Origin of the sequence: Actinophytocola sp., assembly GCF_036002505.1 — a bacterium.
Lineage (GTDB): Bacteria > Actinomycetota > Actinomycetes > Mycobacteriales > Pseudonocardiaceae > DASYTH01.
The window spans coordinates 1-46537 of record NZ_DASYTH010000345.1 but is presented as its reverse complement, the minus strand read 5'-3'; the positions used below and the strand labels follow the sequence as shown (position 1 = coordinate 46537).

General features: G+C 71.7%; 43 protein-coding genes and 2 pseudogenes. 30 read left to right on the top strand and 15 right to left on the bottom strand.

From position 1 onward, the window contains the following. The first annotated feature begins 106 nt into the window (after positions 1-106). Positions 107-3622 (top strand): glycosyltransferase family 2 protein, encoded by a 3516-nt coding sequence (locus VGR06_RS30260; RefSeq protein WP_327562565.1) that lies wholly within the window; start codon positions 107-109, stop codon positions 3620-3622. A gap of 63 nt (positions 3623-3685) precedes the next feature. Here the strand turns inward: VGR06_RS30260 and VGR06_RS30255 are convergent, their stop codons facing one another. After that, on the bottom strand, positions 3686-4162 hold the full coding sequence (locus VGR06_RS30255) for a metallopeptidase family protein (protein ID WP_414637365.1): 477 nt from the start codon (positions 4160-4162) through the stop codon (positions 3686-3688). A gap of 90 nt (positions 4163-4252) precedes the next feature. Between VGR06_RS30255 and VGR06_RS30250 the strand changes: the two genes are divergently transcribed. The 11 genes and pseudogenes from VGR06_RS30250 (at position 4253) to VGR06_RS30200 (ending at position 13462) form a co-directional block, all read left to right on the top strand. Beyond that, a complete protein-coding gene (locus VGR06_RS30250; protein ID WP_327562564.1) occupies positions 4253-4615 on the top strand; it encodes a DUF3499 domain-containing protein in 363 nt (120 codons plus the stop codon). Between the two features lie 230 nt (positions 4616-4845). Then, positions 4846-6195 (top strand): phosphomannomutase/phosphoglucomutase, encoded by a 1350-nt coding sequence (locus tag VGR06_RS30245; protein WP_327562569.1) that lies wholly within the window; start codon positions 4846-4848, stop codon positions 6193-6195. A gap of 31 nt (positions 6196-6226) precedes the next feature. Further along, the gene (locus tag VGR06_RS30240; protein WP_327562563.1) at positions 6227-6445 is read left to right on the top strand and encodes a Trm112 family protein; all 219 of its coding nucleotides are present in this window, start codon (positions 6227-6229) and stop codon (positions 6443-6445) included. A gap of 100 nt (positions 6446-6545) precedes the next feature. Further along, positions 6546-7640: a hypothetical protein gene (locus VGR06_RS30235; protein WP_327562562.1), complete on the top strand. Its 1095-nt coding sequence runs from the start codon at positions 6546-6548 to the stop codon at positions 7638-7640. A gap of 7 nt (positions 7641-7647) precedes the next feature. Then, positions 7648-8856, top strand: coding sequence for a mannose-6-phosphate isomerase, class I (gene manA / locus VGR06_RS30230; protein WP_327562568.1), 1209 nt, complete (start codon positions 7648-7650; stop codon positions 8854-8856). A 57-nt stretch (positions 8857-8913) separates the two neighbouring features. Then, the gene (locus VGR06_RS30225; protein ID WP_327562561.1) at positions 8914-9837 is read left to right on the top strand and encodes a cation diffusion facilitator family transporter; all 924 of its coding nucleotides are present in this window, start codon (positions 8914-8916) and stop codon (positions 9835-9837) included. 38 nt (positions 9838-9875) lie between these two features. Beyond that, positions 9876-10115 (top strand): annotated as a pseudogene (locus tag VGR06_RS30220) (amino acid permease); the annotation flags it as partial. A 149-nt stretch (positions 10116-10264) separates the two neighbouring features. After that, a pseudogene (locus VGR06_RS30215) lies at positions 10265-11521 on the top strand (amino acid permease); the annotation flags it as partial. Between the two features lie 53 nt (positions 11522-11574). Continuing rightward, the gene (locus tag VGR06_RS30210; protein ID WP_327562560.1) at positions 11575-11781 is read left to right on the top strand and encodes a type II toxin-antitoxin system VapB family antitoxin; all 207 of its coding nucleotides are present in this window, start codon (positions 11575-11577) and stop codon (positions 11779-11781) included. Continuing rightward, positions 11778-12179: a type II toxin-antitoxin system VapC family toxin gene (gene vapC, locus VGR06_RS30205; RefSeq protein ID WP_327562559.1), complete on the top strand. Its 402-nt coding sequence runs from the start codon at positions 11778-11780 to the stop codon at positions 12177-12179. The genes VGR06_RS30210 and vapC overlap by 4 nt, the downstream gene beginning before the upstream one ends. Further along, positions 12179-13462 carry a glutamate mutase L gene (locus VGR06_RS30200; protein WP_327562558.1) on the top strand — a complete coding sequence of 428 codons (1284 nt, stop codon included), beginning with the start codon at positions 12179-12181 and terminating at the stop codon, positions 13460-13462. The genes vapC and VGR06_RS30200 overlap by 1 nt, the downstream gene beginning before the upstream one ends. 116 nt (positions 13463-13578) lie before the next feature. Here VGR06_RS30200 and VGR06_RS30195 read toward each other — a convergent pair whose 3' ends face one another. After that, positions 13579-15957 carry a hypothetical protein gene (locus VGR06_RS30195; protein ID WP_327562557.1) on the bottom strand — a complete coding sequence of 793 codons (2379 nt, stop codon included), beginning with the start codon at positions 15955-15957 and terminating at the stop codon, positions 13579-13581. Between the two features lie 130 nt (positions 15958-16087). Between VGR06_RS30195 and ahcY the strand changes: the two genes are divergently transcribed. Then, entirely contained in the window at positions 16088-17578 is a 1491-nt protein-coding gene (gene ahcY, locus VGR06_RS30190) for an adenosylhomocysteinase (protein WP_327562556.1), read from the top strand. A 143-nt stretch (positions 17579-17721) separates the two neighbouring features. Here ahcY and VGR06_RS30185 read toward each other — a convergent pair whose 3' ends face one another. Further along, the gene (locus tag VGR06_RS30185; RefSeq protein WP_327562555.1) at positions 17722-18282 is read right to left on the bottom strand and encodes a DUF3800 domain-containing protein; all 561 of its coding nucleotides are present in this window, start codon (positions 18280-18282) and stop codon (positions 17722-17724) included. A gap of 81 nt (positions 18283-18363) precedes the next feature. Here VGR06_RS30185 and VGR06_RS30180 point away from each other — a divergent pair, with 81 nt between their 5' ends. From VGR06_RS30180 to VGR06_RS30170, 3 genes are read left to right on the top strand one after another with little or no spacing between them, the layout of a single operon-like run. Next, on the top strand, positions 18364-19608 hold the full coding sequence (locus tag VGR06_RS30180) for a styrene monooxygenase/indole monooxygenase family protein (RefSeq protein WP_327562554.1): 1245 nt from the start codon (positions 18364-18366) through the stop codon (positions 19606-19608). 58 nt (positions 19609-19666) lie between these two features. After that, entirely contained in the window at positions 19667-20401 is a 735-nt protein-coding gene (locus VGR06_RS30175; protein ID WP_327562553.1) for a DUF1266 domain-containing protein, read from the top strand. 10 nt (positions 20402-20411) lie between these two features. Next, a complete protein-coding gene (locus VGR06_RS30170; RefSeq protein WP_327562552.1) occupies positions 20412-21056 on the top strand; it encodes a dTMP kinase in 645 nt (214 codons plus the stop codon). Here VGR06_RS30170 and VGR06_RS30165 read toward each other — a convergent pair. After that, positions 21053-21538, bottom strand: coding sequence for a VOC family protein (locus VGR06_RS30165; protein ID WP_327562551.1), 486 nt, complete (start codon positions 21536-21538; stop codon positions 21053-21055). The two genes, VGR06_RS30170 and VGR06_RS30165, sit on opposite strands and share 4 nt — an antisense overlap. Before the next feature lie 104 nt (positions 21539-21642). On the opposite strand from VGR06_RS30165, the gene mtrA reads away from it, so the two are divergent. The 6 genes from mtrA to secA all read left to right on the top strand — a co-directional run bounded on the left by mtrA (position 21643) and on the right by secA (position 30919). Next, positions 21643-22320 carry an MtrAB system response regulator MtrA gene (gene mtrA, locus VGR06_RS30160; RefSeq protein WP_327562550.1) on the top strand — a complete coding sequence of 226 codons (678 nt, stop codon included), beginning with the start codon at positions 21643-21645 and terminating at the stop codon, positions 22318-22320. 19 nt (positions 22321-22339) lie between these two features. Continuing rightward, positions 22340-24076 (top strand): MtrAB system histidine kinase MtrB, encoded by a 1737-nt coding sequence (gene mtrB / locus VGR06_RS30155; protein WP_327562549.1) that lies wholly within the window; start codon positions 22340-22342, stop codon positions 24074-24076. Further along, positions 24073-25821 (top strand): LpqB family beta-propeller domain-containing protein, encoded by a 1749-nt coding sequence (locus VGR06_RS30150; protein WP_327562548.1) that lies wholly within the window; start codon positions 24073-24075, stop codon positions 25819-25821. Before mtrB ends, VGR06_RS30150 begins: the two co-directional genes overlap by 4 nt. 181 nt (positions 25822-26002) lie before the next feature. Then, entirely contained in the window at positions 26003-26665 is a 663-nt protein-coding gene (locus tag VGR06_RS30145; protein WP_327562547.1) for a ComF family protein, read from the top strand. A 520-nt stretch (positions 26666-27185) separates the two neighbouring features. After that, a complete protein-coding gene (hpf, locus tag VGR06_RS30140; protein WP_327562546.1) occupies positions 27186-27866 on the top strand; it encodes a ribosome hibernation-promoting factor, HPF/YfiA family in 681 nt (226 codons plus the stop codon). 158 nt (positions 27867-28024) lie between these two features. Beyond that, a complete protein-coding gene (secA, locus tag VGR06_RS30135; RefSeq protein WP_327562545.1) occupies positions 28025-30919 on the top strand; it encodes a preprotein translocase subunit SecA in 2895 nt (964 codons plus the stop codon). A gap of 123 nt (positions 30920-31042) precedes the next feature. Here secA and VGR06_RS30130 read toward each other — a convergent pair whose 3' ends face one another. Beyond that, positions 31043-31552: an Rv3235 family protein gene (locus tag VGR06_RS30130; protein WP_327562544.1), complete on the bottom strand. Its 510-nt coding sequence runs from the start codon at positions 31550-31552 to the stop codon at positions 31043-31045. 161 nt (positions 31553-31713) lie between these two features. Further along, entirely contained in the window at positions 31714-32445 is a 732-nt protein-coding gene (locus VGR06_RS30125) for an RNA methyltransferase (protein WP_327562543.1), read from the bottom strand. 81 nt (positions 32446-32526) lie between these two features. Between VGR06_RS30125 and VGR06_RS30120 the strand changes: the two genes are divergently transcribed. Both VGR06_RS30120 and pruA read left to right on the top strand, forming a co-directional pair. Then, positions 32527-33030 carry a DUF6912 family protein gene (locus VGR06_RS30120; protein ID WP_327562567.1) on the top strand — a complete coding sequence of 168 codons (504 nt, stop codon included), beginning with the start codon at positions 32527-32529 and terminating at the stop codon, positions 33028-33030. A 229-nt stretch (positions 33031-33259) separates the two neighbouring features. Then, positions 33260-34888, top strand: a complete 1629-nt coding sequence (gene pruA / locus VGR06_RS30115; protein ID WP_327562566.1) for an L-glutamate gamma-semialdehyde dehydrogenase — start codon at positions 33260-33262, stop codon at positions 34886-34888. A 68-nt stretch (positions 34889-34956) separates the two neighbouring features. Here the strand turns inward: pruA and VGR06_RS30110 are convergent, their stop codons facing one another. The 5 genes from VGR06_RS30110 to aroA all read right to left on the bottom strand — a co-directional run bounded on the left by VGR06_RS30110 (position 34957) and on the right by aroA (position 39831). After that, positions 34957-35643 carry a hypothetical protein gene (locus tag VGR06_RS30110; protein WP_327562542.1) on the bottom strand — a complete coding sequence of 229 codons (687 nt, stop codon included), beginning with the start codon at positions 35641-35643 and terminating at the stop codon, positions 34957-34959. Between the two features lie 21 nt (positions 35644-35664). Then, positions 35665-36552, bottom strand: coding sequence for an NAD-dependent epimerase/dehydratase family protein (locus tag VGR06_RS30105; RefSeq protein ID WP_327562541.1), 888 nt, complete (start codon positions 36550-36552; stop codon positions 35665-35667). 67 nt (positions 36553-36619) lie between these two features. Next, a complete protein-coding gene (locus VGR06_RS30100) occupies positions 36620-37438 on the bottom strand; it encodes a hypothetical protein (RefSeq protein WP_327562540.1) in 819 nt (272 codons plus the stop codon). A gap of 4 nt (positions 37439-37442) precedes the next feature. Continuing rightward, the gene (rsgA, locus tag VGR06_RS30095) at positions 37443-38474 is read right to left on the bottom strand and encodes a ribosome small subunit-dependent GTPase A (protein WP_327562539.1); all 1032 of its coding nucleotides are present in this window, start codon (positions 38472-38474) and stop codon (positions 37443-37445) included. A 91-nt stretch (positions 38475-38565) separates the two neighbouring features. After that, the gene (gene aroA / locus VGR06_RS30090) at positions 38566-39831 is read right to left on the bottom strand and encodes a 3-phosphoshikimate 1-carboxyvinyltransferase (RefSeq protein WP_327562538.1); all 1266 of its coding nucleotides are present in this window, start codon (positions 39829-39831) and stop codon (positions 38566-38568) included. Between the two features lie 76 nt (positions 39832-39907). On the opposite strand from aroA, the gene VGR06_RS30085 reads away from it, so the two are divergent. Further along, positions 39908-40678 (top strand): SOS response-associated peptidase, encoded by a 771-nt coding sequence (locus VGR06_RS30085; RefSeq protein ID WP_327562537.1) that lies wholly within the window; start codon positions 39908-39910, stop codon positions 40676-40678. After that, a complete protein-coding gene (locus VGR06_RS30080) occupies positions 40675-41286 on the top strand; it encodes an alpha/beta family hydrolase (RefSeq protein WP_327562536.1) in 612 nt (203 codons plus the stop codon). The genes VGR06_RS30085 and VGR06_RS30080 overlap by 4 nt, the downstream gene beginning before the upstream one ends. A 149-nt stretch (positions 41287-41435) precedes the next feature. Here VGR06_RS30080 and ybaK read toward each other — a convergent pair whose 3' ends face one another. Next, positions 41436-41915, bottom strand: coding sequence for a Cys-tRNA(Pro) deacylase (gene ybaK, locus VGR06_RS30075; protein WP_327562535.1), 480 nt, complete (start codon positions 41913-41915; stop codon positions 41436-41438). A gap of 153 nt (positions 41916-42068) precedes the next feature. On the opposite strand from ybaK, the gene VGR06_RS30070 reads away from it, so the two are divergent. After that, positions 42069-42695 carry a sigma-70 family RNA polymerase sigma factor gene (locus VGR06_RS30070; RefSeq protein ID WP_327562534.1) on the top strand — a complete coding sequence of 209 codons (627 nt, stop codon included), beginning with the start codon at positions 42069-42071 and terminating at the stop codon, positions 42693-42695. After that, positions 42692-42982 carry a mycothiol system anti-sigma-R factor gene (gene rsrA / locus VGR06_RS30065; RefSeq protein WP_327562533.1) on the top strand — a complete coding sequence of 97 codons (291 nt, stop codon included), beginning with the start codon at positions 42692-42694 and terminating at the stop codon, positions 42980-42982. The genes VGR06_RS30070 and rsrA overlap by 4 nt, the downstream gene beginning before the upstream one ends. A gap of 104 nt (positions 42983-43086) precedes the next feature. On the opposite strand, the gene VGR06_RS44085 is transcribed toward rsrA, so the two are convergent. Beyond that, entirely contained in the window at positions 43087-43167 is an 81-nt protein-coding gene (locus VGR06_RS44085; RefSeq protein WP_414637366.1) for a 50S ribosomal protein bL37, read from the bottom strand. 128 nt (positions 43168-43295) lie between these two features. On the opposite strand from VGR06_RS44085, the gene VGR06_RS30060 reads away from it, so the two are divergent. Together VGR06_RS30060 and VGR06_RS30055 are read left to right on the top strand one after the other, a co-directional pair. Next, the gene (locus VGR06_RS30060) at positions 43296-43511 is read left to right on the top strand and encodes a biotin/lipoyl-binding carrier protein (protein WP_327562532.1); all 216 of its coding nucleotides are present in this window, start codon (positions 43296-43298) and stop codon (positions 43509-43511) included. A gap of 3 nt (positions 43512-43514) precedes the next feature. After that, positions 43515-45059: a sensor histidine kinase gene (locus tag VGR06_RS30055; protein WP_327562531.1), complete on the top strand. Its 1545-nt coding sequence runs from the start codon at positions 43515-43517 to the stop codon at positions 45057-45059. A gap of 128 nt (positions 45060-45187) precedes the next feature. Here the strand turns inward: VGR06_RS30055 and VGR06_RS30050 are convergent, their stop codons facing one another. Together VGR06_RS30050 and VGR06_RS30045 are read right to left on the bottom strand one after the other, a co-directional pair. Next, positions 45188-45442, bottom strand: a complete 255-nt coding sequence (locus VGR06_RS30050) for a WhiB family transcriptional regulator (protein ID WP_327562530.1) — start codon at positions 45440-45442, stop codon at positions 45188-45190. 185 nt (positions 45443-45627) lie between these two features. Further along, a partial coding sequence (locus VGR06_RS30045) for a diacylglycerol/lipid kinase family protein (protein WP_327562529.1) occupies positions 45628-46537 on the bottom strand: 910 nt, incomplete at its 5' end.

Here is a 46537-nt window from a genome sequence, read left to right as displayed (position 1 = left end):
GCTTTGCCCCCCGGACCCCCCGAAACCGAGCGCGCCTCAGTTGCAGGTGGGGCTTGGTCACGTGCCGGTGCGTGGTCGGGGCGGGGTGGCGTGGCAGGCTCTGGCGGTGCCCCGATACGGATCGCGTGGAGCGACGCCGGTTCTGCGCACCGCACCCGTGTTGGCGGTGCTGGTGTGCCACGACGGGGCGCAGTGGGTCGAGGCGGCGCTGACGGCGCTGCGGCGGTCGGTGCCGAGGCCGCGGCACATCCTGGCGGTGGACACCGGTTCCGGGGACGGCACGGCGGAGCTGCTGGCCGAGGCGGCCCGCGGTGAGGACCGGGTGCTCGACGGGGTGCTCACGCTGGCGCGGGACACCGGGTTCGCCGCGGCGGTGCACGAGGCGGTGTCCGCGGCGATCGAGCGGTGGGGGGATCCCGGGGGCTGGATCTGGGTGCTGCACGACGACTGCGCACCGGACGCCGACTGCCTGGCCACGCTGCTGACCGCGGCCGACGTGTCGCCGTCGGTCGGAGTGCTCGGGCCGGTCGCCCTGGACTGGGCGGACCCGCGGCTGGTGGTCGAGGCGGGCCTGTCCACCGACGCCTCCGGACACCGGCAGACCGGGATGGGCCCGTCGGAGCTGGCCCGCAACTTCGAGCAGAGCACCGAGGTGCTGGCCGTCTCCTCGGCGGGGCTGCTGGTGCGCCGTGAGCTGTGGGAGCGGCTCGGCGGCTTCGACCAGGACATCCTGGCGCTGCGCGAGGACATCGACTTCGGCTGGCGGGCGAACCGGGCGGGCAGCGTGGTGCTGTGCGTGCCGGCCGCCCGGATGCGGCACGCCCGCGCGGCCACCGTGGAGCTGCGTGGCCTGGACACCGGGCCGCCGGCGCTCGGCTCCGCACCGCGGGCACTGGACCGGGCTTACGGGCTGCGCACCTTTCTGGTCAACTGCGCGCCGCTGTCGTTCGTGCTCGGCGTGCCCCGGCTGACCCTGCTGTGCCTGCTCCGCGCGCTGGGGTTCGGCCTGCAGCGCCGGCTCGTGGAGGCGCACGCGGAGCTGCGGGCGCTGGGTTACCTGCTCGGTGGCCGGGCGCGGCTGCGCGAGGCTCGGGCACTGCGCCGGACCGCCGGCCAGACCGGCAGCGTGCGCGGCCTGTTCACCAGCCGGTTCACCCGGCTGCGCAACGCTTTCCGGGCCGGCGTGGCGCTCCTCGTCCGGCGCCGGGTGGAGGCGGACGCGGCGCTGGGCCGGCTGTCCGCCGAAACTGGGGCCGAGACCATGTGGCTGGCGGAGACTGAGTCTTACTCCTTGGCTCGATGGCGCAGCGCCAGTGAGCCGCCGCGCCGCCGGGTCGGTCCGGACGCGCTTCCCGCCGGCGTGGCGGGGCGGCCGCGCCGGTCGGCCGGGCTGCGCCGGCCGGCCACCGCCATCGCGGTCCCGCTGGTCATTCCGGAGGCCGACCTGCCGGCCGGGCTGCGGCCCAGCCCGCGGCCCCGGCCCTCGCCGGCCCCGCGGGACGGCACCGCCGTGCCCACCCCGTCCGACCTCCTGCTGGTCCAGGTCAGCCGCGGGCGGCTGGCCCGGGAGCTGCTGCTCGCCCCACCGCTGCTGCTGTTCGTGGGCCTGCTGGCGACCGGGCTGGTGATCAACGCGGGCCGGCTGGGCCTGAACCTGGCCGGTGGGCGGTTGCTGCCGGTGCCCGACCTGGTGGCCACCTGGTCGGACTACCTGGCCACCTGGCATCCGGTGGCCGGCGGCACGGCCGCGCCGGCGCCGACGGCGCTCGCCGCGCTGGGTGGTCTCGGTGCGGTGCTGGTGCCGTTCGGCGGCACCAAGGCCGCGGTCGCCCTGCTGCTGCTCGCCGACCTGCCGCTGGCCGGCCTGCTCAGCTACGCCGCCACCCGGCGGGTTCCGGTGCGGCGCTGGGTGCGGGCCCTGGTGGCGGCCGGGTACGCGCTGCTGCCGCCGGCGACCGCGGCCGTCGCGCAGGGCCGGCTGGACGTGGTCGTCGTGCACGTGCTGCTGCCCGCCGTCGTGGCCGGCATCGCGGCGCTGTTCGTGCGGTTCCGGCCGGCGAGAGCTCCCGGTGATCGAGGGTGGGCCGGAGGTCCGCCCGAGGAACCGGCCTACCACGTGGCCAACCGCCGGCCGTATCGCCAAGGTGACGACGCGAGCCCGAGCGGAGGATTCAACACCGTCACCGCCTCGACGGCGTGGCTGTCCACCGCGGCCGGGACGGCGTTCGGGCTGGCCGTGCTCGGCGCGTTCGCCCCGCTGGTGCACGGGTTGCTGCTGCTCTACGCGCTCGGCGGGTTCGTGCTCGTGCCGGCGCACCGCGGGCACACCGGCCGGCGGATCGCGGCGCTGTTCGTGCTGGTGCTGATGCCGCTGGCGCTGCTGCTGCCGTGGCCGGCGGTGGTGATCCAGCATCCCGGGGTGGTGCTGCACGGCGTCGGCGCCTGGGTGGCCGAGCCGGCGGTGTCCACGTTCGACCTGGTCAGCCTGGATCCGGGCGGGCCGGGCGCCTGGCCGGTGGTCGGCCTGGTGGCCGGCGTCGCGGTGCTGGCCGCGCTAGTGATCCGGCCGAGCCGGGCCATGCTGCCGGGCGTCGCGCTGATGCTGCTGGGGGTGCTCGCGGTGGTGGCGCTGCGGCAGTACCCGGCGACGCCGCTGACCGGCGGGCCGCGCCAGCACGGCTGGGCGGGCGCCGCGCTGCTGGTTGTGGGCTGGGGCCTGCTGTGGGGGTTTCTCGGTGCCTGCCGGCCGGGTGCGCAGCGCCCGGGGGCGTTCGTCCGGGTGGCCGCGGTGCTCGGTGTGCTGGGCGTCGGCGCGCTGGCCGCCGGGGCGCTGCTGGCCGGACGGGCCGGGCCGCTGCGCGCCGACGGTGGGCCTCGGCTGGCCTCGACGCTGGTCAACGAGTTGAAGCTGACCGGCCGCTCGGTGCTGATGGTGCCGGCCGGAGACGAGCCGGTGCGCCAGGTGGCCGGGCGGCCGCCCCGGTTCGCCGACGACGATCTCGCGCCGGTGGCCTCCGCCGCGGCCCGGCTCGCCGAGCAGGCCGCAGGGCTGCGCTCGAGCGTGCCGGAGCAGGCCCGAGCGGCGGTGGCCTCCGCGGCGGCCGCCGGGGTGGCGTTCCTCGTGCTGCCGGACACCGCCGCGGCGGACCGGCTGCGGACCGCGGTCGGCGACCTGGTGTCGGCGGCGCCCGCCACCTCCGACGGCCGGCCGGTGCTGCGGGTGCAGCTCGCCGCCGGTCAGGTCGCGCTGCTCGCCCCGGAGCTGGCCAGGCAGGCCCTCACCGGGGGCGCGCCGCCGGCCACCCTCGGCACCGCCGGCATCGTGCCGGTCGAGGCGAACCCGCCGAACGTCGCGGTCCGCGTCTCCGACGGCCCCGACGGCCGCCTACTGGTGATCGCCGCCGAGGAGGAGCCGGGCTGGCTGGCCACCGTGGACGGCCGCCAGGTCCCGGTGGTCCGCGCCTGGTCTCACCTGGTCGCCGTCCAGGTCCCCACCCGCGCCGCCGAGATCCGCGTCGAGCAACCCACCGGCCTGCGCAGCGTGCTGCTCCTGATCCAGGCCGCCGCGGTGCTGTTCACGCTGCTCACCGCGGTGCCGGCGCCTCAGCAGAGAGTGCCATGAATGACTCATTCAGTGCGTCGGACGCCATGAATGGGCCATTCATGGCACTGCGCCCCCCGGGGTTCAGCCCTCGCCCTCGATGACCCCCGGGTCGAGCCCCAGATAGTTGGCGACCTGCTCGACCAGCACGTCGTGCACGAGGTCGGCGAGGTCGGTGCTGTCCTTGGCCCGGGCCTCGAGGGGACGGCGATAGAGCACGATCCGGGCCCGGGTCGGCTGACCCCGCCGGTCCACACCGGCCGGCACCAGCCGCGCCAGCGGAACCCCGGCGTCGGCGAGCACACCTTCGGGTGGCGTCTGGGTGCGCTCCACCCCGTCCACCTCCGGCACCTCGTCCACCGCCACGTCGAGCCGGGTCAGCTCGGTCCGCCAGCGCGCCTCGATCGGCTCGAGCGCCTCCAGCACCAACGCGTCGAACCGCTGCGCCCGTGTGCTCGCCGCCGGCAGCGAGGCCGGAAACAGCGACCCACGCAGCCCACGCCCATGCCGGTCCCGGCTGCGCCGGCCGCGCCTGTGTACTCGAGAACCACGCGCGCTCACGATTCGCAGACTAGTGCGGCCACCACGTCCGCAATCCAACACGGTGTGGCGGCGCCGTCGTGGCCTGTCGAGGCGCTAGTGTCACCGTTCGTGCGGAGCGTGAGGCGGTGTTCGCGGGCGGGGTGCGCCAACCCGGCGGTCGCCACGCTGACCTACGCCTATGCCGACTCCACCGCGGTGGTCGGGCCGCTCGCCTCCTACTCCGAACCGCACAGCTACGACCTGTGCGAGGAGCACGCGCTGCGGCTGACCGCTCCGCTCGGCTGGGAGGTCGTCCGGCACGACGGCGAGTTCGCCGTCCCCGAGCCCTCGGTGGACGACCTGACGGCGCTGGCCGAGGCGGTGCGGGAGGCGGGCCGGGTGGACCGTCCGGTCGAGCAGCCCGACCCGCACGACGCCGGCACCGGGCGCCGCGGCCACCTCCGGGTGCTGCCCAACCCGGTAGCGGACTGACGATGGCGCGGACGTGACGATGGCGCGGACGTGTGCTCGCGGACAGCGCTCGCCGAGGCCATCGTCCTGTGTTTTCTGGGGGCCAAGCCCCCAGACCCCCGGCCGGCGGGGCTCCGCCCCCCGGACCCCCTGGATGGTGGCCGCACGGTCCGGGGGGTCCGGGGTCCTCGTCGCTCGGTAGGCTTCGGCGGGTAATCCATCACTGGGGCATGTGTTCACGGGAGTTCTGGGTGCGCGACCTGTCCGGTGTGTTCAAGGCGTACGACATCCGCGGCCTCGTCGGCGAGCAGCTCGACAACGACCTGGTGCGGGACACCGGGGCGGCGTTCGCGCGGCGGGTCGGCGGGCCGGCGATCGTGATCGGCCATGACATGCGCCCCTCCTCACCGGGCCTGGCGAGCGCGTTCGCCGCCGGCGCCGGGCAGGAGGGCGTCGACGTGATCATGATTGGGCTGGCCAGCACGGACATGCTCTACTTCGCCTCCGGTCACCTCGACCTGCCCGGTGCGATGTTCACCGCGAGCCACAACCCCGCCGCCTACAACGGAATCAAGCTGTGCCGGGCGGGCGCGGCCCCGGTCGGCCAGGACACCGGGCTGGCCGACATCCGCCGCGAGGTCGAGCAGGGGGTGCCGCCCGGCGGCAAGACCCCGGGCCGGCTGGAGACCCGGGACCTGCTCGCGGAGTACGCGGCGTACCTGCGCCGGCTGGTGGACCTGTCCGGCAGCCGGCCGCTGACGGTCGTGGTGGACGCCGGCAACGGCATGGGCGGTTACACCGTTCCCTCGGTGTTCCAAGGACTTCCGATCGAGATCGTGCCGATGTACTTCGAGCTCGACGGCAGCTTTCCCAACCACGAGGCCAATCCGCTCGATCCGAAGAACATCGTCGACCTGCAGGCCAGGGTCCGCGAGGTCGGCGCGGACGCGGGCCTGGCGTTCGACGGTGACGCGGACCGGTGTTTCGTGGTGGACGAGCGGGGCAACCCGGTCTCGCCGAGCGCGATCACCGCGCTGGTCGCGGTGCGCGAGCTGGTGAAGGAGCCGGGCGGGATCGTCATCCACAACCTGATCACGTCCAGGGCGGTGCCGGAGATCGTCGCCGAGCACGGCGGTAAGCCGGTCCGCACCCGGGTCGGCCACTCGTTCATCAAGGAGGAGATGGCCCGCACCGGCGCGATCTTCGGTGGCGAGCACTCCGCGCACTACTACTTCCGCGACTTCTGGCGTGCGGACACCGGGATGCTCGCGGCGCTGCACGTGCTGGCCGCGCTGGGTGAGCAGACCCGGCCGCTGTCCGAGCTGACCGCGGCGTACCACCGGTACGCCGCCTCCGGGGAGATCAACTCCACGGTGGGCGACCAGCTGGCGAAGCTGGCCGAGGTGAAGGACGCCTTCGCCGCCAACCCCGGCGTCGAGGTGGACGAACTGGACGGGTTGACCGTGAACCTGCCCGACGGCAGCTGGTTCAACCTGCGCCCCTCGAACACCGAGCCGCTGCTCCGGCTGAATGTGGAGGCTCCCGACGAGGCCGCGATGGCCGCGCTCCGCGACGAGGTTCTGGCACTTGCGCGGAGCTGAGAACGGGCACACTTGAGGACGAGGAGGAGACATGGCCGTCACGCTCGACCCGCAGCTGCTGGAGATCCTCGCGTGCCCGTCGGACGACCACGCCCCGCTGCGCCCGGGGACGCCGGCCGACCCCGACGCCGACGCGCTGACCTGCACCGCATGCGGGCGCCAGTTCCCGGTCACCGACGGCATCCCGGTCCTGCTGCTCGACGAGGCGACCGTGCCGTCCGGTGAGACCGCCGACCCTGTCGAGCCGTGAGCGGAGCTTGCGGAGCGAGCCATGGGCACCGCCCCGTCGCCGAGGGACAAGCGAAGCCTTTCGTGGGTTTCGCCCGCTACCGGGCTTGCGAGGTGATGCCGTGAGCACGCATCCCGACGACACCCTGCTGGACGACCCCGCCCGGCTCTCCGAGGTCGACTCGGACGGGCTGCTCCGCGCGGCCGCCATGGCGGGCGCGCAGGTGCGCGCCACCGTGGAGTCGGCCGCCGACTCGTCGCTCGGCCAGCTGGCCGGCGCCCGGCCGCGGGCCCTCGTGCTGATCACCCGGCCCGGTCTCGGGCCGGCCTCCGCCCGGGTGCTGGACGCGCTGATGCGGCCGTCCTGCCCGGTGCCGCTGGTGCTCGGCGCGACCGTGCCGAGCTGGATCGGTCCGCTGGACGTGGTGATCGGGCACACCGACGACCCCGGGGACATCGAACTGGCCGAGTCGGTCGACCGGGCGGCGCGGTACGGCGCGGCCGTCGTGCTCACCGCGCCCGAGGACGGCCCGGTCGCGGCCGCCGCGGCGGGCAAGGCGGTGCTGCTCCCGCCCCGGGTGCCGGTGCCGCCGGGGTTCGGCTTCTCCCGGGTGCTCGCCGCGGGCCTGCTCACGCTGCGCACGCTGGGCCTGCTGAGCACCGACCTGGGCGCGCTCGCCGACGAGCTGGACCGGGAGGCCGAGCGCGATCACCTGCAGCACGAGTCGTTCGTCAATCCGGCCAAGTCGCTGGCGCTGCGGCTGGCCGACCGCAGCCCGCTGCTGTGGGGGCTGGACGACGTGGCCACCGCGGTCGCCCGGCACGCCGTGCAGGTGCTGGCCACGCACACCGACCTGGTCTGCGACGCGACCGCCTACCCGCAGGCGATGAGCGGCACGGCGCTGCACCGGGCCGCCGTGCAGGCCTCGTCCGGTCAGGACATCTTCGCCGACCCGGACGACCTCGACCCGGGACAGGTGTCCCCGTTGCGGGTGTTCCTGCTCGCGGTCCGGTCGGCGGCCGGCGACCCGGTGCGCCGCCTGGCCGCGGAGACCCTGCCCGGCGCGGACCTGCTGGACCCGGCCGAGGAGACCGGTGCGGACGCACCGGCCTGCGCCGCGGTGCTGGGCCTGCGGTTCGAGCTGGCCGCCCTGTACCTGGGCCTGGCCGCCGGTACCACCGGCGGTTCCGGCCGTTACGTCTCAGCACGGTTTTGAGGTGCCGGTGGAGCTGCTACACAACGCCGTCCGCCCCTACGCCTGGGGTTCCCGAACGACCATCGCGGAGCTGCTCGGCCGGGAGGTGCCCGCGCCGCACCCCGAGGCCGAGCTGTGGCTGGGCGCGCATCCCGGCGATCCGTCCACTGTGGACGGAAACGGCTCGTTGCTGGAGGTCATCGCCGCCGACCCGGTGAGCCAGCTCGGTTCCGACGCCGCGGCGCGCTGGGGCGACCGGCTGCCGTTCCTGCTCAAGGTCCTCGCCGCGGAGGAGCCGCTGAGCCTGCAGGCGCACCCCTCGGACGAGCAGGCCGCCGCCGGGTACGCGCGGGAGGACACCGCCGGCATCCCGCGCGACGCGCCGAACCGCAACTACCCCGACCCCACCGCGAAGCCGGAGCTGCTCTGCGCGCTCACCGAGTTCCACGCGCTCGCCGGGTTCCGCGATCCCCGGCGGACCGTGGCGCTGCTCCGCGCGGTCGAGACGCCCGGCCTCGTCCCGTACGTCGACCTGCTTGCCGCGCAACCGGACGGCGAGGGGCTGCGGGCGCTGTTCACCACCTGGATCACGCTGCCGCAGCCGGCGCTGGACAAGCTGGAGCCGGAGCTGCTGGACGCCTGCGTGGCGCACGTCCGCGGGCACGGCGAGTTCGAGCTGGAGTGCCGCACGATCCTGCAACTCGGCGAGGCCTACCCGGGTGACGCCGGGGTGCTGGCCGCGCTGCTGCTCAACCGGTTGGTGCTCGCACCCGGCGAGGCGATCTTCCTGCCGGCCGGGAACCTGCACTCCTACCTGCACGGTGCGGGCGTGGAGATCCTGGCCAACTCCGACAACGTGCTCCGTGGCGGGCTCACCCCGAAGCACGTGGACGTCCCGGAGTTGTTGCGGGTGCTGGACTTCAGCGTCGGTGACATGCCGGTGCTGCGGGGTGAGCGGACCGGGCGGCGCTGGGTGTACCCGGTGCCGGCGCCGGAGTTCGAGCTGTCCCGCCTGGAGTGGGCGGCGGGTGAGGCCGAGGAGGTGCACCTGCCCGGCGGTCTGCCGCAGATCCTGGTCTGCACCCGCGGCGCGGTCGGCGTGCTCCCCGACGGCGGGGCCGAGCGGGAGTTGGCCCGGGGCCGGTCGCTGTGGATTCCGGCCAGTGACCCCAAGATCACGATCCGGCCGCTCGACGGTTCCGGCGCGCAGGCGTTCCTGGCCACGGTCGGGTCGTGATGTACGTCTAAGCTTCCCGGCAAACCGGACTTATTTCGCGCACTGAGGAGCGGTCAGTTGTCTGCTGGAGGCGGGACCAGGGCGATCATCGCCGCGCTCGCGGCGAACGCGGGGATCGCCCTGGCCAAGTTCGTCGGCTTCGCGATCACGGGCTCGTCCTCGATGCTCGCGGAGGCGGCGCACTCCGTGGCCGACACCTCCAACCAGGGCCTGCTGCTGCTCGGCCAGCGCACCTCGCGGCGGTCGCCCGACGTCGAGCACCCCTTCGGCTACGGCCGGGACCGGTACTTCTACTCGTTCATCGTGGCCCTGCTGCTGTTCAGCGTGGGCTCGGTATTCGCGCTGTACGAAGGCATCCACAAGGTCCAGCAACCGGATCCGCTGACCGCGCCGCTGGTCGCGATCCTCATCCTGGTGGTGGCGATCGGGTTGGAGACGTTCAGCTTCATCACCGCCATCGGCGAGTCCAACAAGATCAAGGGCGATGTGAGCTGGTGGGGGTTCATCCGCCAGTCCCGGGTGCCGGAGCTGCCCGTGGTGCTGCTGGAGGATGCCGGCGCGCTGCTCGGGCTGGCGTTCGCGCTGTTCGGCGTCGGCCTGGCGACGGTCACCGGCGACCCGGTGTGGGACGGCGTCGGCACGGTCATGATCGGCGTGCTGCTCGGCGTGATCGCCGTCATCCTCATCATCGAGATGAAGAGTCTGCTGATCGGGGAGGGTGCCACCCCCGGTGAGCTGGTGGCCATCTGCGACGCGCTGACCGCCGGCAAGGTCCAGCGGGTGATCCACATTCGCACCCAGTACCTCGGCCCGGAGGAGCTGCTGGTGGCCGCGAAGATCGCGCTGGAGGCCGATCTCGCCCTGCCGGAGATCGCGCAGGCCATCGACGACGCCGAGCTCCGGGTGCGCAACGCCGTGCCCACCGCCCGGCTGATCTACCTCGAGCCCGATCTCGACCGCTCGCTCTCCGCGGAGTTGTAGTCGTGCGGCGGTAACCGCGTGGCGTTACCGTGAAAGTCATGCCGGGCAACGGATTGTGGCGCACCAAGACCGTTGAACAGTCCATTGCGGACACGGATGTCGCGGATACCAAGCTGCGCAAGGATCTCACCGCCTGGGACCTGACCGTGTTCGGGGTCGCGGTGGTGATCGGGGCGGGGATCTTCACGCTCACCGCGCGCACCGCCGGCGACATGTCCGGACCGTCGGTGTCCGTGGCGTTCGTGCTGGCCGCGGTCGCCTGCGCGCTCGCCGCCCTGTGTTCTCCAACTCGGGAATGTTGGCCATGGTCGTGGGTCGTCTTGGCTGGCCGGTCACCAGACCACTCCTCGGGCAGACCTCGTTCCTCGGCCTACCCTCGTCGCGGTGGGCCACCTCCCTCGCCCGGCATTCCGCAAGCTTCATGCCGTGCTACGCCGAGTTCGCCTCCACCGTGCCGGTCGCCGGCAGCGCCTACACGTACTCCTACGCCACCTTCGGCGAGCTCCTGGCCTGGATCATCGGCTGGGACCTGATCCTGGAGTTCGCGGTGGCCGCCGCCGCGGTCGCCAAGGGCTGGTCGGTCTAACTGCAGACCGTGCTCGGCTACCTGTTCGGCGACGGGTTGGTCAGCAGCTTCCAGCTCGGCGGGCTGACCGTGGACTGGGGCGCGGGCCTGCTCGTGGTGGTGCTGACCACGCTGCTCGTGCTGGGCACCAAGCTGTCCTCCCGGGTCAGCCTGGTCATCACCACGATCAAGGTGGCGATCGTGCTGCTCGTGATCCTGCTCGGCGCGTTCTACATCAGGTCCGCCAACTACCAACCGTTCGTGCCGCCGCCCAGCACCGGGTCGGGCGGTGGCAGCGGTCTGGAGCAGTCGCTGTTCTCCCTGCTGGCCGGCGGTTCCAGCAGCACGTTCGGCCTGTTCGGGCTGCTCGCCGGGGCATCGCTGGTGTTCTTCGCGTTCATCGGGTTCGACGTCGTGGCCACCACCGCGGAGGAGGCGCGCAACCCGCAACGCACGGTGCAGCGCGGCATCCTCGGCTCGCTGGCCATCGTCACCGTGCTCTACGTCGCCGTCGCCGTCGTGTTCACCGGCATGGTCAAGTACACCGAACTGGCCACCACCACCGGCCCCGGCGGCATCCCCGAACGCAAGACCCTGGCCACCGCCTTCGCGGCCAACGGCGTCGACTGGGCGGCCAACATCATCTCCATCGGCGCCCTCGCCGGCCTGACCACCGTGGTCCTGGTGCTCCTGCTCGGCCAGGTCCGCGTCCTGTTCGCCATGTCCCGCGACGGCCTGCTGCCCCGCGCCCTGGCCCACACGGGCCCCCACGGCACCCCCGCCCGCGCCACCGTGCTGGTCGGCGCCGCCGTCACCCTCGCCGCCACGTTCTTCCGCGCCGACAAGCTCGAGGAGATGGTCAACGTCGGCACCCTCTTCGCGTTCATCCTGGTCTCCGCGGCCGTCCTCGTCCTGCGCCGCACCCGCCCCGACCTCCCCCGCGGCTTCCGCGTCCCCTTCGTCCCCCTGGTCCCGATCCTCGCCATCGCCGCCTGCCTCTGGCTGATGCTCAACCTCACCGTCCTCACCTGGCTCCGCTTCATCGTCTGGATGCTCATCGGCGTGGTCATCTACTTCGCCTACAGCCGCAACCACGCCAGGCTAGGCCAATTGGCGTAACAGCTCCCTGATGTGTACGATCGGGTCGTCGCGTACACATCGAGGGAGGGGTCATGCGGACCAACATCGATATCGACGACGAGCTGCTCGAGAAGGCCATGCGGCTGGCCGGCACCAAGACCAAGAAGTCCACCGTCGAGCAGGCGCTGGAGATGATGGTGCGCCGCTACGAGCAGAGCCAGATCCTCGAACTGCGGGGCACTGTCGAATGGGAGGGCGACCTCGATGAGATGAGGCGGTCCCGGGAGTTCCCACGATGATCGTGGTTGACACCAGCGTATGGATCGACTGGTTCGCCGATCGATCCACGCCGCAAGTGGAGTACCTCGCCGGATGTATCGAAATCCGGTCCGAGGACTTCGCGCTGGTCGGCTTGACCCTGACTGAGGTGCTCCAAGGGTTGAGGCATGACAAGGACGTGCGAAGGGTCGAGCGACACCTGGCCTCATTTCCGATTCTTCAACTCGAGCACGTGGCTGACTTCCGTGCCGCCGCGGGCATTTACCGCGCCGCCCGCCGGCGCGGGATCACCATTCGGAGCACAATCGACTGCCTCATCGCCGCTGCCTGTATACGGGCAGATCTCGAACTCCTGCACTCCGACAGGGATTTCGACCAGCTGGCGGAGTTGACCACCCTGAACGTCGTGGATGTTTAGTGGACCTGCTCTGCCTGGATGTCGGGTCGACGTGGACCAAGGGTGCGCTGGTGTCGGCGGCTGGGGAGCTGCTGGGGACCGCGCAGTGTCCGACGACGCCGCCGGAGGTGTTGCGGGGGATCAGGGCGGTGACGGACGAGTTGGGAGCAGGGAGCGCCGAGGTGCTGGCGTGCTCGTCGGCGGGGGGTGGGCTGCGGCTGGCGGTGGTGGGGCAGGAGCGGCTGGTGAGCGCGGAGGCGGGGTACCGGGTGGCGCTGTCCGCCGGTGCGAAGGTGGTGCACGTGGCGGCGGGGGGGTTGGACGGGGCGGGGCTGCGGTCGGTGCGGGCGGCGCGGCCGGACGTGGTGCTGCTGGTGGGCGGCACCGATGGTGGGGACGAGAAGGTGTTGCTGCACAACGCGAGGCGGCTCGGGGCGAACCGGATCGCGGTGCCGGTGGTGCTGGCTGGCAACGTCAAGGTGCGGGATGAGGCGCTGGAGCTGCTGCGCGGGCGGACCGTCGTGGCCACCGACAACGTGCTGCCGGATGTGGGGGAGCTCGCGGCCGGCCCGGCGCGGCGGGCGATCCGCGAGGTGTTCCTGGAGCACGTGATCGGCGGCAAGGGGCTCTCGCGTGGGCCGCGGTTTCGCCGGCTGGTGCGGATGGTGACCCCGGACGCGGTGCTGGCCGGCGTGTCCCGGCTGGCCGCAATTCTTGGTGAGCAACGGGAACAGGCCGGCGCCGTGCTCGTGGTGGATGTCGGTGGGGCCACCACCGACGTCTACTCCGCAGTGTCCATTGTGGATGAAGAAACCCATGCGGTGGCGCTTCCGGCCGACCGGCGCACGGTCGAGGGTGACATCGGCATGCGCTGGTCCGCCCCGGGCATCGTCGCCGAAGCCGCGGCGGAACGGCTGATCGCCACGGATGAGACCGAACTCCTGGCGCCGCAGGCGAACCGGCTCGCGGCTCAGCCGAACCTCACGGCGTCCGAAGTGGACACTCGGCTCGCCGGGCTGGCCGCGGTCCTGGCCGTGCGCCGGCACCTGCGGATGGTCGACGGCCGGCTCGGCCCGCGCGGCGCCGGTCTGATCGTGCTGTCCGGCGGGGTCTTCCGCCACGCCACCCCCGACCAGCTGGCCGGAATCGAGCAGGTCCTCCGCGCCGACCCGATCCTCCGGCCGGTCCTCCGTACGGCATCCATCACCGTCGACCGGCGCTACGTCCTCGCGCCGGCGGGCCTCCTTGCCGACGCCGGCCGCACGGCGGCCGCCGACCGCCTGCTCACCGGAATAGCCGCCTGATTGCCTCGTGCCGACCAACCGCACCTCAGGGGACCGTGACGGCACCCAGCCACAATCCACCCGACAACCGCACCACCAGCTGGAACGCAACAACAGGAGTTAAATGCGGAGGCGGATTAGTGAGGCGGGTCGGCGGTGCGGGCGTGCCGAGGAGGGGGGAGAACGTTTGGCAGGCCGGCGGTCGTCGCGGGGGCCGGGTCGAGGCCGGCGGCCAGCGCGATGGCGCGGTCCCACTCGGGGTCGGCGGTGTAGTCGCGGTGCCGCTGCACGCCGGGTGTCCAGCGGCGGCCGGGGAACGGACCGGGCAGCGGGTCCGGCAGCCAGTGGTCGAGGCCCAGCGCCAGGGCGCCGTTCGGGGAGCGCCGCGCCGGCGGGAGCGGGCCGGTGGTGCCGTCCGGGCGGAAGCCCATGCCCAGCAACCGGTCCCCGACAACCTGGTGCCGCCACGTGGTCACCGCGCCGCCGATCGGATCGGTGCCCCGGCACAGCGCCCGCCACCGCGTGCCGAGCTGACCGGCGAGGGCGGCAAGGGAAGTGTGCGACACGACCCCGGGGAACGCGCGCGGGTAGGCCCACTGCAGCGGCGAGCCCACCGTGACGATGCCGATGCGCCGGCGTTCCGGCTCGTTGAGCGAGTTCAGCAGCCGGACCGCGGCGACCACGACCAGCAGGCTGCCCTGGCTGTTCCCGGTCAGCACCACCCGCGTGCCCGGGTCGCGCAGGTGCTCGACCGCGCGTGCCGCCAGCTCCGGCGCCACCTTGAGCGCGTAGCACGGCGGCACGATCGGATGCGCCTCACGCGGCCAGAAGCACGCCAGGTCGGCGAGCACACCGAGATGCCGCCCGGCGTCGGGCGCCCGCGCGGCGTTGTACACCGCCCGGAGCAGGCTCGCGATCAGCGCACCGAGGGCCAGCACACCGACCCCGGACAGCGGCAGCACCCACGCCGGCGGTGTGCGCCCGGAGAACCGGAGGAACACCGCGATCGCCGTGCCGGTGCACAGCACCCCGGCCACGCCGAGCACCACCCGGTGCAGGTGCCGCCGCTGCCACCCGGCCCGGTACCACGCCCGCGCGGCGTCCGGCACGTCCTCCGCGCGGCCCGCGTGCAGCACGCCGACCAGCGCCAGCCGCGGCCGTGAGCTGCGCCAGCCCCGCACCGCCACCACGGCGGCCACCGGGACGCCGAGGAGCACGGCCAGCACCGCGCTCGCTCCCCACAGCCGGGTGACCGGGTCGTAGCCGAGCGGCAGCGGCATCTCCTCGGCGCCGATCAGCCGGCGCACCGCGATGGCCAGACCCGCGCCCAGGCCGCCGCCGAGCAGCGCCGCGAGCGCCAGCACCGGCGCGGACATCCAGCCGCCGGCCCACGGCCGCAGCTCACGGGGCTGCCCCCGCCAGCTCCGCCGGCCGATCACGGCCGCCGGCACCAGCACCGCACCGACCAGCACCACCACCACGATCAGCGCCGCGGCCAGCGCCTCGACCGTGGAGTCGGTGCCGGTCACCGTGGGCGGCAACGGATCCTGAGCGGCGCCCGCGGTCAGCACCAGGGCCACGCCCAGCCCCAGCAACACCCGGCGCGACCAGGGCCCGAGCGCGGTCCGCAGCCACGTGCCGGCCCGGTGCGGGGCGGCGCCGGTCGGGTCGTCCAGCAGCAGCACCCCGAGCACGGCCAAACCCAGCAGCACCAAGGAGATCACCCAGAGCACCGCGTCCACGGTCCGGACCGGAACGTGGAACGGCCCGCCCACCGGCAGCAGCGCGACCGTGGCCAGCGCGGCGACCAGGTGCAGCACGCGCAGCGTCGGTGTGTCCGGATCGGCGACCAGGTTCGTCCCCGGCAGGTCCACGGCGTCGTTCGGAGCCGACGGCGGCGGGTTCTCCGAATCGTCGACCTCCCAGGCGACACAGGAGATCCGGTGCAGCACGTAGATCGCGGCAAGCACCGGGAGCAGCCCGATCGCCGGCCGCACCAGGTAGACCTCGCGCAACCAGTCCGGCACCGTGGTGGCCAGGCACGGCGCCCCCGGGGCGAGGCACTGCGCGGCCACCAGGTCCAGGCTCACCACCGCGGCCTGGGTGACCAGGAGCATGGTGAGCAGCACCGCGGCCAGCCGCAGCAGGGACCGGGCGGTCAGACCCAGCCGCGCGGCGAGCCGGTGCCCGCGCGGCATCGGCGGCAGCATCCACTGCGCCATGTTGGCCAGCGCGAACGGGAACAGCAGCGCCCAGGCGGACTTGGCCCAGCCGCCCGAGGTCATCCCGCTCCATACGTACCCCTCGACCACGCGTGGGATCGTGCGGCCCTCGGCCTCCAGCACCGGTCCCGGAGCGGGCCGCAGCAACCGGTCGGCCGGGCGCACGATCCGGGCGGTCCCGTCGCCGGCCACGTCCACCGCGGCGATGGCGGACACCAGCGACTCCGGCTTCGTGCCCATGATTCCGTGCACGCGCAGCTCGACCACCCGCGTGTCCGGACCCGGTAGCAGCACGACCCTCCTCTACGACACCCTCACGACGGCCTGGGTGGCTCACCTGACCGCGGCCAGCCAACGGTAGTGTCACCGAGGCAACTGTGCCCTCGGGTGCCGGCCGGCACGAACAGCTTGGAGGAATTACGCGATGACCGCAGCAGACACGCGGAACGAGACCGGGGCCCGGTTTGCCAACGCGATCGGGGACGTCGACTTCGCGGTGGCGGATCTGTCGCTGGCCGAGTTCGGCCGCAAGGAGATCCGGCTCGCCGAGCACGAGATGCCCGGGCTGATGGCGCTGCGCCGCGAGTACGCCGAGGTCTACCCGCTGCGGGGAGCGCGGGTGTCCGGCTCGCTGCACATGACCGTGCAGACCGCGGTGCTGATCGAGACGCTGGTGTCGCTGGGCGCGGAGGTCCGCTGGGCGTCGTGCAACATCTTCTCCACCCAGGATCATGCCGCGGCCGCGGTGGTCATCGGTCCACATGGGACACCCGAGGCGCCGCGCGGGGTGCCGGTGTACGCGTGGAAGGGCGAGACGCTCGAGGAGTACTGGTGGTGCACCGAGAAGATGCTCACCTGGCCGGACGGCGGGCTGCCGAACATGCTGCTGGACGACGGCGGCGACGCGACCATGTTGGTGCACAAGGGAACCGCGTACGAGAAGGCCGGCGTGGTGCCGCAGGCGGAGGAAGACGACCCCGAGGAGTGGAAGGTCGTCCTCGAGGTGCTGCGCAACTCGCTGGCCGCCGACAGTTCCAAGTGGACCCGCACTGGCGAGGCGATCATCGGTGTCACCGAGGAGACCACCACGGGCGTGTTGCGGCTCTACCAGCTTGCGGCCGCCGGTGAGCTGCTCTTCCCGGCCATCAACGTGAACGACTCGGTCACCAAGTCGAAGTTCGACAACCGGTACGGCATCCGGCACTCGCTGGTGGACGGCATCAACCGCGGCACCGACGTGCTGATCGGCGGCAAGGTCGCGGTCGTGTGCGGCTACGGCGATGTCGGCAAGGGCGCGGCGGAGTCGCTGCGCGGCCAGGGCGCCCGGGTGGTCGTCACCGAGGTCGACCCGATCTGCGCGCTGCAGGCCGCCATGGACGGCTACGACGTCAAGCGCCTGGAGAACGTGCTGGACCGCGGGGACATCGTGATCACCACCACCGGCAACAAGAACGTGGTGATGGCCGAGCACATGGCCCGGATGAAGCACCAGGCGATCCTCGGCAACATCGGCCACTTCGACAACGAGCTCGACATGGCCGGCCTGGCCCGCTACCCCGGCATCCGCCGGATCAACATCAAGCCCCAGGTCGACGAGTGGGTCTTCCCCGACGGCCACTCCATCATCGTGCTGTCCGAGGGCCGCCTGCTCAACCTCGGCAATGCCACCGGCCACCCGTCCTTCGTGATGTCCAACAGCTTCTCCAACCAGGTGATCGCCCAGGTAGAGCTGTTCACCAAGCACGAGGAATACGACAAAGAGGTCTACCGCCTCCCCAAGAAGCTCGACGAAAAGGTCGCCCGCATCCACCTCGAGGCCCTCGGCGGCGAACTCACCAAACTCACCAAAGAACAAGCCGAGTACATCGACGTCGACCCCGAAGGCCCCTTCAAGTCCGAGCACTACCGCTACTGACCGCAGCGGCCCGGTGGGCGGCAGGCATGCCACCCACCAGGCCCGCGCAGTCTCGGGTGCGGGTGGGCGTGGTGGCGTGTACACTCGTTCCTGCGGAGGCTGTTGAGCCGAAGAAGTGAGCCCGGTGGGTGGTCGGACGGCCATCATGCCGGGCTTCGCGCTATTGAGGGTGCCTCGAGGTTGATGACGGCCTCGATCAGTGGGTCGATCAGCCGCCGCCAGTGATTCCCGGCGCCGAAGCACCATGCGGTCGTGTCGGCGACCCACAACAACGCCTCGTTGGTGGAATCGACATGCTCGTACGCGAAGTGGTCGCCGTTCGGATGCCGAACCCCGACTGAGCGGATGGTTGCCTCGTCTTTGGCGTCCAGTTCGTCGCGGCTGTCGAGTACGAGCCGATGAGCCCCGCGATCCAGTAGATCGCACGCGACCCGATCCACACAGGCCTGCCGAGCCGCTTCCTCCTGGCGTACGCAACCATGCACGTACAGGCGCACTCTGATCGGCAGGCGAGCGATGGCCGTCGCCAATTGTCGTTGCCTGGGCTCTTTCTCGCGCTTGAAGTGGATCTCTCGTTGTCCTGGTAGCAGGAGGCCGCGGAGGTCTCGCCGGAGCAGCCGAAGGTTCACCGGTTCCGCGATGGCGGCCGCGAGGATGTAGGTCGAGCCGCGGCGGGACTCGTCGACGAAGGCGTGCACGGTCATGGTTCGCGCATCTTCGCAACCGGGGCCGTCACCCGAACGAGAATGGTCGTTGCCGGAAGTGGTCGAGTGTGAGGAGGGGTCGTGTCGGTTGGGGTCGTGGGGGCGGGGATTTCGGGATTGCATCTGGCGTTGCGGCTGCAGCAGGCGGGGGTGCCGGTGACGTTGTATGCCGAGCGGAGCGCGGAGGAGATCGCGGATGGGCGGCCGCAGAACCTGGTGGTGCGGTTCGGTCATACGCGGGAGCGCGAGCGGGCGCTGGACGTGGAGCACTGGACGGCGCCTGAACACAGCATGTTCGGGGCGCACGTGTTCGCACCCGGGGAGCCCCCATTGCGGTTCTTCGGGGCGTTGAGCGAGCCGGGGAGCGCGGTGGACTTCCGGATCTACCTGCCGCGGCTGATGGCGGACTTCGAGGAGCGCGGTGGTGCCGTCGACCCGGTCGTGGCGGACGTGGAGTCGGTGGTGGAGCTTGCCGAACGGCACGATCTCGTCGTGGTGGCCAGCGGGCGGCGGTCGATCACGGACCTGTTCCCGCGGGATGCGAGCCGCTCGCCGTTCGGTGAGCCGCAGCGGATTCTCACGGCGGGGCTGTACCACGGCATCGCGCCGATGGAGACGACGGCGTTGCACTTCAACCTGTGCCCGGGCGTGGGCGAGGTGTTCAGCATCCGGATGCTGACCTTCGGCGGTCCGGTGCACGGCATGAACATCGAGGCGATCCCCGGCGGACCGCTGGAAGCGTTGGTGCACATGGATTACCAGGCCGACCCGGCCGGCTTCGAGCGGGCCGTGCTGACCCTGCTCGCCGAACACGCGCCGGCGCTGCGGGAGCGGATCGACGAGCGCGAGTTCGGGCCGGCCCGCCCGGTGGATCTCCTGCAGGGCGGTATCACCCCGACGGTGCGTGCCGGATGGACGGTGCTTCCCAACGGCAAGTACTGCATGGCGGTGGGCGACGCCTGGATCACCAACGACCCGGTCGCCGGGCAGGGCGCGAACCTGGGGTCGCACAGCGCGTTCACCCTGGCCGACGAGATCATCGCGGGGCCGCCGTACGACGAGGCGTTCTGCCGGCGGGCGGAGCAACGCAGGTGGGAGTACGCGCGGCCGGTTACCGAGTGGAGCAACGCTTTCCTGCTGCCGCCGCCGCCACACGCGCTGGAGGTGCTCGGCCGGGCCGGCGCCGACCAGCGGATCGCGGACGCCTTCATCGACAACTTCAACGACCCGCCGGCGATGTGGCGGGTGCTCGGCTCGCCGGAGGGCGCCGCGGCGTGGCTCGCGACGTTCGGGCAGCCGGCTTCCTCCGTCGGTGCGCCTGGCTAAACTCGCCGGTGATCGCTGACGATTCGCCCGGGAGACGCCTGTGTCGAGCTGCGGCCACGTGGACACGCTGGTGAGCGATCCGCGCGGCCCGTTCTTCGGCGCGCTGGCGCACGGGTTCGCTTGCGGCGCACACATTCCGATCCACAACGCGCAGGCGTGGAACGCACTGGTCGACCCGGCCGCCGCCGGCGGGGAGGCCCGCGAGTCGCTCCGGGAGAACTGGGGGATCACCAGCCCGGAGGAGTGGCGCGAGCAGGCCGACCACCTGCTGGCCGGGGAGAACGTCGGGCCGGAGACCGACCACCTGCTGCACCTGCGCCGCGACCTGATCGGCCGGAACGGCCGCTGCGACCTGCCGATGTGGCGGGACGCGATCTCGCAGTGGGCGCGGTGGCGCGGCCTCGACGCCGACCTGGCCAAGGAGTTCGGCCGCACCGCCGGCATGATCATCCGCTACGAGGCGCGGTTCCGGGCGGACGGGATCCTGCCGCTGAACGGCATCGTCAACTCCGTGCTGGGCTACGACTTCGGCCGCGCGGTCAACATGGCCCGCTGGGGGTTCGGCAGCTCCTACTGCGACTACCGCACCGCCGAGTCGATCGTGCTCCGGGCCGGGCAGCTGACCCGGCAGTACTACGTCACCTGGGCCGACTACGGTGCCGGCTACGCGCTGGGCCGGGTGCTCCGGTTCGACAACGAGGAGTACGGCCACATGTACGGGTCGGTGCTCGGCCCGCACCGGATGCTCATGTTCGAGCAGGCCAGCCCGTGGCGCCACATCCCGTTCTCGTAGGGTGCCGTCCGTGGGACGGATGGTCGTGATCGAGGGCTTGGACGGCGCCGGGAAGCGCACGCTGGCCGACAAGCTGACCGCGGCGTGCGCCGAGCGTGGCGCCACCGTGGCCCGGTTGGCGTTTCCCCGCTATGGCAGGGACGTGCATGCCGATCTGATCGCCGACGCGCTGCACGGCCGGCTGGGTGACCTCGGCGCCTCGGTGCACGGCATGGCCACCCTGTTCGCCCTCGACCGGTACGGCGCCGCGGGCGACATCCGCGCCGCGCTCATCACCCACGACGTCGTGCTGCTCGACCGCTACGTCGCGTCGAACGCGGCGTACGGCGCGGCCCGCCTGCACCAGGATGCCGGCGGCGAGTTCGTCGCCTGGGTGCGGGAGCTGGAGATCGACCGGTTCGGCCTGCCGGTGCCGCATCTGCACCTGCTGCTGCGGGTGTCCCCGGAGGTCGCCGCGGAGCGCTCGGCGCACCGGGAGCGCACCGAGTCCGACCGGGAGCGGGACACCTGGGAGGCCGACGGCGGCCTGCAGGCCCGCTGCGCGGCGGTCTACGACCAGCTCGCCGAGCGGGGCTGGCTCAGCCCATGGCACCTCGTCGACGGAACGTCCACAGTGGCCTTCGCTGAGCTGGCCGCGCTGGTGTGCAAGACTTAGAGCGCGCCAACCAGGTCGGCGCCCCACCGGGTGATCTCGGCGTCGATGTCCAGCCGGCGGACCCCCTCGGTGCTCTCCTCCATCTCCCGGGTGACTCGGTTGCGCGGCACGAACCAGGAGATCTCGAACTCGAGGCCATCGGGATCCTTGGCGTACAACGACTTCGACACGGCGTGATCGGCGCTGCCGACCAGCGCGCCGACTTCAGTGAGCTTCCGGTGGAACTCGCCCAGCTCGGCCAGTGTCTGCACCGACCAGGCCAGGTGGTAGAGCCCGATCGCGGGGTGGGTAGGCGCCGGGACGTCCGCGCCCACCTCGAACAGGCCGAGATCGTGGTCGTTGTCGGAGTCGGCGGCCCGGAGGAAGGCCACGGCCGAGTAGCGGTGGATGACCCGGAACCCGAGCACGTCGCGGTAGAAGTCGACGCTGCGATCCACGTTGCTGACGTAGAGCACGGCGTGGTTGAGCCGCCGGATGCCCATACGCACCTCCTCACACGATCAAGTTCCCCGATTCAACGCTACAACTCGGTCGCGCTCGGTGGGTGCTCACACCGCCCCCGCTCACCTGGTGCGACGATGTACGCATGAAGGCACGTGTGCTGGTCGTGGACGACGACCCCGCCCTGGCTGAGATGCTCACCATCGTGCTGCGCGGCGAGGGCTTCGACACCGCCGTGGTCAACGACGGGCCCAGGGCCATGCCGGCGCTCCGCGAGCTCAAGCCGGACCTGGTGCTGCTCGACCTGATGCTGCCCGGCATGAACGGGATCGACGTCTGCAAGGCCATCCGCGCCGAGTCCGGGGTGCCGATCGTGATGCTCACCGCCAAGAGCGACACCGTGGACATCGTGCTCGGCCTCGAGTCCGGCGCCGACGACTACGTGGTGAAACCGTTCAAGCCCAAGGAGTTGGTGGCCCGGGTGCGGGCCCGGCTGCGGCGCACCGAGTCCGAGCCGGCGGAGACGCTGGCCATCGGCGACCTCACCATCGACGTGCCCGGGCACGAGGTCACCCGGGAGGGCGTGGCCATCCAGCTCACCCCGCTCGAGTTCGACCTGCTGGTCGCGCTCGCCCGCAAGCCGCGCCAGGTGTTCACCCGTGAGGTGCTGCTCGAGCAGGTCTGGGGCTCCCGGCACGCGGCCGACACCCGGCTGGTGAACGTGCACGTGCAGCGGCTGCGTTCCAAGGTCGAGAAGGATCCGGAGCACCCGGTGGTGGTGCTGACCGTGCGGGGCGTCGGCTACAAGGCCGGCCCGCCGTGACCAGGGGTGGAATGCCGTAGTGGGCGGATTACTCGCGCGGACGATCCGGGCCGGAGCGCGCTCCACCGCCCGGGCTGTCGCGTACGGACGGCGGCAGGCCGGCGCGTTCGGCGTGGTGTGGCGGCGTTCCCTGCAGGTGCGCGTGACGATCTCGACGCTGGTCATGTCCTCGGCCGTGGTGTTCGTGCTCGGCATGGTGCTGCAGTTCCAGATCACCGAGCGCTTGTTGCAGACCAAGCAGGACGCCGCTCTCGACGCCACCAGGAACGCCGTGCAGGTGGTGGGCCGGGAGCTGGTCGGAGTGAACCCCGGTTCCGACGCCGTGGTGACCCGGCTGGCCAGCGCCCTGAACAAGCTGACCAGCTCGCCCTCCGGTGACGCGGGCCCGGCCAGCTCATCTGCCGGCGCGTTCTACCCGGTGCTGGCCAGCGACGCGCCCGGCTATGCGCCCGGCGAGTCGCGCTCGGCCGGGCCGTACGACGACGTGTCCGCTGACCTGCGCCAGTTCGTACAGTCCGGGAAGCTGACCCACCAGATCCGCACGGTGGACCGGGACGCCGGCCGGGTCACGTTCCTCATGGTCGGCGCGCCGGTGCCGAACACCAGCCAGCCGCTGCAGCTCTACATGCTGTTCCCGCTGACCGCCGAGCAGAACACGATCAGCCTGGTGCAGAACACGCTGATCGTGGGCGGTGTGGTGCTGCTGTTGCTGCTGGCCGGCATCGCCAACCTGGTGACCCGGCAGGTGGTCCGGCCGGTGCGGGCCGCCGCCCAGGCCGCCGAGCGCTTCGCCGACGGGGAGCTGGACGAGCGGCTGCCCGCGTTCGGCGAGGACGACGTCGCCCGGCTCGCCCAGTCCTACAACGCCATGGCCGAGAGCATCCAGGCGCAGATCCGGCAGCTGGAGGAGTTCGGCACCCTGCAGCGCCGGTTCACCTCGGACGTGTCGCACGAGCTGCGCACCCCGCTGACCACCGTGCGGATGGCCGCCGACGTGCTGCACGCCTCCCGCGTGCAGTTCCCGCCGGGCCTGGCCCGCTCCACCGAGCTGCTGGTGGACGAGCTGGACCGGTTCGAGTCACTGCTCGGCGAGCTGCTGGAGATCAGCCGGCTGGATGCCGGGGTCGAGGAGTTGGTGGCCGAGTACGTCGACCTGCGGCCGATCGTGCGGCGCGCGGTCGAGTCGGTGCGGCGGATCGCCGAGAACGCCGGCTCGGAGCTCGTGGTCGACCTGCCGGACACCGAGGCCACCGCGGAGGTCGAGTCCCGCCGGGTGGAGCGGATCCTGCGCAACCTCCTGGCCAACGGCGTGGACCACGGGGAGGGTCGGCCGGTGCAGGTGCGGCTGGCCTTCGACGACGACGCGGTGGCGGTGACCGTGCGGGACTACGGCGTGGGGCTGCGGCCCGGCGAGGCCGATCTGGTGTTCAACCGGTTCTGGCGGGCGGACCCGTCGCGCAACCGGCACACCGGCGGCACCGGGCTGGGGCTGGCGATCAGCCTGGAGGACGCCCGGCTGCACGGCGGCGGGCTGGACGCGTGGGGCGAGCCGGGCAACGGCGCCTGTTTCCGGCTGACGCTGCCGCGACAGCAGGGTGAGTCGTTCACCGGGAGCCCGCTCGCCCTCCCCGGCGAGCCGGACACCGTGGTCTTCGAGCCGGTCTCCCCGCCCGCCGAGGATCCGTTGCCGCGCAACGGAAAGGGCGACGACTCGTGGCTGGGCCGGCGGATCGCGGAGCGGGAGGAGGTGCGGTGAGGACGTGGTTGGCCGCGGTCGCGGCGGTGCTCACCGTGCTCTTCATGTCCCTGTCGGCTTGCGCGAACATCCCGGAGCAGTCCACGCCGCAGGCGGAGAACAACGACGCCGGCCCGACACCCAACCCCGTCCCGGGGCCGGACGCGAAGGCCGATCCCTTCGCCCTGGTGCGGGGTTTCGTCGAGCTGGGTGGCAACCCCGAGGCGGCCAAGGCGTACCTCAGCGAGGCGGGCCGGTCGGCCTGGCCGGGGGACAACCCGCCGACGATCATCAACGACAACTTCGGCACCGTGCCGCTGCCCGTCTCCGAGCGCAAGATCCAGGGCGACGAGCAGCAGACCCTCGACGTCACGGTCGTGCTGACCGTGACCAAGGTCGGCCAGCTCGGCGCCGACCGCGCGTACACGCCTGCCTTCGGCACCGCCGAGTACCGCGTCGTGGTGCACCGGCCGGCGGTCGGGGAGCCGTGGCGCATCCAGGTCCCGCCGGACACCGTGCTGGTCACCAGCCCGGACTTCAACCGCAGCTACAAGCGGGTCAGCCTGTACTTCTTCGACCCCGACTTCCGCGTGCTCGTGCCCGATCTGCGCTACGTCGCCGCCGAGCCGGCCACCGGGATCCCGCCGCGGGTGATCGGGCTGCTGCTGGACGGTCCCTCGGACACGCTGCGCGGGGCGGTCAAGACCGAGATCGGGCCCGACGCGGAGATGCGCACCAACGCGGTCTACACCGACGGCGCGCTGGTGGTGAACCTGACCAAGATCGGTGACCGGACGCCGGCGGACCGGACGCTGATGGCCGCCCAGATCGTGCTGTCCCTGCGCGAGGTCACCCAGGGCCGGATCCGGCTGCTGGTGGACCAGCACCCGCTGGTGGACGGGCACGGCGACTGGCGGCCGAGCGACCTGCCGTCCTATGACGCGGCCACCCGGCCCGGGCCCGACCTGCCGGGCCTGTACACCGTCAACGGCCGGGTGTTCTCGCTGCGCGACGGTGCCCCGGTCCCGGGCCAGGCCGGCAACGGCGAGCTCAGGATCCAGAGCGCCGCGCAGTCCGTGGACGGCAAGACGCTGGCGGTGGTGCAGGACGTGCCCAGCGGCGCCCGGCTGCGCATCGGCGCGTTCGGCGGCGCGCTGCCCGAGGTCGACCTGGCGGCGCCCACGCTGACCCGGCCGACCTGGATGCCCGGCACGGCGAACTCGGCGAGCAACGAGTTGTGGGTCGTGCAGAACAACTTCGACGTGATCCGCATGGTGCGCACCGGAAACGGCACCTGGGTGCCGAGCGCGGTGAGCGCCCTGGACCTCAAGCCGTTCGGCACCATCACCGACCTGCGGCTGTCCCGCGACGGGGTGCGCCTCGCCGCGGTGGCCAACGGGCAGGTCGTGGTGGCCTCGGTGGTGCGGGACAAGGAGTCGGTGAGCATCCACTCACCCAGGGTGCTGCAGGGCAACGAGATCCGCGGGGTGATCGGTGTCGACTGGGGCTCCCAGGACACCATCGTCGCGGCCACCGGGGCGCGCACCCAGCCGGTGGTCAACATCCCGGTCGACGGTTACAGCATCGAGCCGTTCAGCAGCGCCAACCTCGGCTCCTCCCCGGTCACGGCCATCGCCGCCGCCCCCGACCGCGAGGTGGTCGCCGCCGACCGCACCGGCATGTGGACCGTCTCCGACGTCGGCCAGGTCTGGCGACTCCAAGCCCAACACCAGATCCCCAACGCCCGCCCCTTCTACCCCGGCTAATAGGCACCCGGTGGACCATCGCCGAGGTTGAGTGGGCCTCGCGCAGACCAACGCAACCTCAGGGGACCGTGACGGCACTTAGCCACGGTTCACCCGCCACCCGCACCGTTCGCTGGAACGCAACCACACCAAAAATTTCGGAGAGGCGGAACTGTCGGTGGGCTCGGGCAGGCTGCGTGTCATGCGACATGCCTTGCGATTCCTGCTTGACCTGGTGATACCGCGGCGCTGCGCGGGTTGCGGCGCCCCGGACGTGGGCTGGTGTGATGCCTGCGCGGCCGAGCTGCGGGCGCCGTTCGCCGTGGAGCGGGAGGCCCTCGCGCACGGTCCGCCGGTGTATGCGCTCGGGCGTTACCGGGGTGCGGCACGCCGGGGTGTCCTGGCCTACAAGGAGCGCGGCCGGCGGGACCTGGCCGGGCCGTTCGGCGCGGCGCTGGCGAGTGCGTTGCTCAGTCTGCCCGAGGTCCGGGCCGGACCTTGCTACCTGGTGCCCGCGCCGTCGCGCCCGGCGGCGGCCCGGCGTCGCGGGGGGCCGCACATGCTCAACCTGGCCCGGCACTGCGCGGCCACGCTCGCCCACGCCGGGCAGGCCGCCGCGGTGGCGCCGGCACTGCGGCTCGGCGCCCGCGCCCGGGACTCGGTCGGCCTGGACGCCGCGGCCCGGGCCGCCAACCTGCGTGGCCGCCTGCGCTCGGTCCCGGCCGGCGCCCCGCCGCCCGGCCAGCCGGTGGTGCTCGTCGACGACGTGATCACCACTGGCGCCACCGCGGCGGCGTGCACCGAGGTGCTGGCCCGCGCCGGCAACCCGGTGCTGGCGGTGGTGGCCGTGACGGCGGCGGGCTGACCAGGTCCACATGCCGGGAGGCGGGCTGCACCCACATGGGTGAAGTGCCGGTGCGGCACCGCGCCCGGCGGCCCGGATCGGTGCGGTACCGGAAACCTGGCCGCGGGCCTGGTCGCGCCGCGAAACGTGTATTACGTTGGGCCAGAGGGGTGAATATGCGGCGTCAAGTCTGGACGTGTGGAGGCAAGGCGAGTAAAGGCGGAACGCTTTGACAGCGCAGCGTTACGCAGATGACGCCACAAGTTCGCCCCCTGTTGGGACTGTTGCTCGGGGACGAGCCGAGCTAACGTGCCCGCTATCACGTCCCCGGTTCGCAGGGAGGAGGCGAGGAGCCCATGACCCTGGCGCCGGAGGAGCCCTGAGGTGGGAGTTCTGGCACGGCAGGGAGACGTCCCGGTTGGTGCACTCCGTTCTCGGACACCGTTCTGGTCAACAAGAAACGCACTCTTGAGGCAACCAGACATTTCGGCGCCGCAATGTTTTCGCTGACAAGAGCTCGCTCAGGCGAGGGAGGTCGTGTATGGACATCGTGGTAAAGGGCCGCAACGTCGAGATACCCGATCATTACCGGGTGCATGTGGAGGACAAGCTGGCCCGCCTGGAGCGGTACGACCGCAAGGTCATCCGCTTCGACGTCGAGCTGTTCCACGAACCCAACCGCCGGCAGTCCAAGAACTGCCAGCGGGTGGAGATCACCGGCATGGGCCGCGGGCCGGCCGTCCGGGCCGAGGCGTGCGCGGGCGACTTCTACGCCGCGCTCGACTTCGCGGTAACCAAGCTGGAGAACCGGTTGCGTCGCCTGCACGACCGCAGGCGCGTGCACTACGGGCGTCGAAGCCCCGCTTCCGTGGCCGAGGCCACGTCCACCCCTGTCGGCGCCGCGCAGAACGGCAACGGCGCTCTCACGAGGAGCGGAGCCGGTCACGCCGCCACCCAGACCGCCTTACTTCCGACGCAGGGGTCGGAGTACGGCGGCGCTCCCGAGGTCCCCGAACAGCGCTGGGACCCGGACGACAACCTGCCGGGCCGTATCGTGCGGGAGAAGTCCCATCCCGCCGCCCCGATGAGCGTCGACCAGGCTCTCTACCAGATGGAGCTGGTCGGGCACGACTTCTTCCTGTTCAACGACTCCGAATCGGGCCAGCCGAGCGTCGTCTACCGCCGCAGAGCATTCGACTACGGCGTCATCAGACTGACCTGACGCCAACCACCTCACAGGCCAACGGGTGCCCCGGGCGCGCCGTCGCTCCGGGGCACCTTCGTGCGTTCAACGCCTACGATGGCGAGGGAGTCGTAAACTCTAGCGCCTCGCTAGAGTGGATGTGGACGCCAAACCACCCAGCTAGTGAGGTCGATCTGATGGTGCTTGCCAGGATTCTGCGCGCGGGCGAGGGCAAGATTCTCAAGCGCTTGCGCACCATCGCGACGCACGTCAGCGCCCTCGAGGACGACGTCATCCACCTCTCCGACGCCGCGCTGCGGGCCATGACCGCGGAGTTCCGCAAGCGCCACGACGGCGGCGAGTCGCTGGACGACCTGCTGCCCGAGGCGTTCGCGGTGGCCCGCGAGGCGGCCAAGCGGGTGCTCGGCCAGCGGCCTTTCGACGTGCAGGTGATGGGTGGCGCGGCGCTGCACCTCGGCCAGGTCGCCGAGATGAAGACCGGTGAGGGCAAGACGCTCACCTGCGTGCTGCCCGCCTACCTCAACGCGATCGGCGGCGAGGGCGTGCACGTGGTCACCGTCAACGACTACCTGGCCAAGCGCGACGCCGAGTGGATGGGCCGGGTGCACCGCTTCCTGGGTGTGACCGTCGGCGTGATCCTCGGCGAGATGACCCCGGAGCAGCGCCGGGTGTCCTACCGGGCGGACATCACCTACGGCACCAACAACGAGTTCGGCTTCGACTACCTGCGCGACAACATGGCCTGGAGCCTGGACGACATGGTCCAGCGCGGGCACAACTTCGCCATCGTGGACGAGGTCGACTCGATCCTCATCGACGAGGCGCGCACCCCGCTGATCATCTCCGGCCCGGCCGACCAGTCCTCGCGCTGGTACCAGGAGTTCGCCCGGCTCGCCCCGCTGATGAAGTGCATCGACACCACCTCGCGGCTGACCAGGACCCCCAAGGAGAAGGAGGACCTGGCCGACGACATCGCCCGGCACCACTACGAGGTCGACTACCGCAAGCGCACCGTCGGCGTGACCGACAAGGGCGTGGCGTTCATCGAGGACCAGCTCGGCATCGACAACCTCTACGAGGCGGCGAACACCCCGCTGGTGGGCTTCCTGAACAACGCGCTGAAGGCCAAGGAGCTCTACAAGCGGGACAAGGAGTACCTGGTCCGCAACGGCGAGGTGCTCATCGTCGACGAGTTCACCGGCCGCATCCTCCCCGGCCGCCGCTACAACGAGGGCATGCACCAGGCCATCGAGGCCAAGGAGGGCGTGGAGATCAAGGCGGAGAACCAGACCCTCGCCACGATCACGCTGCAGAACTACTTCCGGCTCTACGACAAGCTTTCCGGCATGACCGGTACCGCCGAGACCGAGGCGGCCGAGTTCCACTCCACCTACAAGCTGGGTGTGGTGCCGATCCCGACCAACCAGCCGATGATCCGCGCCGACCAGTCGGACCTGATCTACAAGACCGAGGAGGCGAAGTTCCAGGCGGTCGCCGACGACATCGCCGAGCGGCACGAGAAGGGCCAGCCGGTGCTGGTCGGCACGACCAGCGTGGAGCGCTCCGAGTACCTGTCGAAGTTGTTGGTGCGCATGGGGGTTCCGCACAACGTGCTGAACGCCAAGCACCACGAGAAGGAGTCGGCGATCGTCGCCGAGGCCGGGCACAAGGGCGCGGTCACCGTGGCCACCAACATGGCCGGCCGCGGCACCGACATCATGCTCGGCGGAAACCCCGACCACATCGCGGAGAACGCGCTGCGGGCGCGCGGGCTGGATCCGGTGGAGACGCCGGACGAGTGGGTGGCGGCGCTGCCGGCGGCGCTGGAGAAGGCGCGCCTGGAGGTCAAGGCCGAGGCTGAGGAGGTCATCGCGGCCGGCGGCCTGTACGTGCTGGGCACCGAGCGGCACGAGTCGCGACGCATCGACAACCAGCTGCGCGGCCGGTCCGGCCGGCAGGGCGACCCCGGCGAGTCCCGGTTCTACCTGTCGCTGGGCGACGAGCTGATGCGGCGGTTCAACGCCGCGCTGGTCGAGCGCGTGATGGTGACCCTGCGGGTGCCGGACGACGTGCCGATCGAGGCCAAGATGGTCACCCGGGCGATCCGGAGCGCGCAGGGTCAGGTCGAGCAGCAGAACTTCGAGATCCGCAAGAACGTGCTCAAGTACGACGAGGTGATGAACAAGCAGCGCAAGGTCATCTACGGCGAGCGGCTGCGGGTGCTGCGCGGTGAGGACCTGCACGAGCAGGTCGAGCACATGATCAACGACGTGGTCACGGCGTACGTCGCGGAGGCGACCTCGGGTGGCTACGCCGAGGACTGGGACCTCGAGAAGTTGTGGACCGCGCTGAAGACGCTGTACCCGGTCGGCATCCGCCCGCAGGGCCTGCTGGAGCAGGAGGAGGACCTCACACCGGAGACCCTGCTCGAGACCGTGCTCGAGGACGCGCACGCGGCGTACGCCCGCCGCGACGCGGAGATCGAGGCGGTCGCCGGCCCGGGCAAGATGCGTGAGCTGGAGCGGTGGGTGCTGCTGCAGGTGCTGGACCGCAAGTGGCGCGAGCACCTGTACGAGATGGACTACCTCAAGGAGGGCATCCACCTGCGGCAGACCGCCCAGCGCGACCCGCTGATCGAGTACCAGCGGGAGGGCTACGACATGTTCATAGCCATGCTCGACGGCCTGAAGGAGGAGTCGGTCGGGTTCCTGTTCAACGCCCAGGTGGAGACCTCCGAGCAGCCCGCACAGCAGGCTCAGCCGGACGCCGCGACCGCGGAGCGGCTGGCCCGGGCGGCCCGCGCGGCCGAGCAGGCCGCGCTCGCGCAGAAGGCCGCCGAGGCCGAGCAGAGCAAGATCCCGCCGGCGCTGCGCGGCCGTACCCTCGGCGCCCCGACCCAGCAGCAGCTCACCTACAGTGGCCCGGCCGAGGGCGGCGGCGTCGCCTCCCACAGCGACGGCAACGGCTCCGCCCAGCGCGGTCAGGGCGGCGGCACCCGCCGCGAACGCCGCGCCGCCGAACGCGCCAACACCAAGCAGAACCAACCCCGCCGGGGAAAGGGCAAGCGCTAGTCCGCCTCTCCGGAATTTACTGCTGTCGTTGCGTTCCAGCTGGTGGTGCGGTTGCCGGGTGAATTGTGGCTGGGTGCCGTCACGGTCCCCTGAGGTGCGGTTGGTAACGCACCCGCGAGTCAGTCATGCCATCCGGCGCGCGTGGAGCGGGCGGAGGACCGTGCAGCGCCAGGCGCCGGCGTGGTGGACCATGCGGGCGGCGATGGCGATGACCGCGTCGCGGCGGAGGCCCGGAGTGGAGACGGTGACCGTGGCGCAGAGCTCGATGACGCCGCTGACCGGGCGGCAGGTGTGCAGCGAGCGCAGCCGGTGCTGGCTACCGGTGGTGTGCCGGGACCGGGTCAGCAACGACTCGTAGAGGTGCGCGCCGACGACGCCGCGGAGCTGGCCGATCGAGCGGCGGCCGTCGAGCACCTCGAGGATCAGGCAGAGCAGCCGCCGCAGCCGGTCCCGGGTCTGCCCGGGCTCGTCCCACACCGGTCCGTCGCCGAGCAGCCACGTGACCGGCGCCGGCGGTGGCGGCGGGAACTCCAGGAGCAGGTAGTCGGGCTCGTCCGGGTCCGGCGGGTACGGCAGCCGGGGCGGCTCGTACTCCGGCAGCGGGTACATCCGGACGGTCGAAAGCGCACTCACACCCTGATGAGGGCCGGCCCGTTCGAATCAGGTCAAACTTCACACATTCAGGTGACGGTGTTGAATCCTCGGCTCGGGCTTGGAGAGCAAGCTGACGACATTGACCGGCGGTTGGCAACGGGTAGGCCGGTTCCTCGAGCGGACCTCCGGCCCGCCCTCGATCACCGGAAGCCCTCGCGCCGGCGCACCAGTTCGAAGCACAGCACGGCCGCCGCGCTGGACACGTTGAGCGACTCGACACCGCCGGTCATCGGGATCGACACCCAGCGTGTGACCCGCGGGCGGACCGCGTCGCTCACCCCCGCCGACTCGCTGCCGAGCACGAACGCCGCGCGCGCCGGCAGGTCGACCGTGAAGATCGACTCGCGGGCGCCGGCGTCCAGTGCGAAGACCGGATACCCGGCCGCCCGCAACAACCCCACGGCCTCCTCGGCGGTGGCGCAGCGCAGCACCGGGGCGTGGAACGCGACCCCGGCCGACGCCTTGATCACCAACGGGTCGATGCCGGCGACTCCCCGGCGCGGCACCACGATCCCGTCCACCCCGGCCGCGGTCGCCGTGCGCAGGATCATCCCCACGTTGGCCGGCGTGGTGATCCCGTCCAGCACCAGCACCCGCCCCGGCGCGGACCTCGAGGACAGCGCGTCCGGCAGCCGGCGCATCCGCGGCGCCACCACGTCGGCCAGCACGCCCTGGTCCTGCTTTCCGTTACCCGCCAACACCTTCACCCGGTGCGCGGACGCCTGCGTCACCGGCACCCCGCGCCGCGAGGCCGCGTCCCGGATCTCCCGCACCGCCTCGCCCCGCGCGTTGTCGGCGATGATCACCTTGTTCACGGTGAGCCCCGGATCGTCCAGCGCCTCGAGCACGGGTTTCCGCCCGAACACCGTCACGAACCGGTCCTTGGGTGAGGGCGCGTCCACACCCCGCAGCTTTTCATGTGTGAAAGCATTCGGCGCATGGCCGACACGCGCATGCGGGTCTACATCCCGGCGACCCTCGCCATGCTGCGCACGCTGGCCGCGGACGGTGTGCTGACCGCGGTCAACAACACCGCGTTCGCGCTGACGCCGGCCCTGCGGGAGTACTACCGGGACGGCGAGGCCGAGGAGCTGGAGTACGCCGCGATGATGGAGGCCGCCCGCGCGTCGCTGCGGCTCATCGCCGCGGAGCAGCTCACCGACCCCAAGCCGATGTCCCGCCGGGCGGTGGTCGCGGCCGACGTGGAGGGCGTGAAGTTGCGCCCCGACCTGGACTATGCGGCGGTCCGGTTGCCCGGTCCGGTGAAGATCGCCGTGGTGGGTGCCGTGCACGTCGACACCGCGGAGGCCGAGGACGCGGTCCGGGCCGCCGCCGAGGTGATCGACGCGGCCGACCTCGGCGACCCCGACGCCGAGTTCGCCCTGGGCGAGGCCGAGGACCACGAGCTGTCCTGGTACGCCCCGCAGGAACTTCCGTTCCTTCTCGACCTGCTCTGAACCCTGGCGGCGGTAGCCCGGTGACCGCGCGGCACCCAGGGTGACAACAGAGCGCGCTCCGGCCGGAGGCACGTATTCGCGGTGGCAGGGCCTCAGTTGGCAGCGGGCCACCACGTTCCCGGACAGTGGCCCTGCCGGAGCGAATGCGTCAGCGCGCAAACCGGGCGGAAAATGAGGTGGAAGGATGAAGGCTGCCACGAGCAGCCTCACCACCAAGGAGCCACACACAATGGACGCGGTGACGTCGGTCCCCGAACCGGTCAACGAGCGGGTGCGCCTGTACGCGCCGGGCAGCGCCGAGCGGGAGTCGCTGCGGCGCCGGGTCGCCGAGCTGGAGGGGGAACGGGCCGAGCTCACCATGACCGTCGGCGGCGAGCGGCGGATGGCCGGCGGCGGGCGGGTCGACGTGGTGCAGCCTCATGATCACGCACATGTGCTCGGCGTGACCGCGCAGGCCACCGAGCACGACGTGGCGGACGCGGTGAGCGCGGCCAAGCAGGCCGCCCCGGCGTGGCGCGAGCTGCCGTTCGACGAGCGCGCGGCGATCCTGCTGCGCGCGGCGGACCTGCTGTCCGGCCCGTGGCGGGACACGCTGAACGCGGCGACCATGCTCGGCCAGTCCAAGACCGTGCAGCAGGCGGAGATCGACAGCGCCTGCGAGCTGATCGACTTCTGGCGGTTCAACGTGCATTTCGCCGCCCGGCTCCTGGCCGACCAGCCGGGCTCCTCACCGGGCATCTGGAACCGGTTCGACCACCGCCCGCTGGAGGGCTTCGTCACGGCGATCACCCCGTTCAACTTCACCGCGATCGGCGGAAACCTGCCCACCGCGCCCGCGCTCATGGGCAACACCGTGGTGTGGAAGCCGTCCCCGACGCAGCAACTCTCCGCGCACTACACGATGCGCCTGCTCGAGGCCGCCGGCCTGCCGCCCGGTGTGATCAACATGGTGACCGGCGACGGCGCCGCGGTGAGCACGGTGGCCATGACCGACCCCGACTTCGCCGGCCTGCACTTCACCGGCTCCACGAAGACGTTCAAGTTCCTCTGGCGCACCGTCGGCGAGCACCTGGACACCTACCGCGCCTACCCGCGGATCGTCGGCGAGACCGGCGGCAAGGACTTCGTCGTCGCGCACCCCTCGGCCGATCCCGCGTCGCTGGTCACCGGCCTCGTCCGGGGCGCCTTCGAGTACCAGGGCCAGAAGTGCTCGGCCGCCTCGCGCGCCTACATCGCCCGCTCCCTCTGGGACGGCGGCGTGCGCGAGCAACTCGTGGACACCACGAACGCGTTGTCGTTCGGTGACGTCACCGACTTCGCCAACTTCGGCGGCGCGGTGATCGACCGCCGGGCGTTCGAGAAGCACCAGGGCGTGCTGGAGATGGCCAGCGCCACGTCCTCCATCGAGGTGCTGGCCGGCGGCACGGCTGACGACTCCACGGGCTACTTCGTCCAGCCCACCGTCCTGCTCGGCACCGACCCGATGCACGAGCTGTTCACCACGGAGTGGTTCGGCCCGATCCTGGCCGTCTACGTCTACGACGACGCCGACTACGCCAAGGTGCTCGAGCTGGTGGACGGCTCCACCCCGTACGCGCTGACCGGCTCGGTGTTCGCCACCGACCGGGCCGCCGTCGAGCAGGCGCACCGGGCGCTGCGGTTCGCGGCCGGCAACTTCTACGTCAACGACAAGCCGACCGGCGCCGTGGTCGGCCAGCAGCCCTTCGGCGGCGGGCGCGGCTCGGGCACCAACGACAAGGCCGGCTGGGGCTACAACCTGCAGCGCTGGACCAGCCCGCGGACGGTCAAGGAGACCTTCGTACCGCCGACCGACCACACCTACCCGCACATGGGCTGAGTGGAGGGCGATGAAGGGGGCCTTTCTCACGCCCAGCGAGAGAAAGGCCCCCTTCATCGCATCCCGAGCTAGGTGCGGTCGGTCACCTGGTTGCCGGGTGGGGCGGCGACCTGGACCGGCTCGCCCCAGCGGGTGTAGTCGGTGGTGCTGGAGCGGCCGGGGAGGTCGACGGCGATCCGCACCGGCAGGTTCTCGCCGTCCAGCCAGAGCCGGTACGGGATCCGGGTGACGCCGCGTTTGGCCAGCTCCCGAAGGCTGCCCTGGACCACGGTGTCGCGCTCGGCGTCGATCAGCCGGGCGAGGTCGACGTCGATCGTGTACCGGGTGGTGGGCCGGCCGTCCGGGTGCTCGGTGGCGGTGCCGGTGACCGTGCCGGCGGTGCGGATCTTCTCCAGCTGCCGCCCGATGTCGGCCTGCTCGATCATGGCGTCGGCCAGGTCGGCGCTGCCGGCGGCGAACCGGGTCCAGGGCCGGGCCGACCGCTCGGTCTGCGGCAGCCGCAGGTAGATCACCTTGTCCAGCAGGATGAACCGGGCCGGTCCGAGGGCGCTGGACATGCTGAAGTCCGCGGCGACGTCGGGGGAGACCCGGTAGTCGCCCTGCCCGGTGGTGCCCCCGGCCGTCTGGAACGTGACGTGGGCGCTCCTCCGGCTCGCCGTCTGCGCCGTTACGCTGGCCGCCAGTGCGCCGACGTCGGGAGTCTCAGGGGCGCCGGTCCCGGCGCACCCGCTCAACACCAGCAGTGCCGTCCGCATTGGCGGAGGGTAGCCGGACGGTCACTTACCCGATGGGGCGAACCACGCCGCCCCGAACGTGGGCCGTTCCGGGCGCCAGCCGGTGGCTTCGGTCAGCCGGTGCGAGACCACCCGGTGCGAGCGGGCCAGCGACCTGAACTGCCCGACCAGCATCGCGCCCGACATGACGCGGCCCTTTGGCACACCCGCGGCCTCGGCCACCACCTGAGCGATCTCGGACTTGCGGGCGGGGGTGGCACCGACGTTGTAGACCCCGCTCGGTGCGCTCAGCGCGGCTACCGCTCCGGCGGCCGCGTCGGACGGGTGGATCGCGGTGAACCAGCCGTCCGGGTCGCCGTACATCACCGGCGCCCTGAACTTCGCCATGCGCATCAGCATCCGCGCCATCGGCTCGTCACCGACCAGCGCCGCGATCCGCAGCCGCACCCCGACCCGGTCGCCCGACTCGGCGAACCGGGCGACGTTGGCGTGCGCCTCCAGCGAGGTCCGGAGCGGCCCGACCGCGTCGAGCGGCGCGTCCTCGTCCAGCTCGGCGTCGCCGCCGTCGGCGTAGACGAACGAGATGCCCTCCTGCACGATCACCCGGACATCGGCGTTCAGCGCCGCCTCGACCAGGTTCCGGCTGCCCTCCGACCGCACCCGGTCGTTCTCCGCCATGCCGCGCACCATCCGCAGACCGGTCGGGATCCGGGTGGCCAGGTTGACCACACCCACGCACCCGTCGAGCGCCTTGGCCAGCGAGTCCGCGTCGAACAGGTCCCCGATCACCGGCTCGATGCCGAGCCCCCGCACGGCCGCAGCCCGCTCCTCGTTGCGCGCCAAGCCGGTCACCCGGTGCCCGGCGGCCAGCAGTCGCGGCACCGCCTCCCGACCGAGCACCCCGGTCGCTCCGATCAGCAACACCCGCATCGCGCTTCACCCTCCCGTCGGTCTCCCTGGATCGGACGAGGCGACGGTCGAAGATGTGACAGGGGGTTCAGCGTGGCAGCTCGGCGACCTCGGCGGCGGGCGGGGCGGTCACGTCGACCGGCTTGCCCCAGTCGGTGTAGTCGATGGTCATCTTGACCTGCTCGGTCTTCTGGCTGGTCGGGTCGGTGAACGGGATGTTCAGGGCGATCCGCGCCGGCAGGTTCTCCGCGTCCAGCCAGACGTCCACCGGGAAGTTCTGCACGCCGGCCTTGGTCGCCTCCTCCAGCGCCTTCTTCTGGTCGGCGTCGCTCTGCTTGGCCACCAGCTTCTTGACGTCGATGGTCAGCGTGTAGTGCGTGGTGTCCCTGCCGTTCAGCGACTCGGTTTTGGTGCCGGTGATCTCGCCGGCGCCCTCGAGCAGCTTGAGCGTCTGGGACGGGTCGCCGTTCTCCTTCATCTGCTTCACCGCGGAGCCCAGCGCCTTCGACAGCGGGTCCGCGCCCTTGGTGTCGATCTTGAGCCAGGACTTGCCGGGCTCCAGCTCCTCGGGCAGCTTGACGTAGAAGGCGTCGTCGACGAATCGCATGGTCACCTCGGCCATCTCCGGGATCGCCATCTTGAGGTCCATCGCCGGCTTGGCGCCGAACCGCACGTCGCCTTCGCCGCCCAACGCCTGCCCGCTGCCCTCCACCGAGATATTGAGGTGGGCACCCTGCTTCGCCGCGCTCGTCTCGCTGACCCGCTGGGCCAGCAGGGTGAGCGTGTTGATCTCCGGGTTGGCGGCGGCGGCGGGACCGGGGCTACCGGCCTGCTTCGACGTGCAGCCGGACAGCACCAGCGCCGCGATCGCCGTCATGCCGGCAAGTGCGGCCGTTCCTCGCTTCATCTGCTTATCCCTCCGGATAATCGTCGAGGCCCGCGCGCGACGCTAGCAGGCGGCGCAGCGAGGCCAACCGGCCGACGCTCGCCGCGCCATCCGCGGTGACCACGTCCAGCATGCAGTCCGGGTCCTCGGGCGGGCCGCGGTGACCGCAGTTGGACGGGCACTCCTCGGCGGCTTCCATGAACTCCGGGAACGCGTCGACGATATCGTTCGGCTGGATGTGGGCGAGGCCGAATGACCGAATGCCCGGGGTGTCCACCACCCAGCCTCCTCTCCCGGGGAGCGGCAGTGCGACGGCGGTGACCGAGGTGTGCCGGCCCTTGCCGACCGCGCTCACCGCGCCGATCGCCCGCTCGGCGTCCGGCACCAGCTTGTTCACCAGCGTCGACTTCCCCACGCCAGAGTGCCCGACCAGGGCGGAAACCTTGTGCGCCAACGTATTCCGCAGCTCGACCGGGTCCTCGTCGTGCCGGGTGACCAGCACCGGCACCTCGAGGTCGGCGTACGCGGCGAGCAGCACGGCGGGGCTGGCCAGGTCGGCCTTGGTCAGGCACAGCACGGGTTTGAGCCCGCCGGCGTACGCGGCGACCAGGCACCGGTCGATGAAACCAGTGCGCGGCGGCGGATCCGCCAGCGAGCAGACGATCAGCAGCCGCTCGGCGTTGGCCACGACGACCCGCTCGTACGGGTCGTTGTCGTCGGCGGTGCGGCGCAGCACGCTGCTCCGGTCGGCCACCCGGACCACCCGGGCGAGCGTGTCCGGCCGGCCCGACGTGTCCCCGACCAGGTCCACCAGGTCGCCGACCACGATGGGGGTCCGGCCCAGCTCGCGGGCGCGCATGGCGACCACCGCACGCTCCGGGTCGAGGTCGAGCGCGCAGGTCCAGCGCCCGCGGTCCACCTCGACCACCATGGCCGCCTGGGCGTCCGCGTGCTCCGGCCGCAGCTTGCTCCGCGGCCGGGTGCCCCGCCCTGGACGGACCCGAACGTCCGCCTCGTCCAGCCGCCGCCAGTCGTTCCGCCGGCCTCTCCCTGTCACGCCAGCACCTCGCAAGCTCGGAGCTGGCCAGCCCCGTCTCCTCGCAGGCCCGGCGACGGGGCAGTGCCTGACGGTTCGCTCGCAAGCTCGCTCACGGGCTGAGCATTCCGTTCCACAGACCGGGAAAGTCGGGGATTGTCTTCGCGGTGGTGCCGATGTCGTCCACCCGGACGCCGGGCACGACAAGCCCGATGATCGCGCCCGCGGTGGCCATCCGGTGGTCGGCGTAGGCGTGCCAGTCGCCGCCGTGCAGCGGTGCGGGGCGGATGGCGAGGCCGCCCTCGGTCTCGGTGACGTCGCCGCCGAGGCCGTTCAGTTCGGTGCGCAGCGCGGCCAGCCGGTCGGTCTCGTGGCCGCGCAGGTGCGCGATCCCGCGCAGCACGGACGGACTTCCGGCGAGCGCGGCAAGGGCGGCCACGGTCGGGGTCAGCTCGCCCGCGTCGTGCAGGTCGATGTCCACTCCGGACAGCCGGGCGGGTCCGGTCACGGTCAGGCCGTCGGCGGAAAGCGTTACCTCACAACCCATCCGGGCGAGAACCTCGCGGATCAGATCGCCCGCCTGGGTGGTTTCGGAAGGCCAGCCCGGCACGGTCACCGCACCGCCGGTGACCGCGGCCGCGGCCAGGAACGGTGTGGCGTTGGACAGATCCGGCTCCACCGCCCAGTCCCGGGGCGCGACCGGGCCCGGCGCCACCCGCCAGGTGTTCGGCTCGGCGTCGTCCACCTCGACGCCCGCCTCGCGCAGCATCGACACGGTCATCTCGATGTGCGGCAGGGACGGCACGGGTTTGCCGTCGTGGTGCACGGTCACACCCTTGTCGTAGCGGGCGCCGGAGAGCAGCAGGCCGGACACGAACTGCGAGGACGCGGACGCGTCGATGGTGACCGTGCCGCCCGGCGTCGCGCCGGTGCCGTGCAGGGTGAACGGCAGCGCATCGCCGTCGAGCTGGACTCCCAGTGCCCGCAACGCGTTCAGCACCGTCTCGATGGGACGCTCGCGGGCCCGCGGGTCGCCGTCGAACCGGATCTCCCCGTCGGCCAGCGCCGCCGCGGGCGGAACGAAGCGCATGACCGTGCCGGCCAGGCCGCAGTCGATCTCCGCCGGGCCGCGGAACCCCTCGTGCTTTCCGGTACGCACCAACCCGTTCGCGTCCGCCTCGACCGGGACCCCCAGCGCGCGCAACGCGTTCAGCATGAGCTCGGTGTCCCGGCTGGCCGGCACGCCGTGCACGGCCGCGGGTCGCTCGGACAGCGCCGCCAGCAGCAGCGCCCGGTTTGTGATCGACTTGGAGCCCGGGACCGATACGGTGGCCCGAACCGGGCCCGTGGCCACGGGCGCCGACCATGGGTGCGTCATGGGTATAGATGATCCCCGATTACCGGGTCGCCTGTGTCGGTGGGACGTGTCACGATCGATGCTGGAGGTGTTTCGTTTGTGTGGGAGGTATAGCGCGTCGAAGGATCCGGCGACCCTGGCCGCGGAGTTCGACGCGGTGGACGCCACGGACGAGGCCGACACCCGGCCGGACTACAACGTCGCGCCCACCCGGGAGAAGATCACCGTCGTCGAGCGGCACCCGCGGGACGAGGAGGGCACGCCCGACCCGGACACCACCGTGCGCAGCCTGCGGGTGATGCGCTGGGGGCTCGTTCCGTTCTGGGCCAAGGACAAGTCGGTCGGCGCCAAGATGATCAACGCGCGGTCCGAGAGCGTGGGCAGCAAGCCGGCGTTCAAGAGCTCGCTGGCCAAGCGGCGCTGCCTGGTGCCGGCCGACGGCTGGTACGAGTGGCGCCGCGACGGCAAGGTCAAGCAGCCGTTCTTCATGACCCCGGCGGACGGCTCCAGCATCGCCATGGCCGGGCTGTGGTCCACCTGGAAGGACAAGGAAGCCGACGCCGAGGCTGACCCGCTGGTCAGCTACACCATCCTGACCACGGACGCGATCGGCCAGCTCACCGAGATCCACGAGCGGATGCCGCTGCTGCTGCCCCGGGAGTCCTGGGCGGCCTGGCTGAACCCCGACCTCGAGGACGTCTCGGAGCTGCTCACACCGACGCCGGAGCTGGTCGCCGCGCTGGAGCTGCGGCCGGTGTCGGACGCGGTGAACAGCGTGCGCAACAACGGCCCGGAGCTGATGGCCCGGCACGAGCCCGCGCCGTCCCTGGACGAGCCGGCGCTGTTCGACCCGGCGTCGGGGCAATGACCACCAGCGAGATCGAGACCGCGCACGGCCTGGCCCGGGCCGAGCTGCACTGCGTGCCCGAGGGCCGGGCGGTGCTGCTGCTGGGGCACGGTGCCGGCGGTGGCATCGGCGCGCCCGACCTGGTGGCCGCCGCCCGCGGGGCCCGCGCCGCCGGCGTGCACGTGGCGCTGGTCGAGCAGCCCTACCGGGTGGCCGGGCGCCGCTTCCCCGCGCCGGCCCCGCAGCTCGACTCCGCCTGGCTCACCGTCGCCGAGCAACTGGAGAAGGAGTTCTTCGCCGACCTGCCACAGGTGTTCGGCGGCCGCTCGTCAGGCGCCCGGGTCGCCTGCCGCACGGCCGCCGACGGTGGCGCCGTGGCCGTGGTCTGCCTGGCGTTTCCGGTGCACCCGCCGGGCAAGCCGGACAAGACCCGCCAGCCCGAGCTGGACGGCGTCGAGGTCCCCACCCTCGTCGTCCAGGGCGACAACGACCCGTTCGGCCGCCCCACCGCCGCCCACCACCGCGAGGTCGTCCTGTTCCCCGGCGACCACTCCCTCAAACGCGACGCCACCGGCATCTCCCGCACCGTCGAGGAATGGCTCGACCGCATCCTCCGCCCACTGGGCTAACGCGCGACGTCCACCCATCCACACCCCGCCCACCTGTCCACAGCCAGCCCAAAAGTCGATCACCCGTACCGTTTCCGCCGGTAGAATGGCCACCGGGCCCCCACCCAAACGGGTGGGGGGTGGGTTCGTGGGCCGTCGAGGGCCGAGCTTCAGGGCCCGGCGATGGGGGCGAGCTTGGCGCCGAGGATGCGGGTCAGGTCGGCGGGCGACAGCTCGATCTCCAGGCCGCGCCGGCCGGCGGAGCAGAACAGGGTGGGCAGCGCCGAGGCGGACGAGTCGAGCACGGTGGGCAGGCGCTTGCGCTGGCCGAGCGGTGAGATCCCGCCGGCCACGTAGCCCGTGGCGCGCTCGGCCGCAGTGACGTCCGCCATCTTCGCCCGCTTGCCGCCGACCGCCGCCGCCAGCGCCTTCAGGTCGAGCTGCGCGGACACCGGCACGATGCCGACGACGAGGTTGCCGTCGACCTCCGCGAGCAGGGTCTTGAACACCTGCTCGGGTGGCACGCCGAGCGCCTCCGCGGCTTCCAGCCCGAAGGAGGTGTGCCGCGGATCATGCTCGTAGGAGTGCACCGTGTGCGCGACCTTCTGCCTGGTCAGCAGCACCGTCGCCGGGGTCCCGCGTCCTGCCATGCGGGTAAGGGTAGGGAATGCCGCGCGGGGCCTTACGCGTTGTCTCACGACGTGCTGACCGTGTTGCGATCGGCGGGCGCCAGGACGCCCCGCGTATCCTCGAAGAGATCCCGTGCATGCAGAATCACGGAAAGATCCCTGGAAGGGAGTGCGGTGCCGAGCACCGATACCCAGACCAACGCCAGGCCGGAGAGCGCGGAGGAGCGGGCGGAGCGGTTCGAGCGGGACGCGATGCCCATGCTGGACCAGCTCTACTCGGCGGCCCTGCGGATGACCCGCAACCCCGCCGACGCCGAGGACCTGGTGCAGGAGACCTACCTCAAGGCGTACGCGGCGTTCGAGTCGTTCCGCGCCGGTACGAACCTGAAGGCCTGGCTCTACCGCATCCTCACCAACACCTACATCAACGGGTATCGCAAGCGGCAACGCCAACCGGTCCAGCAGCCCACCGAGGAGATCACCGACTGGCAGCTGGCCCAGGCCGAGAGCCACACCTCCTCCGGGCTGCGGTCCGCCGAGATCGAGGCGATGGACCGGCTGCCGGACACGGACGTCAAGGAAGCGCTTCAGCAGCTTCCCGAGGAGTTCCGGCTCGCGGTATATCTAGCCGACGTCGAAGGCTTCGCCTACAAGGAGATCGCGGAGATCATGGGTACGCCGATCGGCACCGTGATGTCCCGGTTGCACCGCGGCCGCCGGATGCTGCGTGATCTCCTGGCGGATGTTGCGCGTGAGCGCGGGTTCCTGCGCTCGGCCGAGCGAGAGGTGGCCGGGTCATGAGCTGCGGCAAACCCCACGAAACGGACTGCTCCGAGGTGCTCGCCGAGGTGTGGCTGTTCCTCGACCACGAGTGCGACCAGGGCCGGCGCGCCAAGCTGGAGCAGCACCTCGACGAGTGCAGCCCCTGCCTGGAGCACTACGGCCTCGACGAGCACCTGAAGACGTTGCTGGCCAGCAAGTGCGGTGGCGAGCACGCCCCGGACGCGCTGAAGGAGCGGCTCCGCGCCAAGATCAGGAAGACCGTGCTGGAGCGCGGCGGCGTCCCTAGTCCGCCTCCCCGGAATTAACTGCTGTTGTCGCGTTCCAGCGAACGGTGGGGGTGGCGGGTTGATTGTGGCTGGGTTGCGTCACGGTCCCCTGAGGTGCGGTTGGTCGGGGCGAACCTTCCAACCTAAGCCTGGCTGTGGGGGCGCTTGCCGTGGTTGGCCGAGCTCTTCTTGCGGTCGCGACGCTTGCGGGCGCGCTTCGACATTCCCGGTCTCCTGCCTGTTAACGGTATGTGCCGGACAATTTTGGCACGTCTGAGTTGTCGGCCGGCGGCCGCCCGGCCGTGGTTGGATTGCCCCGACGCCCCGTTGCGGCTTCGAGGGAGGACTGTCCATGGCCGAGGAGATCCACGCCGAGATGGTGGCCAACGTGCTGAAGGTCGTGGGCTACGAGGGCCAGCCCGTCGGTGAGGGCGACACGGTGGTGATCCTCGAGTCGATGAAGATGGAGATCCCGGTGCTCACCGAGACCTCGGGCACACTCACCAAGATCGCAGTGCGGGAGGGCGACGTGGTCCAGGAGCACGATCTCATCGCGGTGGTCGAGTAGTTCTTGTCCACACTTTCCGACCTCCTCGCCGAGCACACCAGCCTGTCCACGGCGCATGTCGACCACCTGCAGCTGGTGGTCGCGGAGTGGCAGCTGCTGGCCGACCTGTCGTTCGCCGACTTCCTGCTCTGGGTGCAGGTCGACGACGAGGAGAGTGCCGACGGCACCGAGTTCCTCTGCGTGGCGCAGGCCCGCCCGACGACCGCGCTGACCGCGCACGGCGAGGACGTCGTGGGCAGCCGGGTGGACGCGCGCGAGCATCCCCAACTGCGCAAGGCGATCGCCGAGCGGCGGATCTGCCGCGAGGAGGATCCGCGGTGGTACCAGGGGGGTGTGCCGGCGGCCGGGGAAGCCGGCGCCGTGCCTCCGCGCAACGCCGTTCCGGTGCGCCGCGAGACGATCCCGGTGACGCACGCCGGCGAGGTGATCGCGGTGCTGTCCCGGGAGACGAACCTGGCCGTGCCGCGGGTGCCGAGCTCGCTGGAGATCGCCTACCTCGGGGTGGCCGGCGACCTGTGCCAGATGGTGGCCGACGGCAGCTTCCCGACCGCCGAGCCGTCCCCGGGCGCGCACACCAGCCCGCGGGTCGGCGACGGCCTGATCCGCCTGGACTCCACCGGCACCGTGGTGTTCGCCAGCCCCAACGCCAAGTCGGCGTACCACCGGATGGGCCACGCCGCGGACCTGGTCGGCGCCCGCCTGGTGCCGTTGACCCGCACGCTGATCGCGGACCCGTTCGACGCCACCGAGGTGGCCCAGCGCATCCTGGCCGCGCTGGACGGCCAGCCGAGCATCCGGGTGGAGGCCGAATCGCGGCGCGGCGCCACGGTGCTGTTCCGGGCGCTGCCGCTGCGCCCGGCACGCCAGCCGGCCGGCGCCCTGGTGCTGGTCCGCGACGTGACCGAGGTGCGCCGCCGGGACCGCGCGCTGCTCTCGAAGGACGCCACCATCCGGGAGATCCACCATCGGGTGAAGAACAACCTGCAGACCGTGGCCGCGTTGCTGCGCCTGCAGTCCCGGCGGGCCACCAGCCCGGAGGCCAAGGAGGCGCTGGCCGAGTCCATGCGCCGGGTGGCCGCCATCGCCATGGTGCACGAGACGCTGTCCACCTCCGTCGACGAGCGGGTGGACCTGGATGCCTTGGTGGACAAGGTGATCCCGGTCGTCGGCGACGTCGCGGCGGCGGAGAGCCAGGTCAAGGTGCGCAAGCTCGGCCAGTTCGGCGTCGTCTCGGCCGAGGTCGCCACCCCGCTGGTGATGGTGCTGACCGAGCTCGTCCAGAACGCCGTCGGGCACGCCTACCCACCGGGCCGGTCCGGTGAGGTCCAGGTCTGCGCCGAACGCTCCACCCGCTGGCTCGACGTCGTGGTCAGCGACGACGGCCGCGGGCTGCCGCGTGGCTTTTCCCTGGAACGCGACGACGGCCTGGGCCTGCAGATCGTGCGCACCCTGGTGGAAACCGAGCTCCGCGGCTCACTGTCACTGCGCCGCCGCGACCCCCGCGGCACCGAGGCGGTGCTAAGAATCCCGCTCTCCCACCGCCGCTAGGACGATCGGGGGGTCCGGGGGGCGAAGCCCCTCCGGCCGGGGGTCTGGGGGCTTGGCCCCCAGAAGACACAAACGAGCGACGTGGTCCACGCTTTCCGTGGACACACGCCGCCCGGTGCTCGTTGCGTCTAGGCGTTGCTGCGTTGCCGGGTCCGAGAGGAACGCCGCTTGACGGCGCGTCGCTCGTCCTCGCTCATCCCGCCCCATACGCCCGCATCCTGACCGCTTTCGAGCGCCCAGGCCAGGCAGTTGGAAGCGACGGTGCAGCGGTGGCAAACGGCCTTCGCCTCGGCGATCTGCAGCAACGCTGGCCCGCTGGTCCCCACGGGGAAGAACAGCTCGGGGTCCTCGTCACGGCAGGCCGCGCGGTGGCGCCAGTCCATCTCTACTTGCTCCTCGCTAGGCGCGGTTGGTCGCGCCACTTGTCGTCATCCGGTCGTCGGGGTGCTTGTGAATGCTTTCACGAACCAGCTAGATGTCAAGGGTTCTCATCCACCCGGTGCGTGAACTCACCCGAAAGTGGCTGGTAGGCGGCCTGTAGATGCAGAGGGTAACGATTGGGTCTCGATCACACCACGACCGTCAGCGCCCCGGGCGCCGAGCTGAACTCGACACTGGTCCGCTCCCCGATCAGGTCCCCGTCGCACTGCACCTGAACGGGTTGCTCGGTGGATACCCGGATGAGTGGCACATCATCCCGCCGGAGCAGTTTTCCTCCGCGAGTTTCGCCCTGGCGACTGGTCGCCTGCCGAAGATGGCGCAGCACGGTGGGCAGCCGCAGGCTGCGGAGCGCGAAAACGCCGAGCCCGCCGTCGAACGAGCATCCCCGGTTCAGGTGAATGGCGCGGTCACCCAGATAGGTCCACGGATCGGTGTTGGACACGAACACCAGCCGCAGGTCGGACACCGGTTCCTCGCCCGGGAGATGCACCGTCAACCGCGGCCGGCCGTGCGTGGGCCGCAGGTACCGGGCCAGTGCGACCCGGGCGTACAGCGCCGGGCTGGCCCGCTTTCCACGGCGCCGGTCGACGTCGGCGACCACTTCGGCGTCCCAGCCGACCCCCGCGCTGAACGTGAACCAGCGCCCCGGCGAGCCGTTCGACGTGACCCGGCCAAGGCCGACCGCGCGGTCACGCCCCTCGGCGATCGCGAGCAGTAGCTGATGCGCTGCCTCGATCGGGTGACGAGGCAGTCCCAAAGCCCGGGCGAAGACGTTGGCCGAGCCACCGGGCACGATGCCGAGCTTGGGCACCGCGCCGCCGGCACCGCCGGTCAGCAGGCCGTTCACCACCTCGTTGACCGTGCCGTCCCCGCCGTGCGCGACGACCAGGTCGACCCCCTCGACGGCGGCCCGGGCCGCGGCCGCCTGGGCGTGCCCGCGGTAGTCGGTCTCGACCACCTCGAGCTTCACCTGGCTGGCCAGTGCGTGCGCGAGCACGTCCCGGCCGGCGGCCGTCGTCGCGGTCGCCTTGGGATTC

What these genes read in the sequence shown, in the direction of transcription:
- VGR06_RS30240 (WP_327562563.1), top strand. Translation starts at nt 6,227, where the DNA reads ATGGCCGTCACGCTCGACCCGCAGCTGCTGGAGATCCTCGCGTGCCCG.
- VGR06_RS30210 (WP_327562560.1), top strand. Translation starts at nt 11,575, where the DNA reads ATGCGGACCAACATCGATATCGACGACGAGCTGCTCGAGAAGGCCATG.
- vapC (WP_327562559.1), top strand. Translation starts at nt 11,778, where the DNA reads ATGATCGTGGTTGACACCAGCGTATGGATCGACTGGTTCGCCGATCGA.
- ahcY (WP_327562556.1), top strand. Translation starts at nt 16,088, where the DNA reads ATGACCGCAGCAGACACGCGGAACGAGACCGGGGCCCGGTTTGCCAAC.
- VGR06_RS30185 (WP_327562555.1), bottom strand. Translation starts at nt 18,282, where the DNA reads ATGACCGTGCACGCCTTCGTCGACGAGTCCCGCCGCGGCTCGACCTAC.
- VGR06_RS30165 (WP_327562551.1), bottom strand. Translation starts at nt 21,538, where the DNA reads ATGGGCATCCGGCGGCTCAACCACGCCGTGCTCTACGTCAGCAACGTG.
- mtrA (WP_327562550.1), top strand. Translation starts at nt 21,643, where the DNA reads ATGAAGGCACGTGTGCTGGTCGTGGACGACGACCCCGCCCTGGCTGAG.
- VGR06_RS30145 (WP_327562547.1), top strand. Translation starts at nt 26,003, where the DNA reads ATGCGACATGCCTTGCGATTCCTGCTTGACCTGGTGATACCGCGGCGC.
- hpf (WP_327562546.1), top strand. Translation starts at nt 27,186, where the DNA reads ATGGACATCGTGGTAAAGGGCCGCAACGTCGAGATACCCGATCATTAC.
- secA (WP_327562545.1), top strand. Translation starts at nt 28,025, where the DNA reads ATGGTGCTTGCCAGGATTCTGCGCGCGGGCGAGGGCAAGATTCTCAAG.
- VGR06_RS30120 (WP_327562567.1), top strand. Translation starts at nt 32,527, where the DNA reads ATGCGGGTCTACATCCCGGCGACCCTCGCCATGCTGCGCACGCTGGCC.
- pruA (WP_327562566.1), top strand. Translation starts at nt 33,260, where the DNA reads ATGGACGCGGTGACGTCGGTCCCCGAACCGGTCAACGAGCGGGTGCGC.
- VGR06_RS30110 (WP_327562542.1), bottom strand. Translation starts at nt 35,643, where the DNA reads ATGCGGACGGCACTGCTGGTGTTGAGCGGGTGCGCCGGGACCGGCGCC.
- VGR06_RS30105 (WP_327562541.1), bottom strand. Translation starts at nt 36,552, where the DNA reads ATGCGGGTGTTGCTGATCGGAGCGACCGGGGTGCTCGGTCGGGAGGCG.
- VGR06_RS30100 (WP_327562540.1), bottom strand. Translation starts at nt 37,438, where the DNA reads ATGAAGCGAGGAACGGCCGCACTTGCCGGCATGACGGCGATCGCGGCG.
- aroA (WP_327562538.1), bottom strand. Translation starts at nt 39,831, where the DNA reads ATGACGCACCCATGGTCGGCGCCCGTGGCCACGGGCCCGGTTCGGGCC.
- VGR06_RS30080 (WP_327562536.1), top strand. Translation starts at nt 40,675, where the DNA reads ATGACCACCAGCGAGATCGAGACCGCGCACGGCCTGGCCCGGGCCGAG.
- ybaK (WP_327562535.1), bottom strand. Translation starts at nt 41,915, where the DNA reads ATGGCAGGACGCGGGACCCCGGCGACGGTGCTGCTGACCAGGCAGAAG.
- rsrA (WP_327562533.1), top strand. Translation starts at nt 42,692, where the DNA reads ATGAGCTGCGGCAAACCCCACGAAACGGACTGCTCCGAGGTGCTCGCC.
- VGR06_RS44085 (WP_414637366.1), bottom strand. Translation starts at nt 43,167, where the DNA reads ATGTCGAAGCGCGCCCGCAAGCGTCGCGACCGCAAGAAGAGCTCGGCC.
- VGR06_RS30060 (WP_327562532.1), top strand. Translation starts at nt 43,296, where the DNA reads ATGGCCGAGGAGATCCACGCCGAGATGGTGGCCAACGTGCTGAAGGTC.
- VGR06_RS30050 (WP_327562530.1), bottom strand. Translation starts at nt 45,442, where the DNA reads ATGGACTGGCGCCACCGCGCGGCCTGCCGTGACGAGGACCCCGAGCTG.